At 37.3% G+C, this 57,671-nt stretch carries 62 protein-coding genes (1 of these 62 only partly in view); 35 read left to right on the top strand and 27 right to left on the bottom strand.

Features of this window, described 5'->3' with window-relative positions; genetic code table 11:
* Positions 1-175: 175 nt before the first annotated feature.
* Genes cysN through cysC form a run of 3 tightly spaced genes read right to left on the bottom strand, consistent with a single transcriptional unit; the run spans position 176 to position 3,013 of the window.
* Complete coding sequence (gene cysN / locus A3EE_RS0114715; RefSeq protein ID WP_018344202.1) at positions 176-1,462, bottom strand: sulfate adenylyltransferase subunit CysN; 1,287 nt, start codon at positions 1,460-1,462, stop codon at positions 176-178.
* A 30-nt stretch (positions 1,463-1,492) separates the two neighbouring features.
* Positions 1,493-2,398, bottom strand: coding sequence for a sulfate adenylyltransferase subunit CysD (gene cysD, locus A3EE_RS0114720; protein WP_018344203.1), 906 nt, complete (start codon positions 2,396-2,398; stop codon positions 1,493-1,495).
* A gap of 21 nt (positions 2,399-2,419) precedes the next feature.
* The gene (cysC, locus tag A3EE_RS0114725; RefSeq protein ID WP_018344204.1) at positions 2,420-3,013 is read right to left on the bottom strand and encodes an adenylyl-sulfate kinase; all 594 of its coding nucleotides are present in this window, start codon (positions 3,011-3,013) and stop codon (positions 2,420-2,422) included.
* A gap of 233 nt (positions 3,014-3,246) precedes the next feature.
* Between cysC and cysQ the strand changes: the two genes are divergently transcribed.
* From cysQ to A3EE_RS0114745, 4 genes are all read left to right on the top strand, one after another.
* Positions 3,247-4,011 (top strand): 3'(2'),5'-bisphosphate nucleotidase CysQ, encoded by a 765-nt coding sequence (gene cysQ, locus A3EE_RS0114730; RefSeq protein ID WP_018344205.1) that lies wholly within the window; start codon positions 3,247-3,249, stop codon positions 4,009-4,011.
* 127 nt (positions 4,012-4,138) lie between these two features.
* Positions 4,139-4,387, top strand: coding sequence for a cyclic nucleotide-binding domain-containing protein (locus A3EE_RS0114735; RefSeq protein ID WP_018344206.1), 249 nt, complete (start codon positions 4,139-4,141; stop codon positions 4,385-4,387).
* Between the two features lie 24 nt (positions 4,388-4,411).
* Complete coding sequence (gene mnmC2, locus A3EE_RS0114740) at positions 4,412-5,095, top strand: tRNA (5-methylaminomethyl-2-thiouridine)(34)-methyltransferase MnmC2 (protein ID WP_018344207.1); 684 nt, start codon at positions 4,412-4,414, stop codon at positions 5,093-5,095.
* Positions 5,096-5,344: 249 nt separating this feature from the next.
* Positions 5,345-5,569 (top strand): SHOCT domain-containing protein, encoded by a 225-nt coding sequence (locus A3EE_RS0114745; RefSeq protein ID WP_018344208.1) that lies wholly within the window; start codon positions 5,345-5,347, stop codon positions 5,567-5,569.
* A gap of 190 nt (positions 5,570-5,759) precedes the next feature.
* Here the strand turns inward: A3EE_RS0114745 and A3EE_RS0114750 are convergent, their stop codons facing one another.
* Entirely contained in the window at positions 5,760-6,164 is a 405-nt protein-coding gene (locus A3EE_RS0114750) for a RidA family protein (RefSeq protein WP_018344209.1), read from the bottom strand.
* A 173-nt stretch (positions 6,165-6,337) separates the two neighbouring features.
* Between A3EE_RS0114750 and A3EE_RS0114755 the strand changes: the two genes are divergently transcribed.
* The gene (locus A3EE_RS0114755; RefSeq protein WP_018344210.1) at positions 6,338-6,766 is read left to right on the top strand and encodes a DUF6157 family protein; all 429 of its coding nucleotides are present in this window, start codon (positions 6,338-6,340) and stop codon (positions 6,764-6,766) included.
* A 115-nt stretch (positions 6,767-6,881) separates the two neighbouring features.
* Here the strand turns inward: A3EE_RS0114755 and A3EE_RS0114760 are convergent, their stop codons facing one another.
* The 4 genes from A3EE_RS0114760 to rocD all read right to left on the bottom strand — a co-directional run bounded on the left by A3EE_RS0114760 (position 6,882) and on the right by rocD (position 11,027).
* A complete protein-coding gene (locus A3EE_RS0114760) occupies positions 6,882-7,328 on the bottom strand; it encodes a GNAT family N-acetyltransferase (protein ID WP_018344211.1) in 447 nt (148 codons plus the stop codon).
* 533 nt (positions 7,329-7,861) lie between these two features.
* A complete protein-coding gene (locus A3EE_RS0114770) occupies positions 7,862-8,152 on the bottom strand; it encodes a HigA family addiction module antitoxin (RefSeq protein WP_018344213.1) in 291 nt (96 codons plus the stop codon).
* A 518-nt stretch (positions 8,153-8,670) separates the two neighbouring features.
* On the bottom strand, positions 8,671-9,639 hold the full coding sequence (hemB, locus tag A3EE_RS0114780; protein ID WP_018344215.1) for a porphobilinogen synthase: 969 nt from the start codon (positions 9,637-9,639) through the stop codon (positions 8,671-8,673).
* A gap of 155 nt (positions 9,640-9,794) precedes the next feature.
* A complete protein-coding gene (gene rocD, locus A3EE_RS0114785; RefSeq protein WP_018344216.1) occupies positions 9,795-11,027 on the bottom strand; it encodes an ornithine--oxo-acid transaminase in 1,233 nt (410 codons plus the stop codon).
* A gap of 500 nt (positions 11,028-11,527) precedes the next feature.
* On the opposite strand from rocD, the gene rpmB reads away from it, so the two are divergent.
* From rpmB to A3EE_RS0114895, 21 genes are all read left to right on the top strand, one after another.
* Positions 11,528-11,770 carry a 50S ribosomal protein L28 gene (gene rpmB / locus A3EE_RS0114790; protein WP_018344217.1) on the top strand — a complete coding sequence of 81 codons (243 nt, stop codon included), beginning with the start codon at positions 11,528-11,530 and terminating at the stop codon, positions 11,768-11,770.
* A gap of 6 nt (positions 11,771-11,776) precedes the next feature.
* Positions 11,777-11,959, top strand: coding sequence for a 50S ribosomal protein L33 (rpmG, locus tag A3EE_RS0114795; RefSeq protein ID WP_018344218.1), 183 nt, complete (start codon positions 11,777-11,779; stop codon positions 11,957-11,959).
* Positions 11,960-11,971: 12 nt separating this feature from the next.
* Positions 11,972-12,127 carry a DUF4295 domain-containing protein gene (locus tag A3EE_RS21665; protein ID WP_018344219.1) on the top strand — a complete coding sequence of 52 codons (156 nt, stop codon included), beginning with the start codon at positions 11,972-11,974 and terminating at the stop codon, positions 12,125-12,127.
* Between the two features lie 108 nt (positions 12,128-12,235).
* Positions 12,236-13,198 (top strand): signal recognition particle-docking protein FtsY, encoded by a 963-nt coding sequence (ftsY, locus tag A3EE_RS0114805; protein WP_018344220.1) that lies wholly within the window; start codon positions 12,236-12,238, stop codon positions 13,196-13,198.
* Positions 13,161-13,676, top strand: coding sequence for a hypothetical protein (locus A3EE_RS0114810; protein ID WP_018344221.1), 516 nt, complete (start codon positions 13,161-13,163; stop codon positions 13,674-13,676). Before ftsY ends, A3EE_RS0114810 begins: the two co-directional genes overlap by 38 nt.
* Before the next feature lie 12 nt (positions 13,677-13,688).
* Complete coding sequence (rimO, locus tag A3EE_RS0114815; RefSeq protein ID WP_018344222.1) at positions 13,689-15,002, top strand: 30S ribosomal protein S12 methylthiotransferase RimO; 1,314 nt, start codon at positions 13,689-13,691, stop codon at positions 15,000-15,002.
* Positions 15,003-15,229: 227 nt separating this feature from the next.
* On the top strand, positions 15,230-16,609 hold the full coding sequence (locus A3EE_RS20775; protein WP_018344223.1) for a DEAD/DEAH box helicase: 1,380 nt from the start codon (positions 15,230-15,232) through the stop codon (positions 16,607-16,609).
* A 113-nt stretch (positions 16,610-16,722) separates the two neighbouring features.
* Positions 16,723-17,361: a response regulator transcription factor gene (locus tag A3EE_RS0114825; RefSeq protein WP_018344224.1), complete on the top strand. Its 639-nt coding sequence runs from the start codon at positions 16,723-16,725 to the stop codon at positions 17,359-17,361.
* A gap of 100 nt (positions 17,362-17,461) precedes the next feature.
* Positions 17,462-19,801, top strand: a complete 2,340-nt coding sequence (locus tag A3EE_RS20780) for a TonB-dependent receptor (protein WP_018344225.1) — start codon at positions 17,462-17,464, stop codon at positions 19,799-19,801.
* Between the two features lie 7 nt (positions 19,802-19,808).
* Positions 19,809-20,402: an HmuY family protein gene (locus A3EE_RS0114835; RefSeq protein WP_018344226.1), complete on the top strand. Its 594-nt coding sequence runs from the start codon at positions 19,809-19,811 to the stop codon at positions 20,400-20,402.
* 34 nt (positions 20,403-20,436) lie between these two features.
* The gene (locus tag A3EE_RS21485) at positions 20,437-21,771 is read left to right on the top strand and encodes an HmuY family protein (RefSeq protein WP_018344227.1); all 1,335 of its coding nucleotides are present in this window, start codon (positions 20,437-20,439) and stop codon (positions 21,769-21,771) included.
* A gap of 21 nt (positions 21,772-21,792) precedes the next feature.
* Positions 21,793-22,158, top strand: a complete 366-nt coding sequence (locus tag A3EE_RS0114850; RefSeq protein ID WP_018344228.1) for a glyoxalase superfamily protein — start codon at positions 21,793-21,795, stop codon at positions 22,156-22,158.
* A 5-nt stretch (positions 22,159-22,163) separates the two neighbouring features.
* A complete protein-coding gene (locus A3EE_RS0114855) occupies positions 22,164-22,502 on the top strand; it encodes a DUF6686 family protein (RefSeq protein WP_157447046.1) in 339 nt (112 codons plus the stop codon).
* Positions 22,483-23,352, top strand: a complete 870-nt coding sequence (locus tag A3EE_RS0114860) for a heme/hemin ABC transporter substrate-binding protein (protein WP_018344230.1) — start codon at positions 22,483-22,485, stop codon at positions 23,350-23,352. Before A3EE_RS0114855 ends, A3EE_RS0114860 begins: the two co-directional genes overlap by 20 nt.
* 7 nt (positions 23,353-23,359) lie before the next feature.
* Positions 23,360-24,430 (top strand): FecCD family ABC transporter permease, encoded by a 1,071-nt coding sequence (locus tag A3EE_RS0114865; RefSeq protein WP_018344231.1) that lies wholly within the window; start codon positions 23,360-23,362, stop codon positions 24,428-24,430.
* Positions 24,430-25,308, top strand: a complete 879-nt coding sequence (locus A3EE_RS20795; RefSeq protein WP_018344232.1) for a heme ABC transporter ATP-binding protein — start codon at positions 24,430-24,432, stop codon at positions 25,306-25,308. The genes A3EE_RS0114865 and A3EE_RS20795 overlap by 1 nt, the downstream gene beginning before the upstream one ends.
* The gene (locus tag A3EE_RS0114875; RefSeq protein WP_018344233.1) at positions 25,259-26,293 is read left to right on the top strand and encodes a hemin-degrading factor; all 1,035 of its coding nucleotides are present in this window, start codon (positions 25,259-25,261) and stop codon (positions 26,291-26,293) included. Before A3EE_RS20795 ends, A3EE_RS0114875 begins: the two co-directional genes overlap by 50 nt.
* A 359-nt stretch (positions 26,294-26,652) precedes the next feature.
* Positions 26,653-27,633 (top strand): 23S rRNA (adenine(1618)-N(6))-methyltransferase RlmF, encoded by a 981-nt coding sequence (gene rlmF, locus A3EE_RS0114880; protein ID WP_018344234.1) that lies wholly within the window; start codon positions 26,653-26,655, stop codon positions 27,631-27,633.
* Positions 27,634-27,650: 17 nt separating this feature from the next.
* Positions 27,651-28,640: a bile acid:sodium symporter family protein gene (locus tag A3EE_RS0114885; RefSeq protein ID WP_018344235.1), complete on the top strand. Its 990-nt coding sequence runs from the start codon at positions 27,651-27,653 to the stop codon at positions 28,638-28,640.
* 124 nt (positions 28,641-28,764) lie between these two features.
* Positions 28,765-29,952 (top strand): imelysin family protein, encoded by a 1,188-nt coding sequence (locus A3EE_RS0114890; protein WP_018344236.1) that lies wholly within the window; start codon positions 28,765-28,767, stop codon positions 29,950-29,952.
* A gap of 172 nt (positions 29,953-30,124) precedes the next feature.
* Complete coding sequence (locus A3EE_RS0114895) at positions 30,125-31,567, top strand: di-heme oxidoreductase family protein (protein ID WP_018344237.1); 1,443 nt, start codon at positions 30,125-30,127, stop codon at positions 31,565-31,567.
* Positions 31,568-31,664: 97 nt separating this feature from the next.
* Here the strand turns inward: A3EE_RS0114895 and idi are convergent, their stop codons facing one another.
* Positions 31,665-32,207, bottom strand: a complete 543-nt coding sequence (gene idi, locus A3EE_RS0114900; RefSeq protein ID WP_018344238.1) for an isopentenyl-diphosphate Delta-isomerase — start codon at positions 32,205-32,207, stop codon at positions 31,665-31,667.
* Positions 32,208-32,415: 208 nt separating this feature from the next.
* On the opposite strand from idi, the gene A3EE_RS0114905 reads away from it, so the two are divergent.
* Complete coding sequence (locus A3EE_RS0114905; RefSeq protein WP_018344239.1) at positions 32,416-34,356, top strand: sensor histidine kinase; 1,941 nt, start codon at positions 32,416-32,418, stop codon at positions 34,354-34,356.
* A 369-nt stretch (positions 34,357-34,725) separates the two neighbouring features.
* Here the strand turns inward: A3EE_RS0114905 and A3EE_RS0114910 are convergent, their stop codons facing one another.
* From A3EE_RS0114910 to A3EE_RS0114980, 14 genes are all read right to left on the bottom strand, one after another.
* Positions 34,726-35,250, bottom strand: coding sequence for a YceI family protein (locus A3EE_RS0114910; RefSeq protein WP_018344240.1), 525 nt, complete (start codon positions 35,248-35,250; stop codon positions 34,726-34,728).
* Positions 35,251-35,361: 111 nt separating this feature from the next.
* A complete protein-coding gene (locus A3EE_RS0114915; RefSeq protein ID WP_018344241.1) occupies positions 35,362-36,264 on the bottom strand; it encodes a pirin family protein in 903 nt (300 codons plus the stop codon).
* Between the two features lie 318 nt (positions 36,265-36,582).
* Positions 36,583-37,104, bottom strand: coding sequence for a hypothetical protein (locus tag A3EE_RS20800; protein ID WP_018344242.1), 522 nt, complete (start codon positions 37,102-37,104; stop codon positions 36,583-36,585).
* Between the two features lie 15 nt (positions 37,105-37,119).
* Complete coding sequence (locus tag A3EE_RS0114925; RefSeq protein ID WP_018344243.1) at positions 37,120-37,521, bottom strand: hypothetical protein; 402 nt, start codon at positions 37,519-37,521, stop codon at positions 37,120-37,122.
* Between the two features lie 35 nt (positions 37,522-37,556).
* Positions 37,557-38,399, bottom strand: a complete 843-nt coding sequence (locus A3EE_RS0114930; protein ID WP_157447047.1) for a tol-pal system YbgF family protein — start codon at positions 38,397-38,399, stop codon at positions 37,557-37,559.
* The gene (locus A3EE_RS0114935) at positions 38,396-40,102 is read right to left on the bottom strand and encodes a hypothetical protein (RefSeq protein ID WP_018344245.1); all 1,707 of its coding nucleotides are present in this window, start codon (positions 40,100-40,102) and stop codon (positions 38,396-38,398) included. Before A3EE_RS0114935 ends, A3EE_RS0114930 begins: the two co-directional genes overlap by 4 nt.
* A gap of 118 nt (positions 40,103-40,220) precedes the next feature.
* Positions 40,221-40,925 (bottom strand): hypothetical protein, encoded by a 705-nt coding sequence (locus A3EE_RS20805; RefSeq protein ID WP_018344246.1) that lies wholly within the window; start codon positions 40,923-40,925, stop codon positions 40,221-40,223.
* Between the two features lie 59 nt (positions 40,926-40,984).
* On the bottom strand, positions 40,985-41,722 hold the full coding sequence (locus tag A3EE_RS0114945; RefSeq protein WP_018344247.1) for a carbon-nitrogen hydrolase family protein: 738 nt from the start codon (positions 41,720-41,722) through the stop codon (positions 40,985-40,987).
* 204 nt (positions 41,723-41,926) lie between these two features.
* The gene (locus A3EE_RS0114950) at positions 41,927-42,157 is read right to left on the bottom strand and encodes a hypothetical protein (RefSeq protein WP_018344248.1); all 231 of its coding nucleotides are present in this window, start codon (positions 42,155-42,157) and stop codon (positions 41,927-41,929) included.
* Entirely contained in the window at positions 42,142-42,726 is a 585-nt protein-coding gene (locus A3EE_RS0114955) for a hypothetical protein (protein ID WP_018344249.1), read from the bottom strand. Before A3EE_RS0114955 ends, A3EE_RS0114950 begins: the two co-directional genes overlap by 16 nt.
* A gap of 193 nt (positions 42,727-42,919) precedes the next feature.
* On the bottom strand, positions 42,920-43,867 hold the full coding sequence (locus A3EE_RS0114965; protein ID WP_018344251.1) for a tetratricopeptide repeat protein: 948 nt from the start codon (positions 43,865-43,867) through the stop codon (positions 42,920-42,922).
* Between the two features lie 172 nt (positions 43,868-44,039).
* A complete protein-coding gene (locus A3EE_RS0114970) occupies positions 44,040-44,597 on the bottom strand; it encodes a hypothetical protein (RefSeq protein ID WP_018344252.1) in 558 nt (185 codons plus the stop codon).
* Positions 44,598-44,952: 355 nt separating this feature from the next.
* The gene (locus tag A3EE_RS0114975) at positions 44,953-45,534 is read right to left on the bottom strand and encodes a Crp/Fnr family transcriptional regulator (RefSeq protein ID WP_018344253.1); all 582 of its coding nucleotides are present in this window, start codon (positions 45,532-45,534) and stop codon (positions 44,953-44,955) included.
* 104 nt (positions 45,535-45,638) lie between these two features.
* Positions 45,639-46,124: a DinB family protein gene (locus A3EE_RS0114980; protein ID WP_018344254.1), complete on the bottom strand. Its 486-nt coding sequence runs from the start codon at positions 46,122-46,124 to the stop codon at positions 45,639-45,641.
* Positions 46,125-46,252: 128 nt separating this feature from the next.
* On the opposite strand from A3EE_RS0114980, the gene A3EE_RS0114985 reads away from it, so the two are divergent.
* From A3EE_RS0114985 to A3EE_RS0114995, 3 genes are all read left to right on the top strand, one after another.
* A complete protein-coding gene (locus tag A3EE_RS0114985) occupies positions 46,253-46,942 on the top strand; it encodes a helix-turn-helix transcriptional regulator (RefSeq protein ID WP_018344255.1) in 690 nt (229 codons plus the stop codon).
* A gap of 157 nt (positions 46,943-47,099) precedes the next feature.
* Complete coding sequence (locus A3EE_RS0114990; RefSeq protein ID WP_018344256.1) at positions 47,100-47,591, top strand: DinB family protein; 492 nt, start codon at positions 47,100-47,102, stop codon at positions 47,589-47,591.
* Between the two features lie 214 nt (positions 47,592-47,805).
* Positions 47,806-48,042, top strand: a complete 237-nt coding sequence (locus tag A3EE_RS0114995; protein WP_245553849.1) for a hypothetical protein — start codon at positions 47,806-47,808, stop codon at positions 48,040-48,042.
* An 89-nt stretch (positions 48,043-48,131) separates the two neighbouring features.
* On the opposite strand, the gene cysM is transcribed toward A3EE_RS0114995, so the two are convergent.
* Together cysM and epsC are read right to left on the bottom strand one after the other, a co-directional pair.
* Positions 48,132-49,016 (bottom strand): cysteine synthase CysM, encoded by an 885-nt coding sequence (gene cysM / locus A3EE_RS0115000; protein ID WP_018344258.1) that lies wholly within the window; start codon positions 49,014-49,016, stop codon positions 48,132-48,134.
* A gap of 315 nt (positions 49,017-49,331) precedes the next feature.
* Positions 49,332-50,138 carry a serine O-acetyltransferase EpsC gene (gene epsC / locus A3EE_RS0115005; protein WP_018344259.1) on the bottom strand — a complete coding sequence of 269 codons (807 nt, stop codon included), beginning with the start codon at positions 50,136-50,138 and terminating at the stop codon, positions 49,332-49,334.
* A gap of 128 nt (positions 50,139-50,266) precedes the next feature.
* On the opposite strand from epsC, the gene bshC reads away from it, so the two are divergent.
* The 3 genes from bshC to A3EE_RS0115020 are packed head-to-tail and all read left to right on the top strand — an operon-like array spanning position 50,267 to position 53,235.
* The gene (bshC, locus tag A3EE_RS0115010) at positions 50,267-51,835 is read left to right on the top strand and encodes a bacillithiol biosynthesis cysteine-adding enzyme BshC (protein ID WP_018344260.1); all 1,569 of its coding nucleotides are present in this window, start codon (positions 50,267-50,269) and stop codon (positions 51,833-51,835) included.
* Positions 51,828-52,403, top strand: coding sequence for a 5-formyltetrahydrofolate cyclo-ligase (locus A3EE_RS0115015; RefSeq protein WP_018344261.1), 576 nt, complete (start codon positions 51,828-51,830; stop codon positions 52,401-52,403). The genes bshC and A3EE_RS0115015 overlap by 8 nt, the downstream gene beginning before the upstream one ends.
* 10 nt (positions 52,404-52,413) lie before the next feature.
* A complete protein-coding gene (locus A3EE_RS0115020) occupies positions 52,414-53,235 on the top strand; it encodes a carcinine hydrolase/isopenicillin-N N-acyltransferase family protein (protein ID WP_018344262.1) in 822 nt (273 codons plus the stop codon).
* A 57-nt stretch (positions 53,236-53,292) separates the two neighbouring features.
* Here A3EE_RS0115020 and A3EE_RS0115025 read toward each other — a convergent pair whose 3' ends face one another.
* Both A3EE_RS0115025 and A3EE_RS0115030 read right to left on the bottom strand, forming a co-directional pair.
* The gene (locus A3EE_RS0115025; RefSeq protein WP_018344263.1) at positions 53,293-54,063 is read right to left on the bottom strand and encodes a hypothetical protein; all 771 of its coding nucleotides are present in this window, start codon (positions 54,061-54,063) and stop codon (positions 53,293-53,295) included.
* Positions 54,064-54,157: 94 nt separating this feature from the next.
* Positions 54,158-55,786, bottom strand: coding sequence for a S41 family peptidase (locus A3EE_RS0115030; RefSeq protein WP_018344264.1), 1,629 nt, complete (start codon positions 55,784-55,786; stop codon positions 54,158-54,160).
* 263 nt (positions 55,787-56,049) lie between these two features.
* On the opposite strand from A3EE_RS0115030, the gene A3EE_RS0115035 reads away from it, so the two are divergent.
* Complete coding sequence (locus A3EE_RS0115035; protein ID WP_018344265.1) at positions 56,050-57,198, top strand: imelysin family protein; 1,149 nt, start codon at positions 56,050-56,052, stop codon at positions 57,196-57,198.
* A 109-nt stretch (positions 57,199-57,307) separates the two neighbouring features.
* Positions 57,308-57,671, top strand: the 5' end (the start) of a protein-coding gene (locus tag A3EE_RS0115040; protein WP_018344266.1) for a hemerythrin domain-containing protein. It continues 380 nt past the right edge of the window; only the first 364 of its 744 coding nucleotides appear in the window; the start codon lies at positions 57,308-57,310; the stop codon falls past the right edge of the window.

Here is a 57,671-nt window from a genome sequence, read left to right on the forward strand (position 1 = left end):
AATTGGCATAAAGATTCGATTTTCAGATTTAGGGTAGTATGGAGTAGACCGGTATTTGGTCAAAAGGGTTGCCTGGGAGTTGAAAAAAATAAAAAATAATTTAAGATCGCTTGAAAAAGAAAAATCCCTGTTCATATGAATTGAACAGGGATTTTATATTAAGTATCGTAACGACTTATAAGATCATACCTGCACCTACTGTTTCGTTGGTAAACTCATCTACCAAAATAACACTGCCTGTAATACGGTTCTTATTGTAGCTATCGTAGAACAACGGACTTGTTGTACGGATCAATACGCGTCCGATATCATTCAAGCCAATTGTTTTATCATCTTCAATTTTATGAAGCGTGTTGATGTTCATTTTATAGCGAACTTCTTTAATTACACAACGCGCGTCTTTTGTAGTATGCTTAATACCGTACTTTCCGCCTGGTGTCATTTTCTTGTCGTTCAGCCAGCAAAGCATCAATTCAATATCCTGACCAACTTCCGGCTGATTGTTTGGTTTAACAATCATATCGCCGCGGCTGATATCGATGTTGTCTTCTAAGGTCATTGTAACAGACATAGGAGGGAAGGCTTCTTCAAGCTGCTCATCCATTGTCTCAACCGTTTTGATTTTTGTTGTTAACCCGGAAGGTAAGTGCATTACTTCATCGCCTGGTTTAAATACACCACCTTCAATTCTTCCTGAAAAACCTCTGAAGTCATGAAACTCGTCAGACTGCGGACGAATTACATACTGCACCGGGAAACGGGAATCGATCATGTTCAGATCAGAAGCAATGTTCACTGTTTCCAATGTGTACATCAACGTTCCGCCTTGGTACCAAGGGGTATTTGTAGAAGGTTCAACCACGTTATCGCCCATCAATGCAGAGATTGGAATAAAACGAATATCCGGGATCGATAATTTAGAAGCGAAGTTTGTATAGTCTTCACGAATCTTATTGAATTTCTCTTCGCTGAAATCAACTAAGTCCATTTTATTTACACAAACAACAACGTGTTTGATCTGTAATAAAGAAGCAATGAATGAGTGACGGCAAGTCTGCTCGATCACACCGTGACGTGCATCGATCAAAATGATTGCTAAGTTGGCAGTAGATGCACCCGTAACCATGTTACGCGTGTATTGTACGTGACCAGGAGTATCGGCAACAATGAATTTACGTTTTGGTGTAGCGAAGTAACGGTATGCAACATCAATCGTGATGCCTTGTTCACGTTCTGCTCTTAAACCATCTGTCAATAACGAAAGGTCAACATAGCCTTTACCTTTACGTGTACTGATTTCTTCGATCTGTTCCATCTGATCTTCAAAGATTGCCTTTGAGTCATATAACAAACGGCCGATCAATGTACTCTTACCATCATCCACACTACCGGCAGTAGTGAAGCGAAGTAAGTCCATGTTTAAATAACTTTCGTTTGTGATGGGTTCTGTAGTCTGATGCATAATATATCTTAAATGCGCTAAGCGCTTAAATTAAAAGTATCCTTGTTTTTTACGGTCTTCCATAGCAGCTTCTGAACGTTTGTCGTCAGCTCTTGTGCCACGTTCGGTCTGACGTGCTGAAGCAACTTCCTGAATTACTTCTTCCAACGTTGCAGCGTCTGATTCTACAGCACCTGTACACGTCATGTCACCTACAGTACGGAAACGTACCTGCATGTTTTCAACGCTTTCCCCTTTCAATAAAGTAACAAACGGAGAGTTGAATAACAAGGTACCACCGCGGTTGATGATATCTCTTTTGTGTGTGAAGTAAATGCTTGGTATGTCTAATTTCTCAGAATAAATATATTGCCATACATCCATCTCAGTCCAGTTGCTCAATGGGAAAATTCTAAAGTTTTCACCTGGATGTTTTTTTCCATTGTATAAGTTCCACAATTCCGGACGTTGGTTTTTAGGATCCCACTGACCGAATTCATCTCTGTGAGAGAAGAAACGTTCTTTCGCACGTGCTTTCTCTTCATCACGACGCGCACCACCGAAGCATGCATCAAACTTAAACTCTTCAATGGTATCAAGAAGTGTAATTGTCTGCAAACCGTTACGGCTCGGGTTTGGTCCTTTTTCTTCTACTGCACGACCCTGATCAATTGAATCCTGAACGTAACGAACGATCAATGTTGCACCGATCTCACGAACCATTTTATCTCTGAATTCAATTGTCTCTACAAAGTTGTGACCCGTGTCAACGTGAACTAGAGGAAAAGGAATCTTTGCTGGAAAGAAAGCCTTTTGTGCCAAACGTACCATTACAATTGAATCTTTACCGCCTGAGAACAAAAGTGCCGGACGCTCAAACTGAGCAGCAACTTCGCGCATCATAAAGATCGCTTCAGATTCAAGTTGTTTTAAATGGGATAGTGTATATGAATTCATAATCTATTGGAATACTAAATATTAGTAGGTTATTTTAGGAAGGATGGCAGTTAAGATCTGTTGCAAACAATCTTCTAAGCTATGTAAGTCGGTGCGCACTTCTAGAGACGGCGCCTTTGGATGTTCAAACGGAGAATCAATACCTGTGAAGTTTTTAATTTCTCCGGCACGTGCTTTTTTGTATAAGCCTTTCACGTCGCGTTGTTCGCAAACTTCGATCGGAGTATTTACAAACAGTTCGAAGTAATCGTTGTCGCCAATGATGTTCTTAGACATCGAACGAATCTCTTCTGTTGGACTGATCAACGAGCATATGGTGATGATGCCGCAGGTTGCAAATAATTTAGACGTTTCAGCAGCGCGTCGGATATTTTCTGTACGGTCTGCTTCTGAAAAACCTAAGTTGTTGTTGATACCTGTACGAAGATTATCGCCATCAAGCAATGTGGTTAAGAAGCCACGGTCATGCAGATCTCTTTCCAACGCTTTTGCAAGCGTGCTTTTACCTGAACCGGATAAACCAACCATCCAGATTACAATGGAATGTTGTTTTAACTGCGCTTCTTTATCCTCACGTTGAAGGATTTTATCGAATATAGGATGTATGTGATTCACAAGCTATTATTAAAACTGACTTCAAAAATACGCTTTTTTGGCTATATCTCATACAGTTGAGGCAATTAATGAGTCAATAAAAAGCACGCTTGCGGAAGAATAAAATCAATGACAGAGAGGATAATCCTGTGAGATACAGTACTTGCCAATCATATGTTGGAGTATGCCGAGTTTTTCAAAAGATTCTAAGGTACTTTTCTTAAATTGCAGAATTAGAATTAAAAACACATTTGATGAATAATTTACTTGAGAATGCAATAATTGCAAGTATGGTAGCGGGAAAAGCAATCATGGAAGTGTATGCAATACCGGATTTTTCTGAATTGATTGAAATAAAAGATGATAAGTCGCCTTTAACGGTTGCCGATAAAAATGCGCATCAAGTAATTTATACCTTGTTGAAAGGAGAATTTCCTGAAATACCGATGATCTCTGAAGAAGGAAAAGGTACTCCATACGAAGAACGAAAAAACTGGAAAAGATACTGGCTGGTTGATCCATTGGATGGTACAAAAGAATTCATCAAACGAAATGGTGAATTTACGGTAAACATTGCATTGATCGAAAATAACCGTCCGGTTATGGGCGTAGTATACATACCGGTTACAGATACCTTATATGCAGGTGTTGTAGGACAAGGAGCATTTAAAATTGAAGCAGGAATTGAGACACCGATCACGGTTCGTAAGGCGCCAACAGAAGGACGTACGGCTGTGGGCAGTCGTTCTCATAGCACAGATGATGAAGCGAAGTTATTAGCAGATTATAAAGTAACAGATTTTATTACAACCGGAAGTTCTATCAAATTCTGTTTGGTTGCAGAGGGTACTGCGGATCTGTATTACCGTGGCGGACCTACGATGGAATGGGATACTGCAGCCGGACAAGCTGTATTGGAAGCCGCTGGCGGAACGTTGACAAAGCCTGATGGTTCAACGTTCTTATACAATAAAGAGAATCTATTGAACAGCGGATTTCTTTGTAAGGGGGAAATTTAAATAAAAATAACCGCAAAGGTCGCAAAGTATTTTCGCAAAGAACGCAAAGTTTTTAAATGGCGACGTCTTTGCGGCCTTTGCGTTTATCTTAGCGTTCTTTGCGGTTAAAAATAATTCAACGGTGCCCATGGATACTCTTAAGAAACAACGTCAGCAACTTGCAAAAGCGATAATCGAACTTCATGAATTGTACATCAGTACAGGTGAAGAAAAAAAGCCTATGACCATATCTCTCCCTGATTTGGCCGGGATGGCAGGTTTGGATCGGGATGTTACAGAAAATATTCTTATTTTATTCATTGGAGAAAAGTTGATCCATGTTGAGAACAGTGCAATTTTAATTGTAGATAAAAAAGCATTGAAAAAAATAGCGTAGAAACAGAGTTAATTCTCATTGATTATGTCAACCGATATATCTCTCATTCTTTCTAAAGACGGTTCACACACCTTATACAATCCAATATTGAATGAAACCTATCATTCAAAAAATGGTGCTCTACAGGAATCCATTCATGTGTACATTGAATATGGCTTGCTTGCATTCAGTGACCAAACAAATGTAGCAGTATTGGAAGTAGGCTTTGGTACAGGGCTCAATGCTTTGCTTACCTGGAACAAAGCCGAAGAGTTGCGGTTAAAAGTAGAATACCATACCCTCGAGCCATTTCCGTTAAGTAAAGAAATAACAGATCAGTTGAATTATCCTGCTCTCATGCACGAACCTATGGCAACAGAGCGGTTTAAGAAAATTCACGAATGTGCATGGGAAGAAAAAATAGTTTTATCTGAATATTTTACGATATACAAATACAAAGCTACACTTGAAGAAAAGAGCTTGCCTGTAAACAAATTTGATGTTTGCTATTTTGATGCTTTTGCTCCCAATCATCAGGAAGATGTATGGAGAGAAGAAAACTTTAGAAAGGTTTTCGATAGTTTGGTTGATGGAGGAATTCTTACAACATACTGTGCACAATCTAATTTTAAAAGAACATTGAAAGCAGTAGGTTTTACTGTAGAGAAGTTGAAAGGCCCGTTGTATAAGAAAGAGATGACGTGGGGAAGAAAATTAAATTCCAAATAACAAAAGGCAAATTCGCCGCGGCGAACCAAAAAGCAAACCTATAAGGTTTTCTAATTAGTAAAGTTGTTATATAAATATACATGAGGTGATCGAAAGATAAACCTTATAAGTTTTTTGCATTAACAATTTGCAGTACATTTTTTTTAACATGCGATTCATGTAACTATTCTACTTAATAGTACAACACCTGCTAGTTTTAATAACCTCACCTTACAGCGTAGCAATTCTGCTACTGTAAATTGAAAAAATATGTTCTACGATGGTTATCACCTAGCTGGAATGCACCTGTTTTGGTGGTTTGTTTGGCTGTTATTTATTTTCTGGATGTTTGCATCACCCTATTCTATTATGGGTTATAGAATGTTGAAGTATTCTTCTATGGATATTTTAAAAAGAAGGCTTGCTTCTGGCGAAATCAGTAACGATGAGTATCATGAAAAGAAAAGGATACTTGAATTGCCTTTAACAAAATAAGGGAGAATATAAAGAGTAAACATTCTTTCTTATTTGATCTTAAAAATACTATTCTGGCACCAGTCTTAGCGTAGCTGTGACTGGTGCCTATTCTTTGAAAGTCTTTGACTGTATTTTCTCTCGCGCCAGTCTTCAGACTGGTGTGTTTCATTCCGCAGTCTTCGACTGCATTTATCAAAAAAATCTTAAATCATTTTTTAAAAGCGACGGCTTCAATCTCAACCAGATAATCCGGGTTTGCTAAACCTGAAACAATGATTCCTGAAATAACCGGAGGGTTTTTCAGCTTTTTCAAAAAGCCTTGCGCGCCTTCAAATCCTTTGCGTACATCTTGTCCCTGTACAATGTAAATGTTCAGTTTAAACAGATGATCTAATGTAGCATCCGCAGCTTTTAATGCGATCTCTACGTTTTTTAATGCATGCTCCGTTTGTAGTTTAATATCACCTTTGCCAATTATTTCAAGATCTTTTGTGATGGCATTTTGTCCGCCGATGTAGATCGTTTCACCGCTGCCCTTGGTAATGGCAACCTGAGAGAAGGCCGGATTTTTTAATAATGTATCCGGACTGATAAATTCGATGTTGTTTTCCATAGCTTATATGAATTATGAATTATGAATTATGAATTATGAATTATGAATTATGAATTATGAATTATGAATTATGAATTTCGATATGTTGCTGGTTATATATATTACATCATTTCGCTTAATATTTTATTAATTCAGACGATATTATATTTCTGAAATAATTCCGATATTCAACTATGAAACTGACAGACGGTACACATACAACTAATTATTTCGACGCGTTTATTGAAGTCGCAGAAGATATCAAACTTGATGCGGCAAAAATACCGGAAGAAAAGAATGGGAAGAAAACCATTGCTTCTATGCAGTTTGATATGCTGTCAAAGAAACCTTATAAATATACTTCAGATGAGGTATTGTTTCAAATTCATGCAGATCGCAATGATCTGACAAAAGCTGAATACGAAGAAGCACGGGCACAGCTCTTTTCCAAGGGACAGGCTTGTTTCAGAGCATCGCCTTTAACCAAGCAATATGGTTTTGGTGTACACTTTGATCATAAAGGAAGGATGGCACTCTATGGAATGGAGACAAAAGAATATCAGCAGTTGCTGAAAGATAAAAGTATCCAAAAAGTAAAAGCAATGCGGAGCGCGAGGAAGTGATGTTTTCAGTCCTTTCAACTTTTAAACCTCCAAGGTTTTGTATCGATCACCTCAGGTGTAATAAAATAGATCAACCACTAAAAAGAAAACCTTGGAGGTTTCGTTTGTTAAATCATCACCCAAACGGATAATAAAAGTGCGTCACCTTCGTAGACAAAGCTCCCGTTGATCTGTAAAAATCCAGTGCATGTTCATCTGCATCTTCGGCCTGAACAAATATTTCTTCTACATCAAGTTCTTTGCAGTAATCGGTAATGCCAAGAATTAATTTTTTACCTACGCCTTTGCGTTGATATTTTTTAAGCACTGCTATATCGTAAATGTATACCAACGGCGCTTCTGAATAATATTGCGTCAGACTGTAGGCTGTAAGTCCGCCGATAATCTCACCTTCATGCACAGCAACAAAAACAAAGAAATCGTCTTTTTGTAATAACTCTTCCAGATGTTTATTGCCCGGCAGTTTGAAATCTTTCATTTCAAATACTTCTTCAAATACATCGATCAGTTCGATGAATTCTTCTATTTGATAGGAGCCGAGTTTTTGGATTTCAATGCGCACGTAAGTGTTAAGTTTAGAATGTAAAGTGTAATCGAATTATATTTATTAAAGCTTTCATTTAGATAATTTAACAAGCATCAATATCAAAATAAATACAAAGCAAATGAAATAGATAAGTGACAATATGATTTTTGATTTTTTCATATTGTAAATTCTCTGAAACAAAGCAATAATCCACGTAAAGGTATAGAGCGTATTGAAAATGATCAATATGACCAGCATAAGCATATTGGAATTCAGCGAAAAAAATCCATCATCATCTGTATTGGATGACATTGTTGGTAGCGGCTGAGAACTCAATAACAGCATGAAAGAAATAATGATAATATTCATCGGTATTCGATGAATTTCCCAAAACAAAATCTTTTTATACCATCTCATAAAAAAGTTTATTTAGAGTTGTTCGGTTATTTCGAACACCAGTTAGGAGTTATAAATCCCACGCCGTTGTTGGTGTTTCGGCCAGAACAAATATAAAAATAATGAACAAATATTCAAGCCGATCACCAACAACTGATGGCTGGTGATTAATTCTAAGCCACTACTTTTTTAATCGCTTTTAACTCCTCGACTATCAACTGGCTTTCTTCTTCTATATCATAATCATCCTGCAAGCCAAGCCAGAACTTAGGACTGTTGCCAAAGTATTTGCTTAGACGTAAAGCAGTATCTGCAGTGATACGTCTGCGGCCTTTGGTAATTTCACTCACACGTGTTTGCGGAATGCCGATTTCTTTCGCTAATCTATAAGAAGTAATTTCCATGGGAATTAAAAACTCTTCCATCAATACTTCTCCGGGATGAATGTTTGGTAGCTTTTTCATACGTTTTTGTTTCGATCAGAATGAATTCAAAAATATTTTAATAAAAAATAAAAGCAAGTAAATATCTTAAAATTGGTTCAGTAAAGAAGGACAGCAGGCAAATAAAATAGATAATCAATAAAATGATCACTGAATATTTGCGAGTATTGATAGTTAAGAACAATGAGATGATCCAAGTAAATGTATATAGAATATTGAAAATAGTCAGAAGGTACAGAATGATAATCTGTATTATATTATAATCATTGAAATATACATTATCAGCTGGGATTGATGAAACTGAAGAAAATAAATGAAATCCGAAGAAAATCATTAAACAGATAATGATGTTCAGCGGTATCCGATGGATTTCCCAGAATAAAATCTTTTTATACCATTTCATAAAAATGATGTTAATAACCGCTAATCAAGCAACGCAAAACCCTCCAAGGGTTTGATTCCATCACCTCGTATATAATTATTATGAGGGTATTTCTAATAAGAAACCCTTGGAGGATTCATTAGTTGAGTAAGCCTCCCTAAAAATACTTCATCTTACTCGCAAACTCCTTCGCAAAATACGTAAGGATAATTTTTGCACCGGCACGTTTCATGCTCAACAACGTTTCGAGCATTACTTTGTCGTTATCAATCCAGCCGTTTGCTGCAGCAGCTTTCACCATTGCGTATTCACCGCTCACGTTGTAGGCTGCAATCGGTACATCAAACTGATCGTATAATGTTTTAATTACATCTAAATAGGCAAGGGCAGGTTTTACCATAATGATATCAGCACCTTCCTGTACGTCCAGTTCTGCCTCAAGCAACGCTTCCGTAACATTTGCCGGATCCATCTGGTAGGTTTTTTTATCACCTGCTTTCGGAGCAGAGTCTAATGCATCTCTAAACGGACCGTAAAACGCGCTTGCATACTTGGCTGTGTATGCCATGATCGATGTGTTCTTGAAATCATTATCATCCAGCATATCGCGGATAAAACCAACACGACCGTCCATCATGTCGGATGGTCCAACGATGTCTGCACCGGCTTGTGCTTGTGCTACGGCCATCTTACCTAACACGATTAATGTTTCGTCGTTTACAATTTCGCCGTTCACAACAATGCCATCGTGTCCGTCAGAAGAGTAGGGGTCAAGCGCCACATCCGTCATCAAGCAACATTCAGGGAAACGTTTCTTGATTTCACGCAAGGCTTTCAGATACATATTCTCCTGATAGCTGATGGTTGCGTATTTGTCTTTTACTTCCTCCGGGAAATGCGGGAACAATACAAACGAACGCAAACCCAGATTCATGCAGCTGTCAATTTCGCGCAGCAGATTGTCTTCTGAAAAACGGAAGATACCTGGCATGGAAGCAATTTCAGTTTTAATACCATTACCACCCGTTAAAAAAAGCGGGAACATAAGATCTTCAGTATATACTCTGTGTTCTTTTACCAACTGACGAACAGCTTCTGATTTACGGTTTCTTCTTGGACGGCGCATAATTAACTAGTTACTAGGCGCTAGTTACTAGTTGCTAGACTAGCACCTGATGTGTTTTAAAAATGGGTGATAGTTTTAATCTATCACCCATTTAAGTATATTTTTATATGTAATAATTGTTGTGTTTCCTTCGTCTAGAAACTAGTACCTAGTAACTAGAAACTAAGCAACGTTTTCTCAATAATATCGCAGCACTCATTCACCTGATCTTCTGTGATGATCAATGGCGGTGCAAAGCGAATGATGTCACCATGGGTTGGTTTTGCAAGCAAACCATTTTCCATAAGCTTGATGCATACATCCCATGCGGTACGACCGTCAGCTGTAGGCTTAATAATGATTGCATTCAACAAACCTTTGCCACGTACCAATGTTACGTGCTCACATTTGTCTTTTAATGCATTCATGCGATCTCTGAATAATTCACCCATCGCCGCAGCATTGTCGATCAAACCTTCATCCATTAACACGGCTAACGATTCAGTCAATACAGCACATGCAAGAGGATTGCCACCAAAGGTAGAACCATGTTCGCCTGGCTTGATCGTTAACATGATCTCATCGGAAGTAAGCACACACGATACCGGATACGTTCCGCCTGATAGTGCTTTTCCTAAGATCAACATATCCGGATGTACACCTTCGTGGTTTGAAGCGATCAGTTTACCCGTTCTGCCGCAACCCGTCTGGATCTCATCCATCATTAAGATCACATTGTATTTTGTACACAGTTCCTGTGCTTTTTTCAAATAACCATCGCCCGGTACAAACACACCTGCTTCGCCTTGAATAGGCTCTACCCAGAAGCCGCATACGTTTGGATTCTTCAGTGCTTCTTCCAATGCAGCTACATCGTTGTAAGGAATGATTTGGTAGCCCGGCATAAACGGTCCGAAATTATTTCTTGAATCCGGATCGGTAGAAGCAGAGATGATCCCTGTCGTACGACCGTGGAAATTCCGTTCAACCGCAACGATCACCGCCTGGTCCGTTGGTATACCTTTAACCGTATAGCCCCATTTGCGCGCTAATTTTATAGCAGACTCGTTTGCTTCCGCACCTGAGTTCATCAACAACGCTTTGTCGTAACCAAACAGATCGCAGATGAATTTTTCTGCTTCACCTAATTTATCGTTATAAAAGGCTCTTGAAGTAAGCGTTAAGGTTTTAGCCTGATCAATCAGTGCATTGATAATACGCGGGTGACAGTGCCCCTGGTTTACAGCGCTGTACGCAGAAAGAAAATCGAAATAATGTTTGCCTTCCACATCCCATAAATGTACACCTTCACCTTTAGCCAAAACCACCGGAAGCGGATGATAGTTATGTGCGCCATATTTATCTTCAAGTTCGATAGCCTGCTGACTAAGAGATACAGTAGTGTTCATAATGTGATTGTTTTTAAAGGTATTATAATTAGTTAACCGCCGACCAAAACGGTCGAAACAGCTTACAAAGGTAATAAAAATAGCGTTAAATACCTTGGAGTACAGCTTTGCATAGCCCGCGATTTCAATCGTGGGATTTAAATAGTTGATTAAACATCATGGAAATTAACTATTCGATTTTAAAGGTGAGAATCTATGGTTATCCCATAGTTAAGCCACCCTTATCCCATATATATTCCACCTCATTGGATCCGGCACATTCCGATTCGTGTGGATTTTCAAAAGAGGAGGCAATAATTAACCTGCAGATGCAGACCCTGAATTCAGATTGATAGAAACTTTTTTACCTTAAAACAGCTCATTTTGAGTTATAACAGCTATTTTTGCTATCACTTTTCCACAAAAAGAGATTTTTTAGAATAATTTTAGGGGATGGTTTGTTCTTTAATGGATTTATTCAGATATTTGCAACCCTATTACAAAGTAAGAATAGTATTGTCATGGCCAGAGTTTGTCAAATAACAGGAAAGAAAACAAGAACAGGGTTCAATGTTTCTCACGCAAATAATAAGACGAAGAGAACATTCGCTCCGAACATTCAGAAGAAGCGTTTCTTCCTTTCCGAAGAAAACAGATGGATAACATTGAAGTTATCTACAAAAGCAATTAAGACCATTAGTTCAAAGGGTTTGTCTGCAGTTTTGGAAAAAGCTACAGCAGCAGGTTACCTTAAAAAATATTAATAGATCATGGCAAAAAAAGGAAACAGAATCCAGGTTATCTTGGAATGTACTGAACATAAAGCTACAGGGTTAGCTGGTACAAGCCGTCACATAACAACTAAAAACCGTAAGAATACGCCAGAGCGTATCGAGTTGAAAAAATACAACGCGGTTCTTAAGAAATATACAGTTCACAAAGAAATTAAATAATCACTTACTACTATGGCAAAGAAAGTAGTTGCGTCTCTAAAAAGTACAGATCCTGCAAAAGGCTTCTCTAAAATTATTAGAGCGATAAAACTAGAAAAAACTGGTGCATATACCTTCAAAGAAGAGATTGTTCCTGTTACAGACGTACAAGAAGCTTTAAAGAAGTAATTCTTTTACGGTTCTATAATCTTATGAGAAAAGTCCCTTTAGGGACTTTTTTTGTTTTATATTTGTTATAGAGCTTGAAACAGCTTAGTGATTTAGAAACAAGGAATTATGGGGTTATTCGGTTTTTTTTCAAAAGAAAAAAAAGAAACACTTAATAAGGGGTTAGAGAAAACCAAAACCAGTTTTTTTTCAAAACTGAGCAAAGCTATCTTGGGGAAATCTCAGGTAGACGATGAGGTTTTAGATAATCTGGAAGAAGTATTGGTAAGTTCGGATGTAGGTATTGAAACGACACTTAAAATTATTGGCCGTATTCAGGACCGTGCCTCCAAAGATAAATATGTAAATACAAGCGAACTGAATAGAATCTTAAAAGAAGAAATTGTAAGTCTGCTTGTTGGAGATACAGTATCCGATTCTCAGGAGTTTGAACTTCCTGAAACAAACGGTGTACCTTATGTAATTATGGTTGTTGGTGTGAATGGAGTAGGTAAAACGACTACGATTGGAAAACTGGCTTCGCATTATCATAAGCATGGTAAAAAGGTGGTGCTTGGTGCTGCCGATACATTCAGAGCTGCAGCTGTTGAACAATTGCAGTTGTGGGGCAAACGTGTTGGTGTACCTGTTATTGCGCACGGAATGAATACAGATCCCGCGGCAGTTGCATTTGATGCGGTTAAGCAGGCAGTAGATATGAAAGCAGATGTAGTGATCATTGATACAGCAGGAAGACTTCATACAAAAGTAAATCTGATGAATGAACTTTCGAAGATCAAACGTGTGATCCAGAAATTTATTCCGGAAGCACCGCATGATGTAATGCTGGTGCTGGATGGCAGTACAGGGCAGAATGCAGTGCTGCAAGCCAGAGAATTTACAAAAGCTACAGATGTTACTTCTTTAGCTATTACAAAATTAGATGGAACGGCTAAAGGTGGTGTAGTGATCGGAATCTCTGATCAGTTTCAAATCCCTGTACGTTACATAGGTGTTGGTGAGAAGATGGAAGATCTTCAAGTATTTAATAAGCATGAATTTGTTGATTCGCTGTTTGAAAGCGCTGAATAATACACGCATTATTTTTTTAGGATTGATTCTTTTTGTTTCGTGCAGAGAGAGTCAATTGCCGTTTAATACAAGTAAAGAAACAGAGCCGGCTGAACCAAAACAAGGTGTAAAAGGTAAAGTGATTTACAAAGAAGGAACCTTCGATGCACGTGGAAATCTCTTAAGTAATGGAACAGTAATAGGTGTAGCGCGCAAGATCTATTTCTATGAACTTACTGGTTTAAAAGAAGTAGAGCTTGACGGTGGAACCTTTGTTAGTAACATTCATACAGATGTGATCGACTCGGTTAAATCAGATAAGAACGGAAATTTCGCAGGCACACTACAGCCAGGAATATACTCCATATTTATAAATGAAAACGATCGCTTGTACTCAAACATCAATGATGATGGGTTGTTCATGCCGATTAAAGTATACAAAGATTCCGTTACGGAAATGAATGTATACATTGATTACAACGCGAATTACACAGAATAAAAAACGCATACCGTGAAAGTAAAAGGAAACACACGAACAAAAGTTAATATCGTAACACTGGGATGTTCTAAAAATTTAGTGGACTCAGAAAATCTGTTGACGCAATTACGCGGCAATGGAATTGATGCGGAGCACGAATCTAAAAAAGACAATTCGAATGTTGTTGTGATCAACACGTGTGGATTTATTGATAATGCAAAACAGGAATCGATCGATACCATTCTTCGTTACATTGATGCGAAAGAAAACGGATTGATTGACAAGATCTATGTTTCAGGTTGTTTGTCGCAGCGCTACAAAGACGACATGGAGCGTGAGATGCCTCAGGTAGACGCCTTCTTTGGTTCGAATGAATTGCCTGCGATTCTGAAAAAATTCAAAGCAGATTATAAGCATGAATTGATTGGCGAACGTTTGCTTACAACACCTTCGCATTATGCATATGTAAAAATTGCAGAAGGATGTGATCGTCCGTGTTCGTTCTGCGCCATTCCTGTAATGCGTGGCAAACACGTCTCTACTCCAATGGAAGATTTGGTGAAGCAGGCAAAAGGTATGGCTGCGAAAGGCACAAAAGAATTGATTTTGATTGCACAAGACCTTACGTATTACGGTCTGGATATTTATAAGAAAAGAAATCTGTCTGATCTCTTAAAAAATCTTTCAGACGTAGAAGGCATTGACTGGATCCGTCTGCAGTACGCCTATCCATCAGGCTTCCCGCTGGATGTACTGGATGTGATGGCAGAACGCAGCAATATCTGTAAGTACATCGATATGCCGTTGCAGCATGCGTCAAGCGATATGCTGAAGCTGATGCGCAGAGGAATTGATCGTCCAAAAACAGAAGATCTGATCAAAACCATTCGTGATAAAGTTCCGGGTATTGCATTCAGAACAACGATGATCATTGGTCACCCGGGTGAAACAGAAAAAGATTTTGATGAACTATGTTCATTTGTTGAAGAGCAACGCTTTGATCGTTTAGGTGCATTTACGTATTCACACGAAGAGCATACACATTCTTATTCTATGGAAGATACAATTCCACAGGAAGTGAAAGAAGAACGACAGGCTGAAATCATGGCGATTCAGGAAGGAATCTCTGCTGAATTGAACGAAGCGAAAATCGGCAATACCTATAAAGTATTATTTGACCGCAAGGAAGGCGGCTATTTTATTGGTCGTACAGAGCACGATAGTCCGGAGGTTGATAACGAAGTTATGGTTTCTGCAAAAGATCAGTATGTGCGTATCGGTGATTTTGCAAATGTAAAAATCAACGATGCAGCGGAGTTCGACTTATTTGGCGATATCGTTAAGTAGTTCTATAAATTCCAAATAACAAAAAACAAATTCCAAACGGAAGAAATAAACTTACTCACTAGATTTTAATTTAGGCAAACAAATTAAAATATAGTGAGTTTTAAATTTAATTAGGATCTGTAATAAACGATTCCATCAACGAAAAGCCTTATTCCCGCTGTTTGGAATTTGTTTTTTGTTATTTAGAATTTAGTAACAGCAGTTTAATATCAAAGAAAGAATAAGTAATGCAAGATAAACCCACCATTGAGCAACTGCTCAACAATGTATCCATCGAATCATTAAATCAAATGCAGGAAGATTCGCTTGCTGCAAATGCAAAAGCAAGCGATGTGATTTTGCTTTCACCAACAGGCTCAGGAAAAACATTGGGATTTTTATTGCCTGTTTTTGAAAAGCTATCTGTTTCATCAAATTCGATACAGGCATTGGTGTTAGTACCTTCCAGAGAATTAGCACTGCAGATTGAATCCGTATTTAAAAGTCTGAAGACAGGATTTAAAGTGACCTGTTGTTATGGCGGACACCCGATGGATGTAGAAGAAAATAATCTTGCGCAGTCGCCTGCTATATTGGTCGGTACTCCGGGAAGAATTGTAGATCACATCAATCGAAAAAATATCAATCTGGATGATGTAAAAACATTGGTACTGGATGAATTTGACAAATCTCTTGAAATGGGTTTTCAGGAAGACATGGCAATCATCATCGGTAAGTTGACAGGGGTAAAAAAACGTATATTGACTTCCGCAACACAAGCAATCAAGATCCCTGATTTTACAGGCATGCAATCGCCTGTGACCTTGAATTACATCACCGGTCAGGCGAGTGGTTTGTCTGTTAAAACGGTACTTTCAGATTCAAAAGATAAATTTGACACACTGCTGCGTTTGATCTGTCAGATCGGAAATGAATCGGTGATTGTGTTTTGCAATCAGCGTGATGAAGTTGAAAATGTTTGCAGCTATTTGACAGAGCATGGAATCATCAATAATAATTTTCACGGAGGTTTAGAGCAGCGCTATAGAGAAAGTACCTTAACGAAATTCAGAAACGGAAGTACGAATGTATTGGTAACAACCGATCTTGCTTCAAGAGGTCTTGATATACCGGATGTGAAACATGTGGTACATTATCAGATGCCGCATAAGATCGATGCATTTACACACCGCAACGGACGTACTGCCCGTATGGGTTCTACAGGAACTGCATATATGCTGTTGCATAAAGATGTACTGCTGCCGGATTACATTACTTCAAAACCGGATATTTTTAAATTGTCTGACGAAAAAATAAAACCGTTGTTGCCGCAGTGGGAAACGTTATTTATCAGTGCAGGTAAAAAAGATAAGATCAATAAAATTGATATTGTAGGGTTCTTATCTAAAAAAGGTTTGTTAGAGAAAGACGAACTCGGCTTGATTGAAGTGAAAGACGAGTTTGCATACGCTGCTGTAAAACGTAGTAAAGTAGAGTCTGTGATTAAATTGGTTAAGGAAGAAAAAATCAAAGGCAGAAAAGTTAAAATTGAAATTGCCCGCGAGACTCCAAAGTTTGAAAGTGAAAAAGCTGTAACTATTAATAAACCGAATAAATTTCAAGGTTAAATAAATCTTCTTTTGTTTGAAAAACCTCACATTGTTTAGACCAAATCTAAATAATGTGAGGTTTTTCAATTTTAAATACTAAATTGCGTCCGTTTAGAATTATTCTAAATAATATGAATAAGATAAAAGTATACATAGCGGACGATTATTACCTTATCAGAGAGGGAGTTAAGAGGTCATTAAAGCAAAGCAAGGACATCGAAGTTGTTGGTGAATCGAATAATTTAAACCATTTAAGAGGTTCAATAGAAGAGTGTAAGCCGGATGTATTGATTTTTGAACTGAATCTTTGCCAACAACCAGTGCGGGATCTAATCCAGGATCTTAAACAGGTAAATTCAAATGTGAAATTTCTTATCATTTCAGATTGCGATTGTGAATTGCCTTTGGTAATGGCTGTGCGTGCAGGTGTTACCGGTTTTGTTCGTAAAAATGTTTCAAAAGATGAATTGCTGCATGCTGTTCAGCAAGTATATAATAATAAGGAATACTATGTGAGTGAAATTACTCAGCTTTTGTTGAAAGGTTTTCTAAATAACGATCAATCAAATGGTGTGTTTTCTGATAGAGAATTAGAAATTCTCAGATACATATGCAAAGGCAGATCAAATGAACAGATTGCTGATATTTTATTCATTAGCGAAAAAACTATTGCCACACACCGCAGAAATATTATGAAAAAGGCTGGTGTTAAAAAATCTACAGATTTGATTATTTGGGCATTAGATAATAAAATTGTTTCGCGCGATTAGTTTGATACTGCTTTCAAAGTAATCGCGTACCATTTTTTAAGTATTGAAAAACACACATTTCTTAGTATTGTAGACCCCACAGTAAGCCTGTACCTTTGTATTGTTTAGAATTAGTCTAAATAATAGAGCTATCAAAAATCTCCCGACATATATAATCTTATTAATTACCCTTTTCGTTTCTTTTTCTGCTATTGCTCAGAAAGGAATCATCAAAGGGCAAGTTGTTGCAGATAGTTCGCAGCCTGTTGAATATGCTATGGTGTATTTGAAAGGAACGTCTTTGGGTACGGTCTCAGATGAAGAGGGGATGTTTTGTTTTACAAGCGTTACTCCGGGAACCTATACAATTGTTTTTTCACATGTAAATTTTCAGCCTGTTGAACAGACCATTATTGTTACAGCCGATCAGGTTACAGATGTTGTCATTCAAACAAAATCAAATCACGACGAGGTTGTTGTAACAGGTACACTAACTGAAAAAAATATTCAGGATTCTCCGATACCTGTTACTGTAATTACAGATGCTCAAATAAAACAAATGGGCTCTATGCGTTTGAGTGATGTCTTACAAGAGCAAACAGGTTTAGCTATTGTCAACGATCATGGAACCGGAATTCAGCTGCAAGGTTTTAATCCGGAATATACGATGATCATGATTGATGGATCCCCATTGATTGGAAGAACGGCCGGAACCTTTGACCTGACACGCATTACAGTTGGTAACATCAAACAAATCGAAATTGTAAAAGGCCCTTCATCCAGTTTGTATGGCAGTGAAGCGCTGGCCGGTGTAATCAATATCATCACACAAGATCCTAAAGAAAAGACTGGTATTGGTTTGCGCACACGATATGGAACAAATAATACCGCAGACATTTCGCTTGATGGATTTATAAATACAAAACGTTTGAGCTATTCTGTTTTTGCAAACAGATACAGTACGTCGGGGTATGATCTCATTCCGGATACAGAAGATAAAACGGTTGCACCTTATCATAATTACACTCTACAGCAAAAGATCGGTTATCAATTCAACACGTGTTTAAAGGCTACCTTGTTTGCACGTGGATTTTATGAAAATCAAAATACCATCATCACATTTTCAGAGAACGGAACAGACTACCGCGTAAATCAGGTAGGCAGTCAGTACGACTGGAACCTGCTTCCGCAATTGTCTTATGCGGTCAATCAGAAGACACGTGTTCTTGCAAAACTTTACTCGACCTATTATCATACAGATGCGATCATGACGAATACATACGATGGCAGTCTGTATGATGACAGTTATTTTAATCAAACATTCAACAGACCTGAAGCAATTGGTTACAGAACGTGGAATAAAAAAAATGAAACGATTCTTGGCTTAGGTGTTACGCTTGAATCAATTAATTCTACACGTTATACAGACAAACAAAAATTCAACAGTACTTTTTATTACATACAACACGACTGGAAACCGACTTCGAAATTAAACATTGTCGGCGGTTTTAGATTTGATGCACATAGTGTGTACGGTCATCAGTTAAGTCCGAAACTGTCGGTAAAATATGATGCAACAAAAACAATTTCTTTTAGAGCCTCTGTAGGTAAAGGATTTAAAGCCCCGGATTTTCGCCAGCTATATCTCAACTTCACAAACCCGGTTGCCGGTTACAGTGTATTTGGGTCGGAGGAGGTCTTGGCACAATACAACAAGCTGAACGACCAGGGATTGATCGCACAAACATTTATAGATCCTACAACACTTGCGCCCATTACCGCAGAGCGTTCCATTGCTGTGAACATTGGTTGGTCGATGAAGGTGGGCAAGAAAATAAACTGGCAGTTCAATGTATTCCGAAATGACATCAGTAACATGATTGAAACGTCTGCCATTGCAATGAAAACAAATGGTCAATCGGTGTATACGTATTACAATGTTTCGAAAGTATTTACAGAAGGTTTTGAAACAAGTGTTGAGGTCATGATGCATAAAAATTTAACATTCAGTGCAGGCTATCAATATCTGATTGCTAAAAACAAAGAAGTAATTGAAGATATTAAAGAAGGAAAATATTTTGCCCGAGATCCTTCAACGCTTGTAACATCTATGGTTACAGAACAGCAGTATGGAGGTTTGTTCAATCGATCCAAACACATGGCCAATTTTAAATTGTTCTATCTAAATAAGAAGAACGGTTGGAACGGCACAATCAGAGCCATATACAGAGGTCGATACGGTTTTGGAGACATGAATGGAAATTTAATTCTGGATGCAGATAATGAATATGTGAGTGGCTACTGGCTTGCAAATGTTTCTCTTGGTAAATCCATCACTCCCTGGTTTAATCTTCAGCTGGGCGTAGATAATGTATTTAATTATACAAACCCTCAATACATTTCATCTATTCCTGGAAGATTGTATTACACATCCATTCAACTAAAGATCCATAAAAAATAATAATCCTATGAATACATATATTTCAATACTGGCGTGCTGCATTGCACTAACAACCTTTTCCTGCAAAGAGGAAGATGCTCCGGCACCTGCGTCTACCAAGCAAACCATTATGGTTAAAAATCTGCCTGCCAATCCTGAAACAGGTGGGACAGGACATTATACATTTTTCAATTTAAAGAATAATGCAATTGTTCCGTTGGCGGATTCGGCAACAACCAAATGGGATATTGCATTTAATGCAACTACCATCATTACAAACAGCGGCTCAAGCGGTCCCGGAACAGTTGGCGTACAGATCTACACCGGTTTGTTTGATAATCTAACAGATGCGCCTGAAACAGGATATACACAAGATGCAGCTTCAGCTCATGCAATATCAACGGGTTCAGGAAATGGCTGGTATAATTACAATTCAACAACACATGTTATTTCATCTATTCCCGGTCGCGTTATTGTTGTGAAAACAAATGACAATACGTATGCAAAAATTGAGATTCTAAGCTATTATCAAAATGCTCCTGCAGCACCTGTGAATACAGACATTTCTCGCTACTATACCTTCAGATATGTATATCAGGGTGACGGAACAAGAAAATTTTAAATCAAACTTTAATTCATACTAACTATATATCACAATGAAAAAAAAATTACACGCCATCTTATTCATAATGGTGTCTGTATATGCGTCAAACGGACAAACATTTAACAATACATATACTATCTCTGATCTTGCAGCTACAAAAGGAACGAATAAATTTACGTTCTTTAATTTCACTACAGGAACTGAAGTTGCAGTTGCAGATTCAGCAACAGCAGCCTGGGATATTGCATTCAGTGGTACAACAATAATTTTTAACGGTGGAGTAAAAGGTCCAAGCACAGTAGCTGCTCAATACGTTACTCCGTCTACATTTGATGCAATTACAAAAGCACCTGAAACAGGTTACACATTAACTATTTTAGGTGGTTCCGGAAGCTGGTATACCTATTATCCGGGTGCTGATTTCAGCGGTCCACACACAATTTTACCAATCGAAGGTAAAATGATCGTTGCAAAATTGGCGAACGGAAGATATGTAAAGCTTCAGATTTTAAATTACTATCAGGGTGCACCTACTGATGTACCTACTACAGGTGCTCCATACGCAGGAGTTGGTAAATACTATTCATTTAAATATGAGATATCAAATGCTGCGGCTGAATTAAATACTACCTATGCAGCTTCTGATTTTGCTGCAACGAGAGGCACTGGTAAATTCACCTACTTTAATTTTACAACCGGTGAAGAAGTAGCGGTAGAAGATTCTGCAACCACAAAATGGGATATTGGTTTCAGCGGTACAACGGTAATATTTAATGGTGGTACAAAAGGCCCGGGTTCAGTAGCTGCTCAATATGTTACTTCAACATATGATGATGTTACAGAAGTACCTGCTTCAGGTTATGCATTGAATGTTGTAAGCGGATCAGGAAGCTGGTATACATACTACCCGGGAGCTGCGAATGAAGGTCCGCATACAATTGTACCGATCGAAAATAAAATCATCGTTGCTAAATTGTCGGCTACAAAATATGTAAAAGTTCAGATCTTAAGTTATTACCAGGGTGCACCGACAAATGTACCAACTACAGGTGCTGACTATACAGGAGTTGGAAAATACTATGCATTCCGTTATACACTAATGGATGTGGTTGCGGAAGAAATAGCAACAGGTGTGTTAACTGCAGCTACCAAAACAATTTCTATTTATCCAAACCCGATCTCATCTACATCGGCTGACTTAACTATTGGTTCAGAGATCAGCGCTGGAACAGTAAAGATTATGGATTTAGTAGGTAATCAAGTTTATACTGGTTCTGTTACACATTCAAACATGCAGTTAACAAATTTGAATCTGACACAAGGTATTTATGTAGTTGTGTTGGAATCGGATGGTATGGTATACCAACAAAAATTAGTCGTTAAATAAGTACGTTGAACAAAAAATAAAATGAAACATTTTGCGATACCTGTTTTACGCATCTTTGATTATCAAAAGGCATTAGACTTCTATATAAATTGGTTGGAATTTAATATAGACTGGGAGCATCAACAAGCTCCCGGGATGCCTAAATACATTCAGATCTCAAGCGATTCTATAAAAATACATTTAACAGAACATCACGTTGATTGCAGTCCGGGTGCAAAAGTATTTATTGAATTTTCTTTTCTGAAGGAATTCCATAAAGAGCTGATTGCTAAAAAATATCCGTTTAATAAACCTACAATCGAAATGGCGCCCTGGAATGCAATGATCATGGAGGTTACAGATCCGTTTGGAAATAAATTATTATTCAACGAAAGTATTCAGCGTTAATGGGAATGGGGGAGTTCTGTTCAATGAAGATTCTTTGCGAAACCGAACATGGTAAAATCTATACCTGTTCCGGCTGCGATGGAAAGATTGTGTTTGTATTTAAGAATATAACACAGTCGATGGAGAAAGAATATTTTCACAAGTTTGAGACAAATATTTCTGCACTTCAATTTGAACAGTACTTCCACGATTTTCCCAATGAAAAACAAATACACATTCGTACAGAATGGAACACCTTGTTCTATTCATTTACAATAAAGGAGATAAGTGAAGTAAAATCACTTTTCCAACAGGCAAATTTCAAAATTAAATTATTCGAGCGTTATGCGTTATTTCTCAATTAAAAAAACAGGTGCTTCAACAGCTCATGCATGGAGAGTACTTCCTGTGGTATGTATCGTTTTCCTGCTTACCGCATTTCGCTCAGGCGAATCTGCATCTATGAAGATTGTTTCCGTGAATGGAACAATGAGTGAGATCATCTGTAGCCTGGGTTTAGAAAGTTCGCTGGTTGGGATTGATGTTACAAGTACCTATCCAGCCTCATTGGATAAGGTTGCGAAGATCGGGCATAATCGTTCGGTATCTTCGGAAGGCATTGTTGCACTTGCACCCTCATTGGTTGTAGGTATGCAAAATGATTTGAAACCTACCATCATCGAACAGTTGACATCATCCAACATCAAAACAAAATTGTTTACGCAGGATCTTTCTATCGAAGGAACTAAAAAATTGATTACCGAAGCGGGTGTTTATTTTAATCAACCTGCAAAAGCAGCAGCATTGATCGCACAGCTTGATAAAGATATTGCATCGGTTAAAAAGCCTTCGGTTAAAAAGAAAGTGTTATTCATTTATGCACGTGGCGCAGGAAGCATGATGGTTTCCGGGACAGGTACTTCGGTTGATAAGATCATTCAGCTTTCAGGCGGACAAAATGCGGTAACATCTTTTGTAGATTATAAACCTTTGACTGCTGAAGCCTTACTTGCTGCGAATCCCGATGTAATCTTATTATTTGATAGCGGTCTGGAAAGCGTTGGAGGTGTTGAGGGATTATTAAAAGTACAAGGCATTGCACAAACCAATGCAGGTAAAAACAAAAAGATCGTCACAATGGATGGACAATTGCTTACAGGTTTTGGTCCGCGTTTGGGTAAAGCCATGATCGATCTTTCGTCTAAGTTGCAATAAAACGTTTATGAAAACTACTTCGAAACAACGGATCATTCTCATTACACTTTCTTTCCTGCTACTGACCTTCGTTGTGCTGTCTGCAGGAAATGGTGCTTTACATATTTCACCTATACAGGTTATATCCATCATCTTACACAAAGTTGGAATATCGGATATTGCAGCATTTGATGAAGGTCAATACAATGTATTCTGGATCATTCGTTTTCCTCGTGTGATGTTAGGTTTACTGATCGGGGCAGGACTTGCTTTGTCGGGTGCAGCGTTGCAGGGCTTATTCCGTAATCCGCTTGCAGATCCAGGTTTGATAGGTATTTCAGCAGGTGCTTCGTTAAGTGCAGTTCTTGTAATTGTTTTTTTATCGATGCTTTCTTCTACGCCATACTTTGCGTTGGTGGAGGGTATGGTTGGTTATTATACATTAAATATTGTAACCTTCATCGGTTCATGCATTACCTCTTTCATTGTATTCAGTGCATCGCGTACAAATGGTAAAACGAATGTAACTACAATGTTATTGGGGGGCATTGCAATCAATGCCTTGTGCGGCGCAATGATTGGTTTGATCACCTATTATGCTACAGATGCAGAATTACGCAACATTACCTTCTGGACATTGGGAAGTTTAGGCGGAGCAAGCTGGAACACCGTATTTACCGTGCTTCCGTTTATACTTATTCCGGTTGTGATGTTACCGCGTTTATCAAAAGCATTGAATACATTGGCTCTGGGAGAAAAAGAAGCTTCGTATTTAGGGGTATCGGTAGATAAATTAAAAATTCAGATCATTATCTTCTCTACTATGGCTGTAGGTTCAGCAGTTGCAGTAGCCGGTATAATATCCTTTGTAGGTTTAGTTGTGCCGCACGTATTGCGTATGATGGGAGGTCACAATCAACGTTACATTCTGATCGGCTCTTCGCTGGCAGGAGCATTGCTGTTAACCGGTTCAGATTTGTTGGCCCGCGTGATCGTTGCTCCGGCTGAATTGCCTATAGGTGTAATAACTGCATTGATTGGTACACCGGTATTCGCGTGGATCTTGCTTAGACATAAAAAAGAAAGTCAGTTTATATAATGTTAGAAGCAGTTAACATATCGGTATCGATCGGTTCAAAAAAAATATTGAATGCTGTTTCGATGCGAGCGAAACCAGGAGAGCTGCTTGTAATCGCAGGTCCGAATGGAGCGGGCAAATCAACACTGTTAAGAGTTCTATCTGAAAAAACAAAACTGGACACTGGTTTCGTGAGCATTAACGGCGAAGATATGTACACACAAGATGCGAAGCAACTTGCAAAAATTCGTGCGGTACTTGCTCAATCCTATGTAACAGGCTTACCTTTTCAGGTAGAAGAAATTGTAATGATGGGAAGGTATCCGTATTTTAAAGAACATCCCAATCCGGAAGATACACACATTGTTCAGGAAGTATTAGAAGTTCTGGACATTGCCCATTTATCAAATCGCGTATATGCAACCTTATCGGGAGGAGAACAGCAACGCGTTCAATTGGCTCGTGTGCTTGCGCAGATCTGGATAAACGAAAAAGACAAAACTGAAGAAGTGAATTATTTATTTCTGGACGAACCCGTTTCAAGTTTAGATCTGTACCATCAGCAAGTAGTCCTGCAGACAGCAAAACGCATGGCTGCAAAGGGATTTTGTGTAATAGCTGTACTGCATGATCTGAATCTAATTTCTCAATATGCAGATAATGTATTGCTCTTAAGCAAAGGATATGTAGAAGCCTACGGTACTCCTGAATTCGTTTTTACGAAAGAACGTATCAAGTATGTGTATGGCCTGGATGTTCATCTGATCCGAGATCCTGTTTCAGAACAATTACTCATCATACCTGATTCAACATCATTTAAAATAAATCCAACAAATAATACTAAATACTATGACAACAACAACTCAATTAACGCTGACAGAGCGCTGGAATCAATTTAAAATTGAATTTCCTAAAAAACGTATCCGTGAAGCTGCTCAAGCACTTGATGTAAGCGAAGCAGAATTGCTAGCAACGGAAGTAGGTGCAGGAACAATTAAATTAGAAGGAGATTTTTCTGAATTATATAAACAACTACCAACGTTGGGTCGTGTGATGTCTTTAACACGTAACGATGGCTGTGTATTGGAGCACAAAGGTCTGTTTGAAAATATCAATGTACAAGGCGAAGCTCATAAAGTTGGTACGTTGATTGGTTCTATTGAAGCGCGTGCTTTTTTCAATTTCTGGAAATTTGCATTCGCAAGTGAAGTGAAAACTGCTCATGGTTCAATGAAGAACATACAATTCTTTGATGCGGCAGGTGTTGCAGTTACAAAGATCTATCTGTTAGAAGAAGGTGGAAATTCTGTCGCCTATCAAAAGATCGTTGATACCTATAAAGCTGCAGATCAAACAACGGAGCTTGAGATCACACCGGAACTTGCTCCAACGTATGTGGAGCATATTGACGAAGCAGCTTTCATTGCAGACTGGACTGCATTAAAAGACACACACGATTTTTTTATGATGCTTCGAAAGTATAAAGTAAACCGCATGCGTGCGCTTGAAATTGCCGGCAATACATTCACACGTAAATCCGATAAGTCTAAATTAACTGCAATGCTTGAGGCAGCAGCAAAAGATACATTGCCGATCATGATCTTTGTTGGAAGCAAAGGAAATATTCAAATCCACCAAGATGTAATAAAAACGGTTCGCGTGATGGACAACTGGTTAAATATTTTAGATCCGAATTTCAATATGCATTTAAACCTGGATGAAATTGCAGATACATGGGTTGTTAGAAAACCAACAACGGATGGAGAAGTAACGTCGATCGAATGCTTTAATAAAGACCGTGAATTAGTCGTTCAGTTCTTTGGTTTACGCAAACCTGGTAAGCCAGAATTGACAGAATGGAGAGAATTGGTAAATACGATTTAATTTTTGAAATAAAAAAGTTTGACATTCGTCAGACCACCTTTTTGTGGTCCGACGAATGTCGTTAATCATCTTTCGTTTTAATTTTTTTATTAATTGTTAAAACCGCTCTTTTTAGAAATAATAAGAGCGGTTTTATTTTGTAGAGGTTAATCTCATTCAACTCTTGGGACGCTGCCCCAAGTTCTGATATATCAGGCTTTCAGCCTCTGTGTGTTTTATCATTCGATAAGCCTGTAAGGCTTAAACAGAATAGCTTAGGGTATGCCCCAAGAAGAAAGAGCCAATTGTAAATTTTTAAGTATCTTTACCGGTGCGCTTATTTAGACGCAAATTTCCCGAATAATAATACTGCCACATTCATGTCTGATAAAAAAAAGAAAAAAGAACATCCTGCTGTTAAGCATCAAATGCATCCGAATAATAAACATCGCGAGCGTTATGATTTTCCTGCATTGATTTCTTCTGTACCTGAATTGGCAGAATACGTAACAACAAATATTTATGGCGATGAGTCGATCGACTTTTTTAATCCCGCTGCTGTTACCTGTTTGAATAATGCCTTGTTAAAACATTATTACGATATAACCGAATGGAGTATTCCGGAAGGATATTTATGTCCGCCTATACCCGGGCGTGCAGACTACATTCATCACATTGCAGAGTTATTAGGTACAAGCAATAAAATGAGAATACCCAAAGGAAAACATGTTCGATGTCTGGATATTGGTGTAGGCGCAAATTGTGTGTATCCGATTATTGGAAGTAAAGAGTACGATTGGAGTTTTGTTGGTTCGGATATCGATCCGGTTTCAATTGCTTCTGCTAAACATATTGTTGAATCGAATGCAGTTCTTAAAGATCATGTGACACTGCGTTTGCAAAAACATCCGGAAGATATATTTTTCGGGATCATTGGAGAAGGAGAGAAGTTCGATCTGACAATTTGCAATCCTCCTTTTCATGTATCTGCTGAAGCTGCTGCCGAAGGTACCTTACGTAAATTAAGCAATCTGCAACATAAGAAAGTAACCGAAACGAAATTGAATTTCGGGGGACAAAAAAATGAGTTGTGGTGCGAAGGTGGCGAACTGTATTTTGTTCGTAATATGATTCGTGAAAGTAAAAAGTTTGCAACATCCTGTTTGTGGTTTTCAACCTTGGTTTCAAAACAAGCTAACCTGGAAAAGTTCTACAGTCAATTAGAATTGCTGGCGCCCTTTGATGTGCGTACGATACCGATGGGACAAGGCAATAAATCCAGTCGTTTAATCGCATGGACTTTTCAATCTAAAGAAGCTCAGGCAAAATGGCGAAACGAACGTTGGAAAGAATCGGTTTAACAATTTATAATTCATAAATGACTTCATTCTTCAGCACCTTATCAAAAGCCGGACTCAACGGATTCTTTTTTTGTCTGATCGCTGTCGTTGCATTGGCGTTTCAGTTTCCTGCATGGGGCGCAGAAGATAGTCTTATACCACTTTCTGAAATTGCCCAATATGGTGTATCGATTATTTTCTTTTTTTACGGATTGAAATTAAGTCCGGAGAAATTAAAAGCAGGCTTGTACAATTGGCGCTTACATTTGTTGATTCAATCCAGCACGTTTATTTTCTTCCTGCTGCTTATTTTACTTGTGCATTATGCATTTGGCAATGAAAACAATCCGTTGTTGTGGCTGGGTGTTTTTTATGTTGGTGCATTGCCCTCTACCGTATCATCATCTGTTGTAATGGTTTCTATTGCAGGAGGCAACATGCCTGCAGCCATTTTCAATGCAAGTATTTCAAGCATACTTGGGGTATTTATCACACCGATCTGGATGACACTTTTCATTGGAGAAATGGATTCAGAAATGGATACAACTCAGGTGATTATTAAATTGTGCTTTCAGGTATTGGTGCCAGTTATGATTGGGTTGTTTTTACATAAATGGCTCGGTCATATTACAGAGCGCTTCAAATTGGCATTGCGTGTATTTGATCAGACAATTATTTTATTGATTGTCTTTACGTCTTTTTGCGAATCGGTTGCCGGAAAAATGTTTGAGCATCTGCCTCTTTCACAGATAGTGCTTTTGGGTATCGCAATGCTCTTATTGTTTCTCACGATGTTTGGAATCATGTACGGATTTTCTTTTGTTCTGAAATTGAACAGAGAAGACCGGATCGCGGTTTTGTTTTGCGGTTCAAAAAAATCACTGGTGCAAGGTGCTGTAATGGGAAAAGCATTGTTTCCCGATCCCTTAATTTTTGGAGTGGTTTTGCTGCCATTGATGCTATATCATGCCCTTCAATTGATAGCCAGCAGTATTATTGCTGAAGCAATAGGCTCTTCAAAGCACTAATCTTAATTTCAAATATTTAATAATCAGTATATTGATTATTTATTGAAAAAATTATTCTACTATTTTTAATAAGTCTAAATTAATATAATTAAATTTGAGCAACCTACAACTCATAATTATATTAATGAAAAATATTTCTCTTTTAATGCTTGCAGGTGTCTTGTTGACACAGGTCTCCTGTAAAAAGGACGACGATGCAGCAGCACCGGATGTTCAGGCTCAAGTTGTTCAAACGTATGCAGATGTTGTTTTTGCAACGTATGAAGATTCATGGATCACAGCTAAAAATTTAAAAGCTACAGCAGCAGCTTTCGTTGCGGATCCATCTCAAGCAGGTTTAGAAGCTACCCGCGCTGCTTATCTTGCAGCACGTACTCCATACATTCAAAGCGAAGCATTCCGTTTTTATGCCGGTCCGATCGATGATGACAGAGGCCTGGAAGGTTTGTTAAATTCCTGGCCGCTTGATGAATCGTATATTGATTATGTTCAGGGAAATGCTGGTGCAGGTATCATTAATGATGCAACAACATTCCCTTCAATCAACACAACGGTTATTGCTGCGAACAATCAACCGGAAGGTGCTGGTGAAGAAAGTGTAAGTTGCGGATATCATGCAGTTGAGTTTTTATTATGGGGTCAGGATTTTTCGGTAGATGGCCCGGGCAACAGACCATATACAGACTACATCGTTGGTACAGGTGGTACTGCTACGAATCAGGCAAGAAGAGCTCAATATTTATTAGCATGTATTGATTTACTTATTGAAAATCTAAACACGTTAAAAGAAGAATGGAAAGCGGGTGGTGGTCAGAATTACAGAGCCACATTTGTTTCTACACCAAATGCATCCATTTCAAATTTCTTAACGGGTGTATTCAGATATACAGATGGAGAATTATCTGTAGAACGTATGTATGTTGCTTTACATTCTGAAGATGGTGATGCTAATAGACAGGAAAACGAACAATCATGTTTCAGTGATCAGACGAACAACGATATCATCCTTGGTCAAAAAGGAATCAGAAATGTTTACCTTGGGAAATATGTACGTATCGATGGTTCAGTAGTAGAAGGTAAAGGGTTAACGGATCTGGTGTCTGTTGCTGATGCAACTACAAATACAGCGGTTCTTGCTGCAATTTATGATGCAGATATTAAAGTGAATGCCATTCATGCTCCGTTTGATAATGAAATTGTAAGCACAAATCCTGCAGGGAATATTCGTGTACAAAATGCAATTGATGCCTTACATGCGGAAGCTGCTCAATACCAGACTGCAGGTGGGAAGCTGGGTATGATCATCAACTAGTTATCAGATCAATTGAATATAAATTCAATAAAAAGAATTTTTTGAACGGATTATAAAAAACATAATTCGAACATATTAATATATTAATTTAGCCGTCGAGTTACATAAATTGTAATCCGACGGCTAACTTGCTGAAATGCCTTTATGAATTCCGGTGATATAGAGTACGTGTATGTTTAAAAAATCGAGTTTAATTCTTTCTGTAATCTTGTTTGTATCTGTTACAACGATGCAGTTCTGTCATCACAATAACGATGCGCCAGCTCCATCGAATTCAGGTACGGCAGAAGTGGATGAAGAATATTCCGGAGGCACTACCACCATCTTTGATGCTACAATGAATGCATTTGGTTTTCCTGCACAAAATTTATCTCAGTTTGAAAAAAATAAATTTTCTTTAGGCAATTCTGTTTTTAAAGCCAATTGGGTTGTAGCGCCGGCATCAACAACTTCACTTGACGGTTTAGGTCCTTTGTTTAATTCACGTTCCTGTTCAGGTTGTCATACCTTAGATGGCAGAGCCACACCTCCGGTAAATGCGGGTGATGATTTGGGCGGCTTATTATTCCGATTAAGTATTCCGGGTGATGACGGACATGGAGGTCCCTTGGGTGATCCGCAATACGGTGGACAATTAAGCAATCACGGTATCTATGCCGGAGCAAGTATGACAGCTGTTGCGGAAGGCACTGTTGATGTTACATATAGTATGATCACCGGTACCTATAACGATGGAACGAGCTACGAATTAAGAGATCCCCACTATACCTTCCGGGATTTGGGTTATGGGCCTTTCAGTACAGGCATCATGTATAGTCCGCGTCTGGCGCAGCAAATACCTGGTTTAGGTTTGCTTGAAGCAATCAGCGAAGCAGATATTCTGGCCTTGGCCGATCCTTCGGATGCCAATGATGATGGTATTTCGGGCCGACCGAATTATGTGTGGAATTATAAGACAAGTACTACAGATATAGGTCGCTTTGGATGGAAAGCCAATCAGCCTACATTGCTGCAACAAACAGCTGGTGCGGCGATGGGCGATATGGGACTAAGTACTACCTTATTTCCGGATCAGAATTTAACCGGACAGCAAGTAACAGATTACGGTGCATGGACTACAGGTGGTACACCCGAAATGCAGGTGAATGATTTTGATCAGTTGGTATTTTATTGTCAGACCTTAGCTGTGCCAGCGCGCAGAAACTGGGAAGATGCAGAAGTGTTGCGTGGTAAAGTATTATTTACGCAAGCAAAATGTGCATCGTGTCACACACCTTATTTTCAAACGGGAACACATCCGATCACAGCCCTTAGCAATCAAAAAATCCGTCCGTATACAGATCTGCTATTACATGATATGGGAGCGGGACTGGCGGATGGAAGACCGGATTACTTAGCAACAGGAACCGAATGGAGAACACCGCCGCTATGGGGCATAGGCTTGATCCAAACCGTAAATAACGGAGGTCGTTTCTTAATGCACGACGGTAGAGCGCGTAGTGTAGCAGAAGCAATTTTATGGCATGGAGGCGAAGCCCAATTTTCTCAAAAAGCATTTATAAAAATGAATGCTGCTGATAGAGCGGCCTTGCTGAAATTCGTAAATTCCTTGTAAGGTTTATTTTATTCAATTGGTATAAAAAATAATCCCTGAATATCCTTACGATTCTCAGGGATTATTTTTTTGAGTCAGCTTTGCTAAACAAAAGCCATCAGTTATTTTTTTGTATGAACTTTTTAAGATCGTTAAAGGTGATCAAAAACCACTTTGTGAATTGCTCCGGATCTTGGCTGAGTTCTTTTTCAAGTTGATCGAATGAAACGTATTTGAAGGCATGTACTTCATCACGGTTAAAAGGAATATCATTCCCATCAAAATGCCCGATTAATACGTGGTCGAATTCGTGCTCAATTAAACCCTGGCCAACATCAGCTTTGTATATAAAGGTATACGCCGTTGCTACATCGCATTCAATACCCATTTCTTCTTTCAGTCGGCGTTTGGCTGCATCAATAGTTGATTCACCTTTGCGTTGATGACTGCAGCAGGTATTGGTCCATTTTAAAGGCGAGTGGTATTTTGAGGACGCACGTTGCTGAAGCAACAGTTCACCTTTGCTGTTAAAAATGAAAACAGAAAAAGCACGATGCAGCAAGCCTTTTTCATGCGCTTCCATTTTTTCCATCAAGCCTGTTTCATTATCCTGCTCGTCAACTAATAATACGTACTCGTTTGTATTCACTTTAAATTTCATTCGAATGGTAAACGAATATACCGTAATTCTTGCTTATCTAGTACTGGTCGGAATTTATTTTTTGCGTTTATTCTATAAATGGAAATATTGGAAACAATAACAATGCAGTTGGTGTAATTTTCTTACGCGTATGGGCGTTTTATGAAATGAAATGCTATATTTAATTAATAGCATAGAATAAGGTTTTTAAGTCTTAATGGAATGGTGAATGCAGTTATGGATCGGTAGATATTATCTGAACAGTGAAAAATCCTTTTTAATAAAATGGATGGGGATACTTTTTTTTCAGATGCTGATCATTGGGAACATGGCTCAGGCCGAAACACCAGTTTATTTAACAGGGAAAGAAAATCTCTTTATCATTGACAGCGCAAATTTTCAGGAATGGAATCCCATTAATAAAACCGCTTCTCCGGCAACAACGAAATTTTTCAGGAATAAAAATGTCAAGCAATCTGCCTGGTATGTATTTAAGATCACCAATACAACAAAAACCTCTCTTGAATGGTATTTGGTGTCCTATAATTATTCCATCAATTTAATTGATCTGGTTTCAATTTCGGATGGCGGACAAACTGAAGAGTTTCATTTTCGGGATACAACAAGTATTTACAACCGCATCATTAAACATAAGCAACCTGTTTTTAAAATCGCCTTAAAAGCAAACGAGACAAAAACGTATTACTTACGACTGAAAAATGAGTCGACATACAACTATGTATTTGCGTTGTATTCACATGAAAAATTTTTGTCACACTTTTTTATCGAATACATTGAATTCGGGATTTTCTATGGGTTCGTCTTTTTTGCTTTTATATACAGTCTTATTTATTATGTATTGCTGCGCGAAAAGGTCGTATTGTTTTATTGTCTGTTCGTCTTATCTCAATTGATCTTTATGTTATTCAGAGATGGCAACGGATTGTTTGTGGTTCCAAGTTTTCCTGAATATGCAGATCTGATAAAAAACATTTCACGTGGTTTTTTGAGTGTTACGATGCTGCTTTATACAACCTACTTTTTGAAAATACCAACAAAAGGCAACTTGTTTAAAGGCATTGTAGTTGTTATTGTTCTGCGGATGGCATACACATTTTTTATGCTGAACGATACAACAGAGTATACCTATCACATTGAGTTCTTTATTATTCTTTTATGTATTTATTTATCTGTCCGTTCGTATAAGGAGAATTCAGACACGCGTTACATGGCAGTAGGTTTGATTCTGTTGGGTATCTCATATCTGGTTTATTATGAATCCATCATTATTACCCGTTCCTATAGTTCGGTTGGTTTTTTTGCATTGTATTATGGAGTAGCTGCTGAATGTATTTTCATGACACTTGCATTGACCGAACGTTTTAAACGTCTTCGAATCGAAAGCTTTAAGCAGGTTCAAATGAATAAGGATCTTGAAGAGATGGTTGGAAAGCGTACCGAAGTTATTGCTGAACAGAATAAATTATTGGAAGAACGTTCAAACGAATTGAATTTGTTTTTGTACAGTGTATCGCATGACCTGAAAGGTCCGCTGAAAACCATAGAAGGCTTGTGCAACATTGGAGAACACGATGCTACAACCAATCATGTTGAAATATTTGAATTGATCAAACGTAAATTGAAAAATCTGGAATCGAATATTTCGGATCTGAATGTTGTTACAAAATTAAAGAACGAAGCCTTACCAAAAGTTCAGATCCATTTTGATTCTATACGTGCAGAGATGGAAGATCGTTTTCAATTTTATGAGGGCTATGATTCCATACAGATCAATTATTCAAACAGTCTGAAACGGCCGTATTGGGCAGATCTGTTTTCGATAAAATGTATCTATCAGAATATTTTTGAAAATGCATTGAAGTATCGGGATGTAAATAAAAAAGCACTCATATCCATTTCTATTTCGCAAGATGACAATTATCTGAAAATTAAAATTGCAGATAATGGTGTGGGTATTTCTGAAAACGTATTGCCTAAAATATTTAATATGTTTTACAGAGGCAATGAAAAGTCAAGAGATGACACAGGCTTGGGATTGTTTATTGTGAACCTGGCAGTCGAACGATTAGACGGAACGATTTCAGTTGAAAGTACCGAGCATATCGGTACAACGTTTACAATTATGCTTCCCTTTGATCCTGAAAAATAAAAATAGTCGTTGATTCCCTTTTTTTAATCCCGTTAGGGATATAATATCTGTAGCAAAAGATTAATTCGCATCAAAACATGTACAAGTCCCCTCGGGACGATATGGTGAAATCATTACAAGTCGCTCCTATACGGAGCTCCGCGCGTAAGTAGTTGATGTTTGTTTTGTTTCTACAGATATGTTACTCCGCTGGAGTAATTACTGGGATTGATAAAGTCGATGTTAATTTTAGCCTCTTGGATATAATAATTCCTTAGATTGACGGTTGGCTGTATTCAGAATAGCAGCATAATGTTACTAATATAGTATACGATATTAGTAAGTCGTCAGACCACTTTTTTGTGGTCCGACGACTGGATATAAACTAGCTTATTGTTTCAATAACTGCACGTTTGCAATCAATTTTACTTCATCACTTACCAATACACCACCCGCTTCTGTTGGTGCGTTCCATGTTAAACCGAAGTCTTTGCGATTGATTTTTCCGGTTACTTCGAAACCTGCTTTTGTATTACCCCATGGATCTTTAGCTGTACCACCGTATTCAACAGCAAGTGTTACGGAGTTTGTAACATCTTTGATTGTTAGATCACCAACCAATTCAAAGCCGTCGCCTTTTTTAGCAAACTTCGTTGCTTTGAAACTTAGTTTAGGGAATTTTTCAACGTCAAAGAAGTCGCCGCTTTTTAAGTGGCCATCGCGTTGGTCGCTGTTCGTATTGATCGAAGCTGTATTTGCTTCAAAAGATATTTTTGCGTTTTCAAAAGTATCTCCTGCTTCAACTGTACCGCTGAATTCGTTAAAGCTACCTGTAACAGTAGTAATTACTAAGTGTTTTACTTTGAACTGAATTTCAGAGTGAGAAGCGTCGATTATCCAATTTGTAGTTGCCATGATTGTATGTATTTAAATTGTTATGTATATGATTTATTATGAATTATTTTTTTGAACTCTCCAAGGGTTTAAAACCCTTGGAGAGTTATATTTTGAATTATGAATATATTTTTACTGAACACTGTCCACCGACAACTGACCACTTGAGTAATCAATCGTCCCGTAATCTCCGTTGAAGAAATCTCTGTATGCATGGGCGATCTCCAAACGACTGTTCATTACAAACGGACCTTCTGCATAGATCGCTTCGGTATAGGGTTCTCCGCCGAATAGAATGATATCAATTTCGGTGATGTTGTTATTGGTAAACGTGATGCTTCCATTATCTCTACCAAATGCAACGATCTCACTTTTACTTACAGCTTGTCCGTTAATAATTGCTTCATCAGAAGGAACAAATGCCGCATATTCCAAATGGGGTTTCGTTTCATAGCTGAAGCTTGATTTTGGATTCAGCTTGATGTGGTAGATAAACTGTTCTGTAAATGTTTTTACAGGAGAACGGTTGTCTCCGCATGCACCGATCACAATACGCATCACACCTGCTTCGTTCGGAAGAACTACTTCAGGAATTTCACTTGCCTGCACTGCCATATAATCCGGATTCTCTGCTTTGTTTAGAGCAGGAAGATTGATCCAGAATTGCAAGCCATGCATGATACCGCCACGCTCCTGAAAGTCCGGACTGAAATGCTCGTCATGTATAACACCCTTACCGGCTTTCATCCATTGTGCGCCACCTGCTTCAACAATGCCATGCTGACCGTTGCTGTCAAAGTGCTCCAACGCTCCGCTGAATAGATAACTGAAAGTTGCAATGCCACGGTGCGGATGCGCATCTTTTCCGTTTGGTGCAGAAGGTGTTTTGGGCTTCTGAACAGTAGGGTATAAGTGATCCAGAAACACAAACGGACCCACTGCTTCAATATATCTGTTCGGTACCAATCGATTCACTAAAAGTTCTCCAACTTTGGAATTGATGCCACCATATTTGGTTACGATTGTCTTTTCCATTTTCGTAGTACTTATTTCTCCAAAACAGGAAAAGCATTTTACTTTCCCTTTTTGTTGATACAAAGTAACAGTGGAAAAAGAAGATTCGGATTGATAAATGACAAGAAAGAGACTTGACAAATGTCAAGAGGAGGGAATTTTGAATTATGACTTATAAATTATGAATTGTTCGAAAGGAGGAGAGGATTTCGACCCCAGCGGGGTCGCATGTCTATAGAAAAAATAATATAGATATATTATACGCACAATCCCGCAGGGATTTTATTAATGTGATATGTTAAAATCAACATAATAAAAATATGGGGTAGGTAGCTTTTATTAAATTTTATTTAAGTCCGTTAACATTGTATTCAAGATATTGTTATGCTCTGTCGTTATCTCGCCATCATACTGTCTATTTAAAATCAACTGTCGTTGGATCGCAATTTTCGCAAGATCTTTTAATTCAGTATCAACCTGACCGGATATTTTTATCTGTCCAAAAGCCGCGGCAATGATTGTATTGTCCATACAAGTAATAAAATGAGGGTCTTCTTCTTGCAGTTTTTTTAACGTTGCTTCGTCAAGATTTTTTGAGCATCCCTCACTCACATACTTAAAGCCAAATTCATCAATTGTCTTAAACAACCATTTAATAATTCCTTTTCCTTTTTTCTCCTGATAGAATTCTTCAAGGTTAAACAATAAGTCAGCTCCATCGTCATTACCAAACGGAGAAAAGTCGTACGTGCAGTCATAATAAAAATCTGCCGTCATGTTTTTTACAAAGTTCGGATGGCTTGTCTCTTTCGCCAACGCGTCACCTTCGGGGTCGTCATAATAAAATTTTTTTCCAAACATAACTTGTGCACTGTTCTATTTCCCTACCCTGGTTTTATACTTAGAGTCAAAAGACTTTATATCCATCATCCAATATTCGATCCTGTCACGTATTTCAAACCTATTTGCACAGTCAAATTTTTCTATCTCAAACATCTCGTCTATTGCCATCCAGCTAAGTTTAGCGTAATATTTTCCATTGATATCGTTACCTGGCAACCAACTTATATCAATATTAAAATGATTTGTTTTTGGAATTGCATATTCTCCTTGTTCGTTTACGAGACATTCCTGAATCCACAATACATCGTCCGTAAATCCCTCGTACCAATTATTTATAAAACTTCTTCCGAAATCAGCTTGTGGGTCTGAGTCATATAGTTTATTGTCTAAGACTACCCAGCCATAAGGTATTCCGATTCTTAACAACTCTGCCATATTTGTATTTGTTTGAATAATGCAAAACCTGAGTTCTATAATTCTTCTATCATTTTGTAAAAATCTGTTTGCTTAATTTCTTTGATGGCTTCATTCTGGTTAAATTTTCTCTTCTCATCATAGTTATAGTCACTGGGAACTTCAATTTCTGCGTTCATGAATTTGAAGTAGTACGTTTGGTAGATATAATTATCTTCACGTTTAAATGTCTTCGAGTACATATTTGTCAACGCAAGATCGAGGTCTTTTTTAACATTTTTCTTTTTCTTCAGTAAACTTTTAAGCTCAGATAAAACGCTTGTATTGTCTGTGAGTGTTATGAAAACAGCAGGTAATAGAGATTCAATTGCTTTGTCGTCGTTGTCCAGTTTCTGGTATAGGTCAGCATATCTTAAAGCCGTTTGAAGTTTGTTTTCCTCAAGTGCATTGCCGCAAAAATGAAGATAGGGGTATAGCGTATCGGACAATGCGAAGTAATGCAAAGCGGTTCCGTATGCCTTCTTATTGTAATATATCTCGCTGAGAATTTCACTTGCTCTGTGCCGGTAGTTCGTGTATGGATCAGCCATGATATCACCACCTAAATTTTCTTTTTCGTTGAAGTTGCTTTCCAGAATAGATTTGAAAATCACAATTGAACTGTCGAATTGCTTGTCTATGAAATACAGGTATCCCAGATTGTAAAAAGCCCTTGGATACAAGGTGTTTTTGGGGTAGTGTTTTACAAAGTATTGAAATGAAATGATTGCATTCTTATTGTCTTGTGCTTTTGCATACTTTTCTCCTTCGTCAAAATAATCGGACGCCATTTTTTGACCGTACAAGTTTTGACTTGAAAGACTGCAAACTGTAAGAAGTATAAAGAATAGTTGCCTCATATCGTTAATGTGTATTGGTAAAATGAAAGTCCTTTGATACCAAAAAATACCAACTCTTTTCCATCAAAGTAACAGCTATCTTCGAGTATCTTCTGAATTCCATCAACTTCTTTGAAGATTTTGTTATTGATATTTATCAGAAATTTATTTTTCCCTGTTTTTTGAATTGCAAAAAAACCTTTATCCGAAAAATTTCCGTAAACTATTTCTCCTATTTTCTTTTCTTCAAAAGAACGATTCGGTGCAGGTCTCATTGGTTTTGAAAACACACCATTATAAACAAGATAACCTGCCGTATCAATCACAATATAAAGTAGACTGTTGCCAGTACTTGCTTCTCCTCTTACAAAGTCACGTGAAAGAATGTCAGAGTAAGGATGAACAGAAAAATATGTTGAATTACTGAATGCAGGGAATAATAGTTTGTCATCTTGATACAAATATGTTGAATCGTCTGTTTTGAAATAGTGTAACGATACACCTATTGGGCTTATATATATTGGTGTTGCTCTTACATCATATTTGCTGATAGGGTCCGGATCTTGTTTTCCATTTACAAATTTGTAGAGGAAAAAGTCTTTCAATCCGTATAAAGAAAAATTTCCGTTTCCATCAAGTGATGGGTAGTATATTTTTTCGAATGAATAATCGAACACTTTTCCATTTACATTGATTTTATTTGTTTCATTTTCCTTGTACGTAAATAAATAATTTTTCTTGTCAACAATGGTAATGTTCGAAATAGATCTTAGATTTTTATGCAAGGTATTATTGATTGCAATGTATTGAGGTCCATTATCGTCTCCGCTGTAATAGTAAGCACCATTTTCCTTGAGATCACAATACCAAACTGTTCGAACATGTTCAAGAACGGTATCTTTCGTGTGAATAAAGAACATGAAATTGTATTTCTTGTCTTCTCCAGGCAATGGATATCTCCCTTTGCCGTAGCAATAATCGCCATTGTCATTTATTTTTAACTGCGAAAACGTACTTGTAGACGAATCTATTTGCTTGCCATTTACATACAATCTATGCAGTGAATTATTCTCAACGGCAAAAATGTAATTTCCGTTATTACTAAAACTCATCCAGTCACTGGATTCAAAATATTTTTTCTTAGCGGCAAATGAACTTGCTTTTTTTGAATTGATGATCATTTGAACATTAGAGAAGGTGTCGATTTTTAGTTTCAATTCTCCGTCAATGTAAATAGCAATACTATCTTTCAGTAAGCATGGAATAGCTATATGCTTTGAATTTGCTGATTCCGGGTGTCTGAAATGGGCAATATCAGTTCCGGTGATTGGTCCAAAAAGTGTAGTGGATGAACATTGATAAAATTTTTGGTTTACATCTTTCTTGCTTGTGAATTGAGAAACAGAACTGCCCCAATTAAATTTTAAAGGCTGTGTTTTGCCGCATTTGCTGATGAAATAGTAATTGTCCTTGTTCTTTATTTCAAAAAGATAATCTCCATTAATGTCAAAGCTCATGGATTCTGCTTTCAACAACGTTGAATCTTTTGTATCTGTAAGGATAAGACGTTCAGTTAACGTTTGACCGTTAACAATGCTGCTGTTAAGAAGTATGATGAAAAATAGTATTGCTGTTGCTGTTTTCAATGTTGTTGCTATTTTATGTTTGAACGTTCTTTTGGGGAATGTTATAATGTGTGTTCTTAACGGTTTACGGCTTGGCAATGGTGAGGAATTTTATGCACTTCAGTTCAAATTATTACCGAAGTTGATTGGAATTCCCGAAGCTGAAATTTAGCAGTTCAGCTCCACTATTGCCTAACCGATGTTGTGCTTTTGTTTTTTATTTGCCAAATAGTTTATTCCAAAAACCACCATTTCCTTTAGGTTTTTCAGACTTTATAACTGTGGCAATATTCAATTCTGTGTCTTTTGTCAATTTGAAAATAGCATTGTACAAGGGAATTGCTTGTTGGAAAACTTCTTCTGTAGGATTTAATGAGAAAAATTCATTATTGTTGTCCAGACCTATTGGGAAATTTGTTCTTTCATTCCACGCTTGCTCTTCAAGCACTGCTATAGAATTCATTTCCATTTTTTGGTCAAAACTAATTCTTGATTTTTCAATAATTTGTTCTTCTAAATTTTGACCACCCAAGTTCAAAACGGTGTTTCTAAAAAAGTCTATTCCTTTTGCTGGTATATGTAGAAGGAAAAATTGAATTTTGTCTCCTTTCCGGTAAATATCAAGAACTTTAAAGTAACTGTTTGCATTTATCGTATGTAATTTCCACTTTTCAGTATCAGGATTTACTTTATATAAAGGTGCTGCTTTGTTTGTAGCAAATATAAATCTGCAATTTTTTGTCAGTTTACCTGCAAAGTCCGAAATATCTACGAATGTTTGAGAGCGAAAAATTTGTCCTACTTCATATTTGGAAATTTGGTCATCTGATAGTTGAGTATCCCTGTAATACATGGTTAGTCCAGAAAGAGTCCAATTGACAATTTCTTCTATTTGTTCATTCGAAAATTTAAAATCTTCCATTTATTCTTAAGGTTTCGGTTTTTGTAAAATGGCTTCCTAACTATTGTTATAGCCAGTTTTTATTTTGATTCTATTATGGTACTAATCCAGTGATTGTTTTCTTTTTTAGCAATTAATAGACCACATCCGGTTCCTATAAAGTGCGATTTTAGCTCACCTTTATTTGTCCAAAATGCACTTTTCCCGGCTGATTCAAATTGATAAGATTTACCGCCATAATTTACCATCAAGATATTCATAGAATATATTTTAGCATATTCTCTTAGCATTTCATATCCATCATTAATCCCATTTGGTGTATAAAAAATACTTGCTAAATATGTTGTACAGTTTACTTTTGATGCATTGTTCGGATGCACAGGATTAGCAATATCAGAACAGATTGCTAATGAAAATATCTCTTCTTTAATTTTTATTTGAGGATTATAATTTGAATTTGGTTCGAAAAAAAGCTCTTCACCTGAATGCAAAAACTGCTTTGTGTAAATCTCAACAGAAGTTTCAGGCGATATAATAAATGAGCAAATGTAAAGTTTATTATCAACTTGTAAAGGTGCACCAACAATTATTACTATTTTTCTCTTCTTTGCAAATTCTTTTAACCTATTTAGTCTAGGGTCATTAAGTTTAAAAGAATACTTTTCAGCTTCCTCTCGTTGGTATCCTGTCAATGATAGTTCAGGGAAGATGATTAATTGAGCATTGTTATCCGCTGCTAGCTCAATGAGTTTATAATGTTCTTCCAAATTTTCATTAATACTATCCTTTGGTATAGTTTGACCAGCTGCTATTATCATTATTATGATTGTATACTTGAGTTGTTTTCAAAATTGGCTATAACGGTTAGTATTGTTTGTTGATGCAGGGGTTAGTGATTATATCTTCCCACAAACACAAACGAAAGTATGCTTTAATATACAAATTATTCATGCGGGTTTGACGCACTGAAATCTCCTTGGATGCGAACCTGCATTAACAACAATACATTGTTAGGCATAGTTTTATCTTTTTCCTTCTATAAATTCAATTGTCGCATAGTGTGTAACAAATTTCGATAGCTCAAAAATTTGTTCAACGTCATTGGTAGTTGATACCTTAGCAAAAATAACTTCCCAGTCTAACATCTCTTCAATTTTGAAATTTGTCCCATTTGTGGAATTGAAATCGTTTATGACTTTTATCAACCAATCTTCGTCATTGCAACCAATGTTAAAAGTTATTTTTTCTCCCATTTTACTTCTATAATAGAGTCTAATACGATTTTTCTCTTTTGATTGAAAGTTTTGAAAAATATCAAGTTTCCATCAATAATTCGATAAGATATATTATAATCTGGATGAACAAAAGATGTTTTGTAATGATACTCTTTGATTCCTACAAAATTTTCAATTTGAAGTTTATCTTCATTGTTCATTACGGCAAAAACTCTATCGAATTGAGATGAATCTGATAAGCCTATTAATGCAAGATGAAAATTTATCTTCTTTCCATTTATTAATTCAATTTCTTTAGATGATTTTAAAAAAGCATCCTGTTGATTACTTTCAAAAAACACTTTCTCGATTTTCCTCTTTTGTCCAGTAAGCTTAATCTTATTGGTTTCTAAAAATAATTTATACGAATACTGTCTCCCGAGTTCATAAAAAGTGTTTATTTTTTCAGGGTCAATTTTTCCTATAAATAAATTCTCATTTAGTCGATCTTGGTGAAAATTGAAATTCTCCTTATAGATATTCTCAATTTGATCAAGAGCACTTTTGAACAAGATTGGTTTCTCAATATACAGATTAACTGGTATCATTGTATGTCCTTAGAAATTGTGCCCATAACGGTTGTAGTGGCTTTTGTTGTAGGCTTTAAAAGAGCTGCGCTTTCCTCAGCACCAAACCTGCATAACCTTTTAAAATTAATCAATTTGTGCGGTCTTATAAGCACCAATCACAATATTAACAAAGAAGCCTACAATAAATGCTACTAAGTGTTAACAACAGGTATTATTTACATTTCCCATCTAAAATTAATATTGCGTTAGAATACTCTTCTGTTAATAGAAAACTTGGACTCTTAACTGCTTCATTGAAATATTCGCATGCTCTGATATTATTTTTAATTTTCATTGAGCTATCAATTAAAAAAAAATATGTATCACCATTATCAATTACTCCTACAGCTTTTTCTAAGTCAGGTATTGCTTTATTAAAATCCCCTAATTTGTAATAACAAATCCCTCTTCCTTTGTATCCTAAGCCTGAAGGATTAATTTTAATTGATTTCGTGTAATAATTAATTGCTTCTAAATACTTTTGTTGTTTAAATGAAATTCTTGCCATATCATCATAATACGCAAAATCATAACCACCTAGGCTATATGCTTTTTTAAAGTCCAAAATAGCTAAATCATAAAGTTTTAAATCTTCGTAAATTAATCCACGATAAAGATATCCATCTAAACTTAATAGATTAAGATTTATATATATAGAAATATCATCTAAAGATTTTTTTGAATCAATAAATCGTAAAAAATTTGATCTTTCTAAATATGATTCGGATAAAAAACTATCAAGCAGGATTGACTTATTTAAATCATTTAAATATTGAACTGTATCAAATCCAGAATAAGATATAGTTATTATGGAATCAATACGATAAGGGGTTTGTATTTTTTCATAGTTCACTGATTCAGTTCTAGGAATTCTTTTTAAACAAAATGCCCTAAAAAAATATGCAAAACCATCATTTGGATTTACATTAATTAATGAATCCGATTTTTCATATCCAATAGCATATAATTTTGAATCAGACGAATCAAAAGAATAATAAGAATCAATTAGATAGGTATAATCTTCCTTTAAGGTTTGAGAATACCCCCTAATAATTAAAAAAGAATGTAATATTATTAGTAAACGTATTTTCATACTTGTTGCTAACGTTTGTGGTTGCATTTGTTGTAGGCCTTGAAAGCGCCGAAGCTTCCTTAGCACCGAACCCGCACCATTTATCCCGCCCTTCAGCGGGAACCTATTAAATTTAATTATTTCGTGCGGACTTGAAAGCACCGCTATTAATATTATCAAAGAAGCCTACAATTAATGCTACTTATTGTTAGCTGCCTTATTATTCGTATTCTTTTACATCGTCAATAAGAAGTTTGTTGTCCTTAGAAATAATTGTAATGTCTCGCACAAAATTTGTTTTCCAGCGAAGATCACGAATAACAACATGGAAAATTTGAGCAGTGTCCCCCAAAGACTTTAAAAGTGTGCAAGTAGGAATATCTATTGTTCCATTGTCCTGTGTTGGGATAAAAAAACCACCTTTACCTACAAACTTGGTGTCATAAATCGATTTCCATTTCTCATGAAATTCTTCTTCTGTCATCTCTTCACCATATTCTAAATTTATCGCGTTTTGCTTATAGTTATAATATTTATCAGTCAATGCTAATCGCATATTATTATAAGCTACTTTTCCATCTTCACTATTTACATAGTCGATAATAACTTTTGTTAACCAGTCTTTTATTAGTGTCGTGTCTTGGATGCTGTTAGTCTTTTTTATAGCACTGTCTTGTTTTGATGAAGTCGTCTTAATTTGGTCAGACTTTGCTGAAAAATCCGTCTCACAACTAAACAATACAAATAAAATTGTTGGTATAATTAAAACTTTTATCATAATCTATATGGTCTCAAATATGGCTGCTAACTAGTGGATACATGCACCTACTTGCATGTATATTTCATATGTTGATTCGGTATCCGTTTCATTAAACGTATATATACGTTTAATGAAACGGATACCGAATTTTGAATTATATTGATTTTCAGATAAATCAAGCGTGTATAAATATCTATTCTTTTGCCTTGAAAAACAACCGGTGCAATAAATTAATTGGGGATGTTTGCTATTGATATAATCCTGTTCGTGTTATCGCGGGTGCATTAATTTAGATAAAAAGTTTGTCGGCGAATTGTACAAATACATGTGTGTAATATAAGCATGTCTCATGTAGTAATACCGATTCACAATTCTACTTCAACGCCTTCTTCCGAATCCTGCTATATGTTTCAGCAGTAATTCCTAAATAAGATGCAAGCATTGTTTGCGGGAAGCGCTGTAAAAAATCCGGATGGTTTTTCTGTAATTCAAGAAAACGATCTTCCGCTGTTAGGCTCAGTGCATCGTGTATGCGTTTTTGCGAAGCGATAAAATTCCGTTGATTCATTGTGTTGATCATCTTTCCGATTGTTGGAAGTTGATCACCCAGTTGCTGTAAATCTTCGGAAGTAATTAAAAGTACTTCTGAATCTTCGATCGCATCGATGTTGTATTTAGAAGGAGTAAGCATGGTAAGACTTTCACGGTCGCCCACCCACCAGTTTTCAATACCAAAATGAATTACGTGTTCTATACCCTTTGCATCTACAGAGAATTGTCGCATTGAACCTTTCAGAATAAATGCACTGTATTTACAGACTTCACCTTCCTGTAAAAGATATTGACCTTTTTTATATCGCTTAAAAATGAACGATTTTTTTACCAGTTCAAAATCTGCATCGGTAATTTTATCGGAGGCGTATTTTTCAATGTAAGCTCGTAGTGCTTCGTGCATATTGATTTAACATATTCTTCTTAAAGATAATTAAAGAATCGGATTCTATTATATTGAAATAAAAAAAGTAGGGGCAGGCTTTACGCTTGCCCCTAAAGAAACGTTTATTTTTTGAGATAAGCCATTTGACCCAAATGATAGGCCATGTGATTTGTCCGGTTGATCAAGACGCTCAATTTATTTCTATGAGGTTCTTTTGAGAAATCTTCCTGCGAGATCGTTGCATGTTTCTTAAACCAGTCTTCTGCGGGAAGTTCAGTAAAGTGGTTTGCTAAAACAGACTGTATGGTGTTCCAGTATAAGCGGAGATCTTGTGGGAAGGGTTTGTCAAGTCCGGATTTGTCGGGATTTTTAAGAAAAATCGTTTCTAATTCGGGATATAGTTTGTCACCAAAACCTAGCAATGGAATCATCGCATCATGCACTGCTACCAGGTGTCCCAATAGATATGTTCCGGTATTCCTACCCGGAGCAGTCTCCTGCGTCAATGCTTCGTCGCTTAACGATTGAATGAGTTTAGTTGTTCTGCTTGATTGTGTGTTCCAGGCATCTAATGCCATTTTTACAAATAATGCGTGTTGTGTTTCCATTTTAAAAAGAGTACGTATGGATAATTGACAAATTATTACTGCGAATAGTTCACATAGTTCAAGCCTTAATGATATTCTCTTTTGTTTGTGTTTTGTTTTTTGTTATTTGGAATTTCAAATGAAATGACATGAATCGAATCGACAGACTCCTAGGAATGATCACCTTACTGCAGACAAAGAAATTTGTTTCGGCAGAAAAAATTGCAGATAAATTCAAGATCAGCAAACGGACTGTTTATCGTGATATGAAAGCGATTTGCGAACAAGGAATTCCGGTTGGTGTTGAACCGAATAAAGGATATTTTATTGTAGATGGATATTTTTTACCCCCTGTCTTATTTAGTAATGATGAAGCAAATGCATTGCTGTTGACGGAATCGTTGGTGAAGGGATTTGCAGACAAATCCATTAGTAAACATTATTCCAATGCCCTGGATAAAATAAAGGCAGGTTTGAAACAGGTTGATAAAGATAAACTTGAAAGCATGCAGGATGCGATTAAATTTCAGTTGCCTGCCCGTATGAATAATGACTTTGAATATTTGTCGGTGCTGCAGGCCGCTGTTTCAGATAAGAAGATCATTTCCATTGAATATAAAAACAATAAAGAGGAGCATAGTAAAAGGGAAGTAGAAGCGATTGGTTTGATCTTTTATGCATTTAGCTGGCATCTGATTGCATGGTGCCATCATCGCAAAGCTTATAGGGATTTTAAAGTTTCCAGAATTGTCAGTGTGCGCAATATGGAAGTTCCATTTAAAAAGAATAAACACATTCCGCTGTCGGAGTATATGAAAGAGTTGCCGGTGAATTATTGATTCTTGTACGGAACTCTCCAAGGGTTTTAAACCCTTAGAGAGTTGGATTTGAATATTAATATTAACTATTTTTAAAAGCGGTGACATAGGGTTGTCACTCGGTGGTATTTTCTTTGTGTTATCATTAAAACGATTCACATTTAACCACTATTATTTTATGGAACTGATCCCGATCTTTTTAAAAGAATTCGAAGCCGAAGCGCTTACTACCCGCAACATGTTGTCCCGTATTCCGGATGATAAATACGACTGGCAGCCACATCCTAAAAGCATGACTATTCGAAGCCTTGCAACACATATTGCAGATTTGCCTGGTTGGGTCAATATGGCACTTACTACAGATGAACTGGATTTTGCAACAGCACCATACAATCCTCCTACAATTAATACAACCAAAGATGTTCTTGAAATGTTTGAACAACGTGTTGTTGATGGTCGCTCGCAATTAATATCTGATAATGAACATAAATTAGGTGAAAGCTGGACACTTCGCGATGGAGAAACGATCCTCTTTGTAAATACAAAGGCTGAAACCGTTCGGGTATCACTGTCTCAATTAATTCATCATCGTGCACAACTAGGCGTATTCCTGCGCTTGCTGAATATTCCGATTCCGGGGTCATATGGACCGAGCGCAGACGAAAATTAATTATGAATTATTCATGTGCTTTTCATACAAGCCTATCTTTAGAGTTAGCGAAGCAGTCTAAGGATTTATAATACGTTAGAGTCTTTGACTCGATTCGATAATTTAGATCCAACTTTAAAAACGAGTCAAAGACTCTCTTTCATTTGAGATCCTTAGAGCGCTTCGCTAACTCTAAGGATAGAAGTGGTTCTATTTGGAATTTGATTTTTGTTTTTTGAAATTTTACGAAGTTATGGTTGAAGTATATAAAACATCCGTTCAGGATCAGCTGCAGGCTGGTATTGTAAAGCAATTGCTGCTGGTGCAGAATCCATTATTGGAAATTAATTTTGATCTGGAAGATTGCGATAAAATTCTTCGGATTAAAAATATAGAAGATGCCGTGGATATATCTTCTGTGTTAAAAGTATTGAACGAAACGGGGATTTATGTTGAGGTACTGACTGATTAAAAACAAAAAGCGCAGCTAAAGGTTTAGCTGCGCTTTAATTTATAGGTGTTTGGAATTTATTTTTTTGTTATTTGAAATTTGCCAAAGGCTTACACCCCAAACAAATCGCTCGACAAATAACGATCGCCACGATCGCAAACGATGCTTACGATCACGCCTGATTCAAGCTGGTTCGCTAATTTAATTGCAGAAGCCATTGCGCCGCCGCTGCTTGTTCCGCCAAAGATACCTTCTTCGCGAGCTAATCTACGTGTCATTGCAACCGCTTCTTCTTCGCTTACATCCATCTTCACATCCACACGAGAGTCGTCGTAGATCTTTGGTAAATATTCGATCGGCCAGCGACGGATCCCCGGAATCTTAGAACCTTCTGTTGGTTGCACACCAACGATCTGTACCGCAGAGTTTTTTTCTTTTAAAAATTTAGATGTGCCCATGATCGTACCCGTTGTTCCCATAGAAGAAACAAAGTGCGTTACCGTACCATTCGTATCTCTCCAGATCTCCGGACCGGTAGAGTGGTAGTGCGCCATGTAGTTATCCGGATTCGCAAACTGATTCAGCATGAAATAGCCGCCTTTCGCTACCTGAGCTTCGGCATAATCACGCGAACCTTCAATGCTAATAGCAGCAGGAGTAAGCGTAACTTTTGCACCGAATGCTTCCATTGTCAATACACGTTCGCGTGTAGAGTTATCCGGCATTACCAGTTCAATATCTAAATTGTATAAACGTGCGATCATTGCTAAAGCAATACCTGTGTTGCCGCTTGTTGCTTCGATCAGTTTCATGCCCGGCTTGATTTCACCGCGCTCCAGTGCACCTTTGATCATGCCGTATGCAGCACGGTCTTTTACACTTCCGCCCGGATTGTGACCTTCAAGTTTTGCGTATATTTTAACATTGGGTTTGTTGAAAATGCGGGTGATCTCAACAAGAGGCGTGTTGCCGATAAAATCGAGTAATGTTGCCATATTCTAAAAGAAATAATAAATATTATAAATGAAACTCTCCAAGGGTTTTAAACCCTTGGAGAGTTAGGGTTGCAAGAATAATTAAACTTTCTTATTCTGGCGCCAGTCTTAGCGTAGCGGGGACTGGTGCCATTTAGTTTCCAGTCTTGACTGGTTTTATTTTAATGCAGTCAAAGACTGCCGAATGATAGACACCAGTCTGAAGACTGGCGCCAGTTGCGTAGACACCAGTCTGAAGAATGGCGCCAGTTGCGTAGACACCAGTCTGAAGAATGGCGCCAGCGTTAATTTGTTTTTTGTATTTTGGAATTTTACTTAAACCTTCTTCGTACTTACCTCTATCTGCGCCTTGTGATATACACGTGTAAAAGGAGGTACAGATTCCGTAAGCCATACGTTACCACCGATAATACTGCTGTGGCCTACAACCGTTTCACCACCTAAGATGGTAGCACCGGAATAGATGATCACATTGTCTTCAATCGTAGGGTGACGTTTGGTATCTGCTTTGTCTTTTGAAACACTTAGTGCACCTAATGTTACACCCTGATATATTTTCACATCGTTGCCGATATGCGCCGTCTCACCGATTACAATTCCTGTGCCGTGATCGATGTAAAAGTTTTTGCCAATCGTTGCACCCGGGTGAATATCAATACCTGTTTTGCTATGCGCAAATTCCATGATGATGCGTGGGATCAACGGAATATTCAGATGATACAATGCATTTGCCATACGGTAAAATGCAATCGCATAGAAACCCGGATATGCACGGATCACTTCAAACTCCGAACGTGCTGCGGGATCACCATTTAATATTGCCTGTATATCGTGTAATAGTTTTTCATATATTACAGACAGTTCATTCATAAATGCATCCGACAATTCACTTGCAGGTGCAGGCAGATCGTTTTGCATCGAGGTTAATAAGCGTGTCAACTCTTTTTGATAGACACCCATTTGTATTTCTACATCCGCAACATCTTTATATTTCGATTGCGTCTGCTCCGGAAATAAAACCAATAGAATGCGCGTTACCAACGTGCAGATATCCGAAGTAGATGGGAATGTTCCTGCCTGCTGATGTTTTTGTAAGAGCGTTTCTAAAAAGAGCTTATTCATAATCGATTTGTTGTTATTATATGGCAATTTATTGTTTTATTTATAGGCTAACAAATACCTGGTATCTTAGTTCCCAAATAAACTTTTATAGTAACTTAGTTGTTGCAAGCTAGTATTAAATCACAATTATGAGTTCATTTTCCGTAGAAAAGATTGGTTTACAGGATTCTCAACAGTTTAGTAAATTATTCATAGATTATTTAGCTCAGCAAGAGCAGGTTCAGTCCTTATATAACTTTTATCCCGATCTGGCCGGACTGGATGCAGCGATAGCGAAACGCAGCACACAACCCATTAACAGACAGGTATTGGTTGAACGTCTGCAGGCTCAATACAAAGGCCTTCCGGTTTCTTCAACAGTACAGAAAAACATCGATCTGTTGTCAGGTACAAATACCTTTACGATCACAACCGGACATCAGCTTTGTTTGGGTACCGGCCCGCTGTATCTGATCTTAAAGACTTTGAGCTGTGTGAAGTTGTGTGAGACACTAAAAGCAAAACATGCAGATAAAGAATTTGTTCCCGTTTTCTGGATGGCTTCGGAAGATCACGATGCGGCAGAGATAAATCATTTTTATGTATTCGGTAAAAAGTATACCTGGGAAACTACACAGACAGGTGCTGTTGGTCGCTTCATCACAACAGGAATTGAAGAAGTATTGGATACCATTAAAGATATTCCGGTGTGGCTGAAAGAAGCCTATCAATCTTCTGCTACATTGGCAGAAGCAACACGTAAAGTAATGCATCACTTGTTTGCAGAGTATGGCGTGGTTGTCATTGACGGCGATGATGCAGCCTTGAAAAAAGAATTCTCCGGTATTATTGAAAAAGAATTGTTCAATCAATCTGCTGTGGGTGTGATGAATCAGACCAATAAAGCGATTGAAGGTTTTGGTTATGCCACGCAGGTACATCCCCGCGACATCAATTTATTTTATATCAAGGATGCGATACGCGAGCGGTTAGAGAAACAAGGTGAACGTTTTGTGGTACTGCATACAGAGCTTTCTTTTTCTGCAGAAGAAATTAAAAAAGAATTAGCAGAGCACCCCGAGCGATTCAGTCCGAATGTAGTGTTACGTCCCTTGTATGAGAGTACCATTCTTCCGGATATTGCTTATGTAGGTGGACCTGGAGAGATTGCATATTGGTTGCAGTTGAAAGAAGTGTTTGCAGTGTACAATACATTTTTACCTGCGATCTTTCCGCGTATGTTTTCAGGAGTTGTTACCAAACAACAATGTGTTAAACTGGAGAAAGCGAATGTGTCGATTGCAGAATTGTTTTTAAATGAATTTGATCTGAAACAGTTAATTGTTTCACGTTCTGTTCAAGAAGAAATTTCCATTGAAGCACATGCGAAAGAAATCATTACGGCATTTGATAAGATTGCTGAAATAGCGACAACTGTTGACGGATCATTGCAATCGTGGGCACAGGCAGAGAAAGCAAAAGCATTGAAGCAAATCGATGATATTGAAAAGAAAATCCGCAAAGCCGAAGAACGCAAACACGAAGACGCAATTAAAAGTGTATTAGGGATTCGGGAAAAAATATTGCCAAACGGAAAATTGCAGGAGCGTCAGGAATCGGTGTTTACATTTTTAGTAAACGATGCAGATCTGATTCAGAAATTATATCAGTCGCTTGATCCCTGTACATTCAACATACAGATGTGTTGTTATGAATAAAGAAACTGCACGCAAGATCTACATTGCCAAGCGCAACGAACTTTCTGCTGACGAGATTCAGGCGAAAAGTAAGTTAATTGCCGAAACGTTTATTGGTTCTGATCTCTGGAAAGATGCAAAGTTCATTCATATTTTTATTTCTATTCCAAACAAAGGAGAAATAGACACTTCTTTTTTACTGAACTTTTTTTTAAAACAACATCCTGAAATTAAGATCTGTACATCCATTGTTCATGCAAACGGCCAGGATTTACTTCATACCTGCATCACTTCTGAAACAACATATCTTCCGAATAAATGGAATATACCCGAACCTGTGGAACGCCTTGAAGTAGATGAAAAGAATATTGATCTCGTATTGCTACCACTGTTAGCTTTCGATACTAAAGGGAACAGAGTAGGGTATGGCAAAGGTTTTTACGATCGGTTTTTAAGAAAATGTAAACCGGATGTAGTAAAAGTTGGTTTGAGTTTATTTGAACCGACAAAGGACTTGATTGATGCCGATGCCTGGGATGTTCCATTGGATTGGGTCTTGACGCCGGAGCAGATATACGGATTTAACTAGAGATGTACTTATGAAAATTATTTTCACTTCAGTTATTTTTATTTTCGCTCTTATTTATTCACAGGTTGAAGCCTGTTCCATTTTTTATTACATCGACAAAGCAACAGGCAAGATCTATGTAGTCAATAATGAAGATTATTACTACAATGTAAAAGCTTACATTCAGATCAATCCTAAGACAGATAAAAGCTACGCACGTTTGTGGTATGGCTGGAATGACTTTGCACAAGGAGGAATCAATCAGCACGGTTTGTTTTTTGATGGCGCGACAACTCCCAGGCAAAAAATCGATCAAGCCTATCACGATCCCAAAGGCAGAAACGTAGGCGACGAAATCTTAGCCGTCTGTAAAACCGTTGATGAAGCCATTGCATATTTAGAAAAAGAAAAAATTGCCATTGCAGAAGGGCACATCATGTTTGGAGACTCTACAGGTAATGCTGTAGTGATCGAATGGGTTCAGGGAGAGAAAAAGATTGTACACATTACAGATAATATGCTGATTGCGACTAATTACTTATTGACAGATACAACAGCAGGTAATTATCCTTGCTACAGATATAATTCTATTGAAGAACGCTTAACCAAACTCAATGAAAGTACTGACAGTTTGAATATGAAGGTTGTTGGCAATGCGATTGGTGGCGCTGTGCAAGTTCCCAACAAAGATGCAGAAGGGAAAGAAGGCGGCACCTTATATACCAGTTTTATAAACATCAGCGACATGGAATTGATCATTATTTATAAGCTGGACAATTCAAAAATGATCAAACTTAAGTTGAACGAAGAGTTTGAAAAGCGAAAGCCGCAAAAGATTTACTTAGGGAATTGACGTGGTTTTAAATCATTTGTATAGAAACATATAATAATTTTTAATCGACAGTTTTGATTAAGCACTAAAATGATTTTTAGAATGGATATTTTTTATCAATTCATCTACACTTCTTTTTATATTTTCTTCTTGTAAATTGCCTAAAGAAAAAGTGATTAGCATTAAAGTACTGTATAGGACAAACGAGAACCTTTTTGTAAGGATTTCGGTATATAAATTTCTTGTAAATTCATAAGAGTACCATCCTAGATGCTCATATTTGCTTAGTAAGAGCCATGTGTCATAGCTCTTAATGATTTGAATATCATAAAAATCTTGAGATTCCTTCTCAGAAAATTTCTTATGTATTTCAGAGATAATAAAGTTGGTATTAGTTTTTGAAGATTTACCAGTATTTATATTAGTGCGAACATAATTGAGTACTGAATTATCAGTTAAATATTTATTAAGATGATGTTCTTGCAAGCCTTCAGGAGCAATTTTTAATTTTTTAAGCGTTTCTATATAAGTATCTACTTTTTTTAAATCAGCATTGTAAAAATTATTAAGCATGTCGATCATATCATCTTCGTTTTTAGAAAATTTGGATATATACCCAACTATAATAAAGTCCGAAAGTATATTTCTGCTTAATAAACCAATTGCATGATCGTGAGCACTAATTCCTGATTTCATAAGAATTCTAATTGATTCGAGTGAAACAGTCGTCCTTTCTAATACATGATGGAAAGTGAATTGTATAGGGAAATTAAGAGTGCTAGATTCATCTTTAATTAAAATAGGATTAATTAAATTGAGAATTTCGGTGATAGATTTATCTAAATCCATATTTCGATATAAATTAATATTTTGTTTTAGGGAATTAAAAAGCCTTCTTAAAAATTTAAGAAGGCTTTTTGCATAATAAAATTAAGAAACTTCCTTACTCCGAAATCTTCGCAGCTTCTTTGAATGAGCTTAAGCCTTTGTTGTAGATCTCATCTTTTTGATTGTAGATCTGGTAGAAGCCTTTGTTGCCCCATGCGCTACGTGCGATATACGCTTTCACGTTATTTTGTATAAATGATTTAGAACGTTTATACTGAACGTCGTTATAGGTTACACCATTTTTCGTTGCAAGTGCAATCACGTCTTTCAACATGGCATCCGTTACCACAAACGATTTGAAATACTCTTCGTACGTCATTTTGCTTAATATTGCTTTGTTTTCCTGATAATAATTCAAAGTGTATTCTCTGATTACATTTTCATTGAACAGTTCCATTAAATACTTCGTGTATTCAGATGTGTCTCTGCCTACAAAGACATCCGGCATAATACCGCCACCACCATAAACAGTTCTACCTTTTGAAGTTTCATATTTCAATGAATCATTGAAACGGATACTGTCTGCATGGAAGAATTCACCGTGCTGGTAGCGTGCCAATAGATCTGAGTCGTATGCGGAAGCATCTTCTTTATCATACGGCTTTTGTATACTTCTTCCGCTTGGAGTATAGTAACGTGAAATCGTAATACGCAATTGAGAACCATCGTTTAAGGTAACCGGCATTTGTACCAAACCTTTACCAAACGATCTTCTTCCCACGATCAATGCGCGGTCGTTATCCTGTAATGCACCGGATAAAATTTCAGAAGCAGAAGCACTTCCTTCGTTAATCAATACCACAACCGGACCCGTTTCAAATGCACCTGCAATACGTGCACGAAACTCCTGATCGTATTTCGTTCCTTTACCATCTGTATAAACAATCATTTTATTTCCGGAGATCAATTGATCGGCAATGTTGGTTGCCCGGTCTAAATATCCGCCGCCATTATCTTTCAAGTCGATCATTAAGCGCTGCATACCTTGTTTCTTCAAGTCGTTCAACGCTTCCAGGAATTCGTCGTATGTTTTATCTCCAAAACGACTGATCTTAATGTAGCCTGTAGTTTTATCGATCATGTACGCTGCATCAATCGAGTAGGTAGGTATTTTATCGCGAATGATTGTGTAGGTTAATAATTTTGCAGAACCTTTACGTTTGACAGTTAGCAATACTTTAGTGCCTTTTGGTCCGCGTAATCTTTTAAATACGTCAGCAGAAGTAACACCATTACCTGCCATTTGTATCGTATCAACTTTTACAATTTTATCTCCGGCCATTAGTCCAGCTTTTTCAGACGGGCCGCCACTGATAGGGGATACAACATAGATGGTATCTTTAATGATATTGAATTCAATACCGATCCCCTCAAAATTACTTTCAAGCTGCGCATCCGCGATCTGACGATCTCTTGCCGGAATATAAGCTGTATGCGGATCTAATTTTTCCAGCATCTGTGTGATTGAATAATCTACCAGCTTGTCAACATCTACCGTATCTACATAGTCTTGCTGAATGTAATTCAGAATTTCAGCGAAACGTAAATAGTTCCCTGCTATGTTTTGTTCGCTGCCTTTTTTGGACATGGCAGCGCCGATGAAAATTCCGCAGATCACGGCTAAAGCCAAAAATATCGGCAAACGCATTTGAAAGAGGGTATTTTTCGGTTTTTGGTCTTCCATAAATAAGGTTAATTAAATGTAATTCAGTATGATATGTTTTATTTGAATTAAGTCTAAATAAGATTGTCAATCTCTAACAACCTTGCTAACTTTAAGTTCAATTTGAGCAGTAATTTACATTTCTGCTTGTATAAGCAAACATAATACTTTTAACACATACTTGTATGTTGAAAGGAAGTTTATTCAGGCAGAGATTTCGCAATCGTTTTAATTGAAAGAACAACGTACGTTCGCGTGTTTATATTCTTCCTTAAGATCAATTAATGAAAAAATCAATAATGAATACCTTCTCAATCCTTTTGGCAGGAATAGGTATATGTGTTTTGTCTTGTAAATCAAAGGACGATAAGTCTTCAAATCTTGTTCAGGCAGACCGTAAACCTTTGGTTGAAAATTTAGGGAACAATGTAATTTTGCCACGTTATGAAGCATTGAATACATCGATTAATACGTTTGATACAGAGGTGCAATCGTTTGCATCTTCGCCTTCGCTTAGTGGTTTACAGGCATTGCGTACAAAGTTTTTTGACGCATATAAAAAATGGGAATACACAGCACAATTTAATTTTGGTCCGGCAAGTGCCAGCACAGTGATGCTGCAAACAGAAACCATCAATGTGTTTCCATCGGATACCACATTGATCCGAACGAAGATCGCACAAGGTATCACAAGCATTCCTTCTACAGGCAGTACAACGTATTCAGGTTTTCCAGCAATCGATTATTTACTGTATGGAAAAAGTTTAACAGCGCAGCAGATCGTTGATTCCTTCACTGTTTCAGCAAACGCCTCAAAACGTTGTGATGTATTAAAGGCAGTAAGCACAAATCTTAAAACGAAGATCAATACCACGTACACAAACTGGACTTCAACCGGTTCAAATTTTGTGAATTTGTATACCAATAATACCGGTCTTGACCTGGGAAGTTCTACTTCTCAAACCATTAATATGATGGTTGCAGATCTTGAAAATTGCAAAAATTATAAATTGGGTGTACCTCTGAATATTGTGCATAATGTAGTGGTCGATGCCAATGTGGTGTATCCGTTTAAAACCGAAGCGTTTTATTCCGATTCCTCTCTGGTATTGTTGAAAGCCAGTGTTGAAGCTATTCGTCAGCTGTATATGGGGATTTCGACGCAGGGAGTAGATGGAAAAGGGTATGACGATTATCTGGAAGCGATTGGTCGTACGGCATTGAATACGCAGATCAAGAATCAAATCGAATTGGTGCAGATAAAACTGGATAATATTGGAGAGCCAATTTCTCTAGCAGTTACTACTCCGGCAGGAAAACAAAAAGTTACGGACGCATACAACGAAGCTCAGAATTTATTGACGGTATTAAAGGTGGATTTTGCATCGGCAATGGGCATAATTATCTCTTATGGCGATACAGATGGCGACTGATTGTTGAATAAAATTCATTGTGTGGCACTGTTTATAACTAAGTGATGCGGATCATTGTCGATAAAAGACCATTTTGGTATATTTATCTGTGAACTTTAAGTTGAAACATATGCAGACTATACAACTAAGCAAGAAATTGTTTGATCTTGTTGAGCATGATTATGTTTTTGCAAATGCCTTATTTTTTTTAGGAATAAAGTTTTATAACTATAAAACCGAAACTCTTGGAGAGGTTTTAGCATTGACAGGCATTTCTCTGGATCAGGTAAATCGAAAAGTAAAGGAACTTCATAAAGAAGATTTTCCAGGACCGGCTTTTTTCGAATTCTTTGAAGTAGATGCGATCGTTGAATATCTGAGACATGCGCATTTCTTATACATAAAAGAAAAAATTCCGTACATCTCCCGTTTGATAGAAGATCTGGAAGATCGTGATAAATTATCACACGATCTGAAACTGATTTTCCCATACG

The sequence above is a fragment of the Cytophaga aurantiaca DSM 3654 genome (genome assembly GCF_000379725.1).
GTDB lineage: Bacteria > Bacteroidota > Bacteroidia > Cytophagales > Cytophagaceae > Cytophaga > Cytophaga aurantiaca.

Coding starts and splice junctions, on each gene's coding strand:
- cysN (WP_018344202.1), bottom strand. CDS start 1,462: ATGCATCAGACTACAGAACCCATCACAAACGAAAGTTATTTAAACATG.
- cysD (WP_018344203.1), bottom strand. CDS start 2,398: ATGAATTCATATACACTATCCCATTTAAAACAACTTGAATCTGAAGCG.
- cysQ (WP_018344205.1), top strand. CDS start 3,247: ATGAATAATTTACTTGAGAATGCAATAATTGCAAGTATGGTAGCGGGA.
- A3EE_RS0114735 (WP_018344206.1), top strand. CDS start 4,139: ATGGATACTCTTAAGAAACAACGTCAGCAACTTGCAAAAGCGATAATC.
- mnmC2 (WP_018344207.1), top strand. CDS start 4,412: ATGTCAACCGATATATCTCTCATTCTTTCTAAAGACGGTTCACACACC.
- A3EE_RS0114745 (WP_018344208.1), top strand. CDS start 5,345: ATGTTCTACGATGGTTATCACCTAGCTGGAATGCACCTGTTTTGGTGG.
- A3EE_RS0114750 (WP_018344209.1), bottom strand. CDS start 6,164: ATGGAAAACAACATCGAATTTATCAGTCCGGATACATTATTAAAAAAT.
- A3EE_RS0114755 (WP_018344210.1), top strand. CDS start 6,338: ATGAAACTGACAGACGGTACACATACAACTAATTATTTCGACGCGTTT.
- A3EE_RS0114770 (WP_018344213.1), bottom strand. CDS start 8,152: ATGAAAAAGCTACCAAACATTCATCCCGGAGAAGTATTGATGGAAGAG.
- hemB (WP_018344215.1), bottom strand. CDS start 9,639: ATGCGCCGTCCAAGAAGAAACCGTAAATCAGAAGCTGTTCGTCAGTTG.
- rocD (WP_018344216.1), bottom strand. CDS start 11,027: ATGAACACTACTGTATCTCTTAGTCAGCAGGCTATCGAACTTGAAGAT.
- rpmB (WP_018344217.1), top strand. CDS start 11,528: ATGGCCAGAGTTTGTCAAATAACAGGAAAGAAAACAAGAACAGGGTTC.
- rpmG (WP_018344218.1), top strand. CDS start 11,777: ATGGCAAAAAAAGGAAACAGAATCCAGGTTATCTTGGAATGTACTGAA.
- A3EE_RS21665 (WP_018344219.1), top strand. CDS start 11,972: ATGGCAAAGAAAGTAGTTGCGTCTCTAAAAAGTACAGATCCTGCAAAA.
- ftsY (WP_018344220.1), top strand. CDS start 12,236: ATGGGGTTATTCGGTTTTTTTTCAAAAGAAAAAAAAGAAACACTTAAT.
- A3EE_RS0114810 (WP_018344221.1), top strand. CDS start 13,161: ATGAATTTGTTGATTCGCTGTTTGAAAGCGCTGAATAATACACGCATT.
- A3EE_RS20775 (WP_018344223.1), top strand. CDS start 15,230: ATGCAAGATAAACCCACCATTGAGCAACTGCTCAACAATGTATCCATC.
- A3EE_RS0114825 (WP_018344224.1), top strand. CDS start 16,723: ATGAATAAGATAAAAGTATACATAGCGGACGATTATTACCTTATCAGA.
- A3EE_RS0114835 (WP_018344226.1), top strand. CDS start 19,809: ATGAATACATATATTTCAATACTGGCGTGCTGCATTGCACTAACAACC.
- A3EE_RS21485 (WP_018344227.1), top strand. CDS start 20,437: ATGAAAAAAAAATTACACGCCATCTTATTCATAATGGTGTCTGTATAT.
- A3EE_RS0114850 (WP_018344228.1), top strand. CDS start 21,793: ATGAAACATTTTGCGATACCTGTTTTACGCATCTTTGATTATCAAAAG.
- A3EE_RS0114855 (WP_157447046.1), top strand. CDS start 22,164: ATGGGGGAGTTCTGTTCAATGAAGATTCTTTGCGAAACCGAACATGGT.
- A3EE_RS0114860 (WP_018344230.1), top strand. CDS start 22,483: ATGCGTTATTTCTCAATTAAAAAAACAGGTGCTTCAACAGCTCATGCA.
- A3EE_RS0114865 (WP_018344231.1), top strand. CDS start 23,360: ATGAAAACTACTTCGAAACAACGGATCATTCTCATTACACTTTCTTTC.
- A3EE_RS20795 (WP_018344232.1), top strand. CDS start 24,430: ATGTTAGAAGCAGTTAACATATCGGTATCGATCGGTTCAAAAAAAATA.
- A3EE_RS0114875 (WP_018344233.1), top strand. CDS start 25,259: ATGACAACAACAACTCAATTAACGCTGACAGAGCGCTGGAATCAATTT.
- rlmF (WP_018344234.1), top strand. CDS start 26,653: ATGTCTGATAAAAAAAAGAAAAAAGAACATCCTGCTGTTAAGCATCAA.
- A3EE_RS0114885 (WP_018344235.1), top strand. CDS start 27,651: ATGACTTCATTCTTCAGCACCTTATCAAAAGCCGGACTCAACGGATTC.
- A3EE_RS0114890 (WP_018344236.1), top strand. CDS start 28,765: ATGAAAAATATTTCTCTTTTAATGCTTGCAGGTGTCTTGTTGACACAG.
- A3EE_RS0114895 (WP_018344237.1), top strand. CDS start 30,125: ATGTTTAAAAAATCGAGTTTAATTCTTTCTGTAATCTTGTTTGTATCT.
- idi (WP_018344238.1), bottom strand. CDS start 32,207: ATGAAATTTAAAGTGAATACAAACGAGTACGTATTATTAGTTGACGAG.
- A3EE_RS0114905 (WP_018344239.1), top strand. CDS start 32,416: ATGCAGTTATGGATCGGTAGATATTATCTGAACAGTGAAAAATCCTTT.
- A3EE_RS0114910 (WP_018344240.1), bottom strand. CDS start 35,250: ATGGCAACTACAAATTGGATAATCGACGCTTCTCACTCTGAAATTCAG.
- A3EE_RS0114915 (WP_018344241.1), bottom strand. CDS start 36,264: ATGGAAAAGACAATCGTAACCAAATATGGTGGCATCAATTCCAAAGTT.
- A3EE_RS20800 (WP_018344242.1), bottom strand. CDS start 37,104: ATGTTTGGAAAAAAATTTTATTATGACGACCCCGAAGGTGACGCGTTG.
- A3EE_RS0114925 (WP_018344243.1), bottom strand. CDS start 37,521: ATGGCAGAGTTGTTAAGAATCGGAATACCTTATGGCTGGGTAGTCTTA.
- A3EE_RS0114930 (WP_157447047.1), bottom strand. CDS start 38,399: ATGAGGCAACTATTCTTTATACTTCTTACAGTTTGCAGTCTTTCAAGT.
- A3EE_RS20805 (WP_018344246.1), bottom strand. CDS start 40,925: ATGGAAGATTTTAAATTTTCGAATGAACAAATAGAAGAAATTGTCAAT.
- A3EE_RS0114945 (WP_018344247.1), bottom strand. CDS start 41,722: ATGATAATAGCAGCTGGTCAAACTATACCAAAGGATAGTATTAATGAA.
- A3EE_RS0114950 (WP_018344248.1), bottom strand. CDS start 42,157: ATGGGAGAAAAAATAACTTTTAACATTGGTTGCAATGACGAAGATTGG.
- A3EE_RS0114955 (WP_018344249.1), bottom strand. CDS start 42,726: ATGATACCAGTTAATCTGTATATTGAGAAACCAATCTTGTTCAAAAGT.
- A3EE_RS0114965 (WP_018344251.1), bottom strand. CDS start 43,867: ATGCAACCACAAACGTTAGCAACAAGTATGAAAATACGTTTACTAATA.
- A3EE_RS0114970 (WP_018344252.1), bottom strand. CDS start 44,597: ATGATAAAAGTTTTAATTATACCAACAATTTTATTTGTATTGTTTAGT.
- A3EE_RS0114975 (WP_018344253.1), bottom strand. CDS start 45,534: ATGCACGAAGCACTACGAGCTTACATTGAAAAATACGCCTCCGATAAA.
- A3EE_RS0114980 (WP_018344254.1), bottom strand. CDS start 46,124: ATGGAAACACAACACGCATTATTTGTAAAAATGGCATTAGATGCCTGG.
- A3EE_RS0114985 (WP_018344255.1), top strand. CDS start 46,253: ATGAATCGAATCGACAGACTCCTAGGAATGATCACCTTACTGCAGACA.
- A3EE_RS0114990 (WP_018344256.1), top strand. CDS start 47,100: ATGGAACTGATCCCGATCTTTTTAAAAGAATTCGAAGCCGAAGCGCTT.
- cysM (WP_018344258.1), bottom strand. CDS start 49,016: ATGGCAACATTACTCGATTTTATCGGCAACACGCCTCTTGTTGAGATC.
- epsC (WP_018344259.1), bottom strand. CDS start 50,138: ATGAATAAGCTCTTTTTAGAAACGCTCTTACAAAAACATCAGCAGGCA.
- bshC (WP_018344260.1), top strand. CDS start 50,267: ATGAGTTCATTTTCCGTAGAAAAGATTGGTTTACAGGATTCTCAACAG.
- A3EE_RS0115015 (WP_018344261.1), top strand. CDS start 51,828: ATGAATAAAGAAACTGCACGCAAGATCTACATTGCCAAGCGCAACGAA.
- A3EE_RS0115020 (WP_018344262.1), top strand. CDS start 52,414: ATGAAAATTATTTTCACTTCAGTTATTTTTATTTTCGCTCTTATTTAT.
- A3EE_RS0115025 (WP_018344263.1), bottom strand. CDS start 54,063: ATGGATTTAGATAAATCTATCACCGAAATTCTCAATTTAATTAATCCT.
- A3EE_RS0115030 (WP_018344264.1), bottom strand. CDS start 55,786: ATGGAAGACCAAAAACCGAAAAATACCCTCTTTCAAATGCGTTTGCCG.
- A3EE_RS0115035 (WP_018344265.1), top strand. CDS start 56,050: ATGAAAAAATCAATAATGAATACCTTCTCAATCCTTTTGGCAGGAATA.